Origin of the sequence: Shinella sp. WSC3-e (assembly GCF_945994535.1) — a bacterium.
Lineage (GTDB): Bacteria > Pseudomonadota > Alphaproteobacteria > Rhizobiales > Rhizobiaceae > Shinella > Shinella yambaruensis.
Genome location: NZ_OZ000534.1, coordinates 221,758 through 279,043, shown reverse-complemented (window position 1 = coordinate 279,043; position 57,286 = coordinate 221,758). Strand labels below are relative to the sequence as shown.

The 57,286-nt window shown below is 65.1% G+C and carries 51 protein-coding genes (3 of these 51 only partly in view); 18 read left to right on the top strand and 33 right to left on the bottom strand.

Annotated elements, in window-relative coordinates; genetic code table 11:
* Positions 1-673: the 3' portion of a metal-dependent hydrolase family protein gene (locus AABF56_RS31985; protein ID WP_272809490.1), read on the top strand. The gene continues 416 nt to the left of window position 1, outside the view; only the last 673 of its 1,089 coding nucleotides appear in the window; its start codon lies off the left edge, out of view; its stop codon occupies positions 671-673.
* A gap of 90 nt (positions 674-763) precedes the next feature.
* Positions 764-1,531, top strand: coding sequence for a hypothetical protein (locus AABF56_RS31980; protein ID WP_272809562.1), 768 nt, complete (start codon positions 764-766; stop codon positions 1,529-1,531).
* A gap of 128 nt (positions 1,532-1,659) precedes the next feature.
* On the opposite strand, the gene AABF56_RS31975 is transcribed toward AABF56_RS31980, so the two are convergent.
* The 7 genes from AABF56_RS31975 to AABF56_RS31945 form a co-directional block, all read right to left on the bottom strand.
* Positions 1,660-3,165 carry an aldehyde dehydrogenase gene (locus AABF56_RS31975; protein WP_272809491.1) on the bottom strand — a complete coding sequence of 502 codons (1,506 nt, stop codon included), beginning with the start codon at positions 3,163-3,165 and terminating at the stop codon, positions 1,660-1,662.
* Positions 3,166-3,186: 21 nt separating this feature from the next.
* Positions 3,187-3,975 (bottom strand): ABC transporter permease, encoded by a 789-nt coding sequence (locus AABF56_RS31970; RefSeq protein ID WP_272809492.1) that lies wholly within the window; start codon positions 3,973-3,975, stop codon positions 3,187-3,189.
* 10 nt (positions 3,976-3,985) lie between these two features.
* A complete protein-coding gene (locus AABF56_RS31965; protein WP_272809493.1) occupies positions 3,986-4,852 on the bottom strand; it encodes an ABC transporter permease in 867 nt (288 codons plus the stop codon).
* Positions 4,849-5,958 (bottom strand): ABC transporter ATP-binding protein, encoded by a 1,110-nt coding sequence (locus AABF56_RS31960; protein WP_272809494.1) that lies wholly within the window; start codon positions 5,956-5,958, stop codon positions 4,849-4,851. Before AABF56_RS31960 ends, AABF56_RS31965 begins: the two co-directional genes overlap by 4 nt.
* A 75-nt stretch (positions 5,959-6,033) precedes the next feature.
* Positions 6,034-7,092, bottom strand: a complete 1,059-nt coding sequence (locus AABF56_RS31955) for an ABC transporter substrate-binding protein (RefSeq protein WP_272809495.1) — start codon at positions 7,090-7,092, stop codon at positions 6,034-6,036.
* Between the two features lie 27 nt (positions 7,093-7,119).
* Positions 7,120-8,520: a sigma 54-interacting transcriptional regulator gene (locus AABF56_RS31950; RefSeq protein ID WP_272809496.1), complete on the bottom strand. Its 1,401-nt coding sequence runs from the start codon at positions 8,518-8,520 to the stop codon at positions 7,120-7,122.
* Complete coding sequence (locus AABF56_RS31945) at positions 8,517-9,686, bottom strand: PAS domain-containing protein (RefSeq protein ID WP_244770502.1); 1,170 nt, start codon at positions 9,684-9,686, stop codon at positions 8,517-8,519. Before AABF56_RS31945 ends, AABF56_RS31950 begins: the two co-directional genes overlap by 4 nt.
* 386 nt (positions 9,687-10,072) lie before the next feature.
* Between AABF56_RS31945 and aztD the strand changes: the two genes are divergently transcribed.
* Positions 10,073-11,302: a zinc metallochaperone AztD gene (aztD, locus tag AABF56_RS31940; protein WP_272809497.1), complete on the top strand. Its 1,230-nt coding sequence runs from the start codon at positions 10,073-10,075 to the stop codon at positions 11,300-11,302.
* A gap of 141 nt (positions 11,303-11,443) precedes the next feature.
* Here aztD and AABF56_RS31935 read toward each other — a convergent pair whose 3' ends face one another.
* From AABF56_RS31935 to AABF56_RS31915, 5 genes are all read right to left on the bottom strand, one after another.
* On the bottom strand, positions 11,444-12,466 hold the full coding sequence (locus AABF56_RS31935) for a carbohydrate kinase family protein (protein WP_272809498.1): 1,023 nt from the start codon (positions 12,464-12,466) through the stop codon (positions 11,444-11,446).
* Positions 12,463-13,494, bottom strand: a complete 1,032-nt coding sequence (locus tag AABF56_RS31930; protein ID WP_272809499.1) for a hypothetical protein — start codon at positions 13,492-13,494, stop codon at positions 12,463-12,465. Before AABF56_RS31930 ends, AABF56_RS31935 begins: the two co-directional genes overlap by 4 nt.
* A 23-nt stretch (positions 13,495-13,517) precedes the next feature.
* On the bottom strand, positions 13,518-14,285 hold the full coding sequence (locus AABF56_RS31925) for an ATP-binding cassette domain-containing protein (RefSeq protein ID WP_272809500.1): 768 nt from the start codon (positions 14,283-14,285) through the stop codon (positions 13,518-13,520).
* A complete protein-coding gene (locus tag AABF56_RS31920; protein ID WP_272809501.1) occupies positions 14,285-15,271 on the bottom strand; it encodes an ABC transporter permease in 987 nt (328 codons plus the stop codon). The genes AABF56_RS31925 and AABF56_RS31920 overlap by 1 nt, the downstream gene beginning before the upstream one ends.
* 93 nt (positions 15,272-15,364) lie before the next feature.
* On the bottom strand, positions 15,365-16,378 hold the full coding sequence (locus tag AABF56_RS31915) for a substrate-binding domain-containing protein (RefSeq protein ID WP_443021341.1): 1,014 nt from the start codon (positions 16,376-16,378) through the stop codon (positions 15,365-15,367).
* 405 nt (positions 16,379-16,783) lie between these two features.
* Here AABF56_RS31915 and AABF56_RS31910 point away from each other — a divergent pair, with 405 nt between their 5' ends.
* From AABF56_RS31910 to AABF56_RS37845, 3 genes are all read left to right on the top strand, one after another.
* Positions 16,784-18,028: an ROK family transcriptional regulator gene (locus AABF56_RS31910; protein WP_272809502.1), complete on the top strand. Its 1,245-nt coding sequence runs from the start codon at positions 16,784-16,786 to the stop codon at positions 18,026-18,028.
* Between the two features lie 525 nt (positions 18,029-18,553).
* On the top strand, positions 18,554-18,694 hold the full coding sequence (locus AABF56_RS31905; protein WP_338341938.1) for a histidine kinase: 141 nt from the start codon (positions 18,554-18,556) through the stop codon (positions 18,692-18,694).
* Between the two features lie 46 nt (positions 18,695-18,740).
* Positions 18,741-19,259 carry a hypothetical protein gene (locus AABF56_RS37845; RefSeq protein WP_443021342.1) on the top strand — a complete coding sequence of 173 codons (519 nt, stop codon included), beginning with the start codon at positions 18,741-18,743 and terminating at the stop codon, positions 19,257-19,259.
* Here the strand turns inward: AABF56_RS37845 and AABF56_RS31895 are convergent, their stop codons facing one another.
* The 11 genes from AABF56_RS31895 to AABF56_RS31845 form a co-directional block, all read right to left on the bottom strand.
* On the bottom strand, positions 19,260-20,729 hold the full coding sequence (locus AABF56_RS31895) for an NAD-dependent succinate-semialdehyde dehydrogenase (protein WP_272809504.1): 1,470 nt from the start codon (positions 20,727-20,729) through the stop codon (positions 19,260-19,262).
* A complete protein-coding gene (locus AABF56_RS31890; protein ID WP_272809505.1) occupies positions 20,726-21,496 on the bottom strand; it encodes a TSUP family transporter in 771 nt (256 codons plus the stop codon). The genes AABF56_RS31895 and AABF56_RS31890 overlap by 4 nt, the downstream gene beginning before the upstream one ends.
* Positions 21,497-21,498: 2 nt before the next feature.
* Entirely contained in the window at positions 21,499-23,490 is a 1,992-nt protein-coding gene (locus tag AABF56_RS31885) for an alpha-glucosidase (RefSeq protein ID WP_272809506.1), read from the bottom strand.
* Positions 23,491-23,501: 11 nt separating this feature from the next.
* Positions 23,502-24,266 carry an SDR family NAD(P)-dependent oxidoreductase gene (locus tag AABF56_RS31880; RefSeq protein WP_272809507.1) on the bottom strand — a complete coding sequence of 255 codons (765 nt, stop codon included), beginning with the start codon at positions 24,264-24,266 and terminating at the stop codon, positions 23,502-23,504.
* Between the two features lie 3 nt (positions 24,267-24,269).
* Positions 24,270-25,154, bottom strand: coding sequence for an SMP-30/gluconolactonase/LRE family protein (locus AABF56_RS31875; RefSeq protein WP_272809508.1), 885 nt, complete (start codon positions 25,152-25,154; stop codon positions 24,270-24,272).
* 9 nt (positions 25,155-25,163) lie between these two features.
* The gene (locus AABF56_RS31870; protein WP_272809509.1) at positions 25,164-25,967 is read right to left on the bottom strand and encodes an HpcH/HpaI aldolase family protein; all 804 of its coding nucleotides are present in this window, start codon (positions 25,965-25,967) and stop codon (positions 25,164-25,166) included.
* A 10-nt stretch (positions 25,968-25,977) separates the two neighbouring features.
* Complete coding sequence (gene araD, locus AABF56_RS31865; RefSeq protein ID WP_272809510.1) at positions 25,978-27,714, bottom strand: L-arabinonate dehydratase; 1,737 nt, start codon at positions 27,712-27,714, stop codon at positions 25,978-25,980.
* Positions 27,711-28,565, bottom strand: a complete 855-nt coding sequence (locus tag AABF56_RS31860) for a carbohydrate ABC transporter permease (protein ID WP_272809511.1) — start codon at positions 28,563-28,565, stop codon at positions 27,711-27,713. Before AABF56_RS31860 ends, araD begins: the two co-directional genes overlap by 4 nt.
* A 3-nt stretch (positions 28,566-28,568) precedes the next feature.
* Entirely contained in the window at positions 28,569-29,504 is a 936-nt protein-coding gene (locus tag AABF56_RS31855) for a carbohydrate ABC transporter permease (RefSeq protein ID WP_272809512.1), read from the bottom strand.
* Between the two features lie 80 nt (positions 29,505-29,584).
* Positions 29,585-30,820, bottom strand: coding sequence for an ABC transporter substrate-binding protein (locus AABF56_RS31850; protein WP_272809513.1), 1,236 nt, complete (start codon positions 30,818-30,820; stop codon positions 29,585-29,587).
* A gap of 39 nt (positions 30,821-30,859) precedes the next feature.
* Positions 30,860-31,936, bottom strand: a complete 1,077-nt coding sequence (locus AABF56_RS31845) for an ABC transporter ATP-binding protein (protein WP_244770519.1) — start codon at positions 31,934-31,936, stop codon at positions 30,860-30,862.
* A 242-nt stretch (positions 31,937-32,178) separates the two neighbouring features.
* Between AABF56_RS31845 and AABF56_RS31840 the strand changes: the two genes are divergently transcribed.
* Positions 32,179-33,219 carry a LacI family DNA-binding transcriptional regulator gene (locus tag AABF56_RS31840; protein ID WP_272809514.1) on the top strand — a complete coding sequence of 347 codons (1,041 nt, stop codon included), beginning with the start codon at positions 32,179-32,181 and terminating at the stop codon, positions 33,217-33,219.
* A gap of 160 nt (positions 33,220-33,379) precedes the next feature.
* On the opposite strand, the gene AABF56_RS31835 is transcribed toward AABF56_RS31840, so the two are convergent.
* Positions 33,380-34,489 carry a Gfo/Idh/MocA family protein gene (locus AABF56_RS31835; RefSeq protein WP_272809515.1) on the bottom strand — a complete coding sequence of 370 codons (1,110 nt, stop codon included), beginning with the start codon at positions 34,487-34,489 and terminating at the stop codon, positions 33,380-33,382.
* Positions 34,490-34,750: 261 nt separating this feature from the next.
* Between AABF56_RS31835 and AABF56_RS31830 the strand changes: the two genes are divergently transcribed.
* The 6 genes from AABF56_RS31830 (at position 34,751) to AABF56_RS31805 (ending at position 42,255) form a co-directional block, all read left to right on the top strand.
* Complete coding sequence (locus tag AABF56_RS31830) at positions 34,751-35,998, top strand: ABC transporter substrate-binding protein (RefSeq protein ID WP_272809516.1); 1,248 nt, start codon at positions 34,751-34,753, stop codon at positions 35,996-35,998.
* Between the two features lie 308 nt (positions 35,999-36,306).
* A complete protein-coding gene (locus AABF56_RS31825; RefSeq protein ID WP_272809517.1) occupies positions 36,307-37,332 on the top strand; it encodes a BMP family protein in 1,026 nt (341 codons plus the stop codon).
* Positions 37,333-37,456: 124 nt separating this feature from the next.
* The gene (locus tag AABF56_RS31820; RefSeq protein ID WP_272809518.1) at positions 37,457-38,983 is read left to right on the top strand and encodes an ABC transporter ATP-binding protein; all 1,527 of its coding nucleotides are present in this window, start codon (positions 37,457-37,459) and stop codon (positions 38,981-38,983) included.
* Entirely contained in the window at positions 38,973-40,022 is a 1,050-nt protein-coding gene (locus tag AABF56_RS31815; RefSeq protein WP_272809519.1) for an ABC transporter permease, read from the top strand. Before AABF56_RS31820 ends, AABF56_RS31815 begins: the two co-directional genes overlap by 11 nt.
* A gap of 2 nt (positions 40,023-40,024) precedes the next feature.
* Positions 40,025-40,966 carry an ABC transporter permease gene (locus AABF56_RS31810; RefSeq protein WP_272809520.1) on the top strand — a complete coding sequence of 314 codons (942 nt, stop codon included), beginning with the start codon at positions 40,025-40,027 and terminating at the stop codon, positions 40,964-40,966.
* Positions 40,963-42,255: an amidohydrolase family protein gene (locus AABF56_RS31805; RefSeq protein WP_272809521.1), complete on the top strand. Its 1,293-nt coding sequence runs from the start codon at positions 40,963-40,965 to the stop codon at positions 42,253-42,255. The genes AABF56_RS31810 and AABF56_RS31805 overlap by 4 nt, the downstream gene beginning before the upstream one ends.
* Before the next feature lie 12 nt (positions 42,256-42,267).
* Here the strand turns inward: AABF56_RS31805 and AABF56_RS31800 are convergent, their stop codons facing one another.
* From AABF56_RS31800 to AABF56_RS31780, 5 genes are all read right to left on the bottom strand, one after another.
* Entirely contained in the window at positions 42,268-43,149 is an 882-nt protein-coding gene (locus tag AABF56_RS31800) for a dihydrodipicolinate synthase family protein (protein ID WP_272809522.1), read from the bottom strand.
* A 26-nt stretch (positions 43,150-43,175) separates the two neighbouring features.
* Positions 43,176-44,795 carry an ABC transporter ATP-binding protein gene (locus AABF56_RS31795; protein WP_272809523.1) on the bottom strand — a complete coding sequence of 540 codons (1,620 nt, stop codon included), beginning with the start codon at positions 44,793-44,795 and terminating at the stop codon, positions 43,176-43,178.
* A complete protein-coding gene (locus tag AABF56_RS31790; RefSeq protein WP_272809524.1) occupies positions 44,788-45,711 on the bottom strand; it encodes an ABC transporter permease in 924 nt (307 codons plus the stop codon). Before AABF56_RS31790 ends, AABF56_RS31795 begins: the two co-directional genes overlap by 8 nt.
* A gap of 11 nt (positions 45,712-45,722) precedes the next feature.
* A complete protein-coding gene (locus tag AABF56_RS31785) occupies positions 45,723-46,637 on the bottom strand; it encodes an ABC transporter permease (RefSeq protein WP_272809525.1) in 915 nt (304 codons plus the stop codon).
* Between the two features lie 88 nt (positions 46,638-46,725).
* Positions 46,726-48,195, bottom strand: a complete 1,470-nt coding sequence (locus tag AABF56_RS31780) for an ABC transporter substrate-binding protein (RefSeq protein ID WP_443021353.1) — start codon at positions 48,193-48,195, stop codon at positions 46,726-46,728.
* 366 nt (positions 48,196-48,561) lie between these two features.
* Here AABF56_RS31780 and AABF56_RS31775 point away from each other — a divergent pair, with 366 nt between their 5' ends.
* The 3 genes from AABF56_RS31775 to AABF56_RS31765 are packed head-to-tail and all read left to right on the top strand — an operon-like array spanning position 48,562 to position 51,831.
* Positions 48,562-49,755: a sialidase family protein gene (locus AABF56_RS31775; RefSeq protein ID WP_272809565.1), complete on the top strand. Its 1,194-nt coding sequence runs from the start codon at positions 48,562-48,564 to the stop codon at positions 49,753-49,755.
* Positions 49,752-50,708 (top strand): 4-hydroxythreonine-4-phosphate dehydrogenase PdxA, encoded by a 957-nt coding sequence (pdxA, locus tag AABF56_RS31770; RefSeq protein WP_272809527.1) that lies wholly within the window; start codon positions 49,752-49,754, stop codon positions 50,706-50,708. The genes AABF56_RS31775 and pdxA overlap by 4 nt, the downstream gene beginning before the upstream one ends.
* Positions 50,709-50,712: 4 nt before the next feature.
* Positions 50,713-51,831: an iron-containing alcohol dehydrogenase gene (locus AABF56_RS31765; RefSeq protein ID WP_272809528.1), complete on the top strand. Its 1,119-nt coding sequence runs from the start codon at positions 50,713-50,715 to the stop codon at positions 51,829-51,831.
* 110 nt (positions 51,832-51,941) lie between these two features.
* Here AABF56_RS31765 and AABF56_RS31760 read toward each other — a convergent pair whose 3' ends face one another.
* The 4 genes from AABF56_RS31760 to AABF56_RS31745 all read right to left on the bottom strand — a co-directional run bounded on the left by AABF56_RS31760 (position 51,942) and on the right by AABF56_RS31745 (position 55,679).
* Positions 51,942-52,643, bottom strand: coding sequence for a FadR/GntR family transcriptional regulator (locus AABF56_RS31760; protein WP_244770536.1), 702 nt, complete (start codon positions 52,641-52,643; stop codon positions 51,942-51,944).
* A 3-nt stretch (positions 52,644-52,646) separates the two neighbouring features.
* Entirely contained in the window at positions 52,647-53,675 is a 1,029-nt protein-coding gene (locus tag AABF56_RS31755) for a four-carbon acid sugar kinase family protein (protein WP_272809529.1), read from the bottom strand.
* A 491-nt stretch (positions 53,676-54,166) separates the two neighbouring features.
* On the bottom strand, positions 54,167-54,622 hold the full coding sequence (locus AABF56_RS31750) for a DUF3597 domain-containing protein (RefSeq protein WP_244770538.1): 456 nt from the start codon (positions 54,620-54,622) through the stop codon (positions 54,167-54,169).
* Positions 54,623-54,800: 178 nt separating this feature from the next.
* On the bottom strand, positions 54,801-55,679 hold the full coding sequence (locus tag AABF56_RS31745) for a LysR substrate-binding domain-containing protein (protein ID WP_288085811.1): 879 nt from the start codon (positions 55,677-55,679) through the stop codon (positions 54,801-54,803).
* Between the two features lie 154 nt (positions 55,680-55,833).
* Here AABF56_RS31745 and argH point away from each other — a divergent pair, with 154 nt between their 5' ends.
* Positions 55,834-57,286: the 5' portion of an argininosuccinate lyase gene (gene argH, locus AABF56_RS31740; protein WP_272809531.1), read on the top strand. 2 nt of this gene lie beyond the right edge of the window; only the first 1,453 of its 1,455 coding nucleotides appear in the window; its start codon is at positions 55,834-55,836; its stop codon straddles the right edge of the window (only 1 of its three bases is visible, at position 57,286).
* Positions 57,285-57,286: a 2-nt sliver of an amino acid ABC transporter permease gene (locus AABF56_RS31735; protein WP_244770541.1), read on the top strand. It continues 865 nt past the right edge of the window; only 2 of the gene's 867 nt are visible here; only part of the start codon is in view: it crosses the right edge, with 2 bases visible at positions 57,285-57,286; its stop codon lies beyond the right edge, outside the window. Before argH ends, AABF56_RS31735 begins: the two co-directional genes overlap by 4 nt.

Below are 57,286 nucleotides of genomic sequence, written 5' to 3'. Positions count from 1 at the left end.
CGTTGCCTCCGCCTTCGATCCGATCGATGCGCTCCAGTATTCCGATGCCGAAATGCGGGCGGCGGTTTCGGCGGCGGCGGATTGGGGCACCTATGTGTGCATTCATGCCTATACGTCCGCTGCCATCCGCCGCGCCCTCGACTGCGGTATCCAGTCGATCGAGCACGGCCAGCTTGCCGACGAGGAGACGGTCAAGCGTATTGCGGGGGCCGGGGCATGGTGGAGCATACAGCCCTTTCTCGCGGACGAGGATTCGAACAGCTATCCCTCGCCGGAACAGCGCGCCCATCAGCAGCAGATCGCCGATGGAACGGCGCGCGCTGTCGAGCTCGGGCGCAAGCATCAGGTGAAAATGGCGCTTGGAACCGATATTCTCTTCAGCCCAAAGGGGACTGCGACGCAGGGCCGGCAACTCGCCAAGTTTGCGCGATGGTATGACAATGCCGACGTGCTGCGGCTGCTGACCAGTGGGAATGCGGAGCTTGCCGGCCTTTGCGGGGCACGCAATCCTTACCCGGCAAAGCTCGGCGTCATCGAGGCCGGCGCTTATGCCGATCTGCTGGTGGTCGACGGCGACCCGCTCCGGGACATTGCGCTGATCGCCGATCCCGACCGCACGCTTGTGATGGTGATGAAGGATGGGCGTATCCACAAGAACACGCTGCCGGCGTGAGAGGAGGCTTGCTTGAACAGATTGGCTGCTGCCGTTTTCCTGACGTTGTGCGCCACGCCCGTCGCCCATGCTGCGGATGATCTTGCCGGGATGGCGACCGATCCGGCCGCGGGTGCAGCCGGGCACCCGGGCTGGGCGCTGCAGGTGACGCCTTATCTGTGGGCCACCGGTATCGAGGGCGATATATCACCCTTCCGTCGCGCACCGACCCTTCACGTCGAGAAGTCCTTCTCCGACGTGATGGACGATTTCAATTTCGGAGGGTTCATCAATATCTGGGGGCGTTACGACAACTTCGTCCTTTCCGGCGACATCATGTATGTCGATACGACGGAGAGTCACGCGACAGGCCCGCTGGCGGCTTTCCAGATTCCCGGGCTGGGCAGGATACCGGCAGGGGCGAGCGTCGATGCGGATGTCGATACGCAGGAGTTCATGGCGACGCTGCAGGGCGGCTACCGCGTCCTCGACACGCCGGAGTTCACCCTCGACGCCCTCGGCGGTGCACGCTTCTGGTACATTTCCAATGACGTGTCGGTCACGGCACGCCATCCGCTGATCGGGACGGTCACCGCCAGTCACGAAGAGAGCTTCGGCTGGGTGGATCCGATCATCGGTGCCCGCCTGTTTGTCAGCCTGACGGACAAGCTCTCGCTGCACGGGCAGGCCGATATCGGCGGTTTCGGTGCGGGATCCGACCTCATCTGGTCCGTATTGGCGACGGTGAACTACACGTTCACCGACAACTTGTCCTTTTCGGCCGGGTATAAGGTTCTGGACGTCGATTATAAACATGACGGCCACGTCTTCGATACGCGCCTCAGTGGCCCCGTGCTCGGCCTGACCTATCGGTTTTAGATCCGGAGGCAGCAAGGCAGACAGGCACACGCGGATCTTCGCCAGGGATGAAATGCCTGTCGCCGGGCAGATGTCGGGCCGCATGGGCAGCGCGAGGTGCGCCGCCTCCGGCAATCAGCTTTCAGGTACTAATCCAGATTGACCCAGACGGACTTCGTCTGCGTGTATTGGGTGAGGGCTTCGAGGCATTTGTCGCGGCCGTTGCCGGTCTGCTTGTAGCCGCCCCAGATCGAGGTCATGTCGCCGTGGTCGAAGCAGTTGACCCAGACGACGCCGGCCTCGATATCGCGGGCAAAGCGGTGCGCCTTGGAAATGTCGCGCGTCCAGACCGAGGCGGCGAGGCCGTAGATCGAATCGTTGGCGATTTCGATGGCATCATCGATCCCGTCGACCGGGATGATGGCGGCGACAGGGCCGAATATTTCTTCGCGGGCGATACGCATGCCGTTGTCGACGCCGGTGAAGAGCGTCGGCTCGACATAGGCGCCTGTCGGCGCGGGGGTGAATGTGCCGCCGCCGAAGCGCAGTGCCGCGCCTTCCTTTCGGCCGATATCGATATAGTCCAGGACACGTTTCTGGTGCGAGGCGGTGACAAGCGGGCCGATGGTCGTCGACGGATCGAGCGGATCGCCCAGCACGAAGTTTTCCCGGGTGCGGGCGATGAAACGCTCGACGAAATCGTCGTGGATGCTCTTTTCGACCAGGATGCGCGAACCGGCATTGCAGACTTCGCCCTGGTTGCCGTAGATGCCGTTGACGGCATAGGTGACGGCGGTGTCGAGGTCGTCATAGTCACCGAGCACGATCTGCGGGGTCTTGCCGCCGCACTCCGTCGAGACGCGCTTCATGTTCGACTGGCCGGCATAGATCATCAGGAGCTTGCCGACCTCGGTTGAGCCGGTGAAACCGATCTTGTCGACGTCGTCGTGCAGCGCCAGCGCCTTGCCGGCCTCCTCGCCGAGCCCGTGCACGACATTGAGCACGCCCGCCGGCCCGCCGGCCTCGATGAAGAGTTCGGCCAGCAGGTTGGCCGACAGCGGCGATTGCTCGGCCGGCTTCAGCACGACGGCGTTGCCGGTGGCGAGCGCCGGGCCGAGCTTCCAGGCGGCCATCATCAGCGGATAGTTCCAAGGCACGATGAGGCCGACGACGCCGAGCGGCTGGCGCAGGATGTAGTGCAGCGCATTCGCCGCCGTCGCCGTCACCGCGCCCTCGATCTTGTCGATCGTCTCGGAGAAGAACTTCAGCGACATGACCGAGCCGGGAATGTCGATGTTCATTATGTCCATCACCGGCTTGCCCATGTCGAGGCTGTCGAGCACGGCGAATTCCTCCGCATGCGCCTCGACGAGGGCGGAGAACTTTTCCAGCACCGCCATCCGGGCGCGCGGGTCCATGCGCGACCAGACGCCGGAGCGGAAGGCCTTGCGCGCGGCGGCGACGGCCCGGTCGATTTCGGCCGCCCCGCCGCGCGCGACCTCGGCGATGGTTTCGCCGGTCGCCGGATTGATCGTCGGAAAGGTGCGCCCATCGGTGGAAGCGACATAGGCCCCGTCGATGAAGTGCTGCGTGCGGAATGTCAACGATGCGGCCTTGCTGCGCCAGAAGTCACGGGTGTAGGTCGAGGCGTCCATGCTTGTTCTCCCTTCCATGGATCAGGATCGCTCCCGCTCGCGCAGAAGCGTGACCGAGAGGACGATAAGGACGAAGGACACGGCGACGATCACCGTGCCGATGGCGTTGATCTCCGGCGTGATGCCGCGCCGGAGCGTCGAATAGATGTAGATCGGCAACGTCACCTCGCGCCCCGTCAGGAAATAGGTGACGGGGATCTCGTCGAAGGAGAGCGTGAAGCAGAGCAATGCCGAGCCGAGGATAGCGCTGCGGATGCCGGGAAGCGTGACATTGCGGAAGGTCTCTAAGGGCGTGGCGCCGAGATCGGCGGAGGCCTCGAACTGGCGGCGGTTGATCTTGGCAAGCCGCGCCATCACCTGCGAGACGACGACGCCGAGCAGCGCCGTCGCATGACCGATCACCACCGCCGTCAGGCTCTGCGGGATGCCGATCTGCTTGTAGAAATTCAACATGGCGATGCCGGTGACGATGCCCGGCAGGCTGAGGGGCAGGAGGATGACGTTCTGAAACAGCCGCTTGCCGGGAAAGTCGTAGCGGTCGAGCGCGAGCGCCGCCGTCACGCCGATGACGACGGAAAGCGCGGTGGCGAAAAGGGCAACCCACAGGCTGTTGGCGAGCGCCCGGAGCATCTGTGCATTGGCGAGGAAGGCCTCGTACCAATGCAGCGTGAAGCCCGCGAGCGGGAAGGAGGTCACCTTGCTGTCGTTGAAGGAGAAGATCACCAGCATGACGATCGGCAGGTAGAGGAAGGCGAGGACGCCGAGGCTCACCCCCACCATGCCCTTCTGCCACCATCTCAAGCGCAGCATGCCCGCCTCCTCAAAGGTCGATCCGGCCGGCCCGGTCGAGGCGGCTGGAGAGTTGCAGGAGGATCAGCACCAGCGCGAGAACGAGCGTCGCCAGCGCCGAGCCGAGCGGCCAGTTGAGCGCGGCGCCGAACTGCGTCTGCAGAAGGTTCGCCACCATCGTCCCGCCCGGCCCGCCGACGAGCACGGGAGCGACGAAATCGCCGAAGGACAGGCAGAAGGTCATGGTCGCCCCCGCAACGACGCCGCCGAGCGACAGCGGAAAGATCACTTTCCAGAAGGTCATGAACGGCCCGACGCCGAGGTCTTCCGAGGCTTCGAGAAGGCGGCGCGGAATATTGTCGAGCACGGTGAAGAGCGGCATCACCATGAATGGCACGAAGATATAGACGAGCGTCACCACCATGGCGGTCTGGTTGTAGAGGAAGATATCGAGCGGCGCGGAGACAAGGCCGGTGGAGACGAGCAGCGAATTCAGCGCGCCGTCTGTGCCGAGGATGATCTTCCACGTATAGGCGCGCAGCAGGTAGGACACCCACAAGGGCACGATCACCGACATGTAGAGGAGGTTGCGCACCTTCTGCGAGCGGATGGTGAAGACGAGGAAGTAGGCGAGCGGATAGCCGAGCAGCAGCGCGCAGACGGTGACGAGGGCGGCGATCTTCAGCGTGCGCAGGATGACGGTCGTGTATTGCGGGTCGGCGAGGATCTGCGCGTAGTTGCCGAACTGGAAATCCGGATAGAACAGCGGAAACTGCCGCGTCCAGAAGCCCACCGCCACCATGATGGCATAGGGCACGACCATCAGCAGCAGCACCCAGGCGAGCGGCAGCGAAAACAGGGCGGCAAAGCCCGGGAAGGTGCGACGCGTCAACGTCATTTGCCGCCTCCCGCATCAAAGACCATCACGTCGTCCGGATCGATATGCACGGCAAGGCGGCTGCCGGCGGAAACCGTTGCCGGAAGCGCCGTGCGGGCGAGTTCGGCGAAGAGCGGTTTTCCGCCCCCCTCCGGCGCAAGCTCGATCCGCAGGCGGTCGCCATGGAAGAGCCGTTCCATGACGATGCAATCGAGAGCATTCGCGGCCTCTGTCTCCGGGCGTGCCGCCATCATACGCTCCGGCCGCACGCCGAGGGTTACGCGGCTTCCCGTCGCCGCCCCTGCGGCTTCCCGTCGCCGGCTGCGCAGCGTGGCGCCATTGACAAGCCGGAAGGCACATACATCGCCCTCGCGACCGAGCGCTTCGGCCTCCAGCAGGTTTGCCGCGCCAATGAAATCGGCGACATAGGGCGTCGCCGGATGGTCGTAGAGATCGGTCGGCGAACCGATCTGGGCGATGCGGCCCTCCCGCATCACGACGATGCGGTCGGAAAGGGCGAGCGCTTCGGTCTGGTCGTGCGTGACCATCAGGAAGGTAATGCCGAGTTCGCGGTGCAGCCGCTTCAGCTCCACCTGCATGCCCTCGCGCAGCTTCACGTCGAGCGCCGAAAGCGGTTCGTCGAGCAGCAGGACGCGCGGGCGGCGCACGACGGCGCGCGCCATGGCGACCCTCTGGCGCTGGCCGCCCGAAAGGGCGCCGGGCCGGCGGTCCGCCATGCCTTCCAAGCCGACAAGGGCCAGCGCCTCGGCAACGCGCCGTCGCCGCTCCGTCTTCTCCAGGCGGCCCGAGCGGACGGAGAGGCCGTAGCCGATGTTCTCCGCCACGCTCATGTGCGGGAAGAGCGCGTAGTCCTGGAACACCGTGTTGACCGGCCGGCGATAGGGCGGGCTCTCCGTTACGTCCTGCCCTGCAATGGCGATGCGGCCGGCGCTTGCCTGCTCGAAGCCGCCGATCAGCCGCAGCGTCGTCGTCTTGCCGCAGCCGGAAGGGCCGAGCAAGGTGACGAACTCCCCCTCGGCGATGGCAAGGTCGGTCTCGTGAAGGGCGACGAATGCGCCGTATCGTTTCGCAACGCCGTCAAGCGCCACAATCGGGCTGGAGGTCATCGGGTCCCCGCGTCGTGTGAACTGTCTCGTACAACAGCGGAAAGCGCCGCCCGTCGCGACGCCTTCCGCCCGGCCTTACGGAGCCGCCTTCACGGCGTTCCAGGTTTCGAGATACTTGTCGAGACGCGCCGGCTGCTGCCACATGACGAGGCTCTTGACGAACTCGACATTATCGACCTGTCGCTCCTTCTTGAGCGCATCGCTCATGCAGCCCTGGACGGCCTTCGGATTAACCGGGAAATAGCCGGTGGCCTCGGCGAGACCGCACTGGCCGTCGGCCGACTGCATGAAGCTCATGAACTTGTAGGCGCAGTCCTCGTTCGGCGAATCCTTCACCAGCATCATCGAATCCATCCAGCCCTCGGCCTTCTCCTTCGGCGTGAACTCGACGACCTCGAAGCCCTTCTTGAGGTTGTTGACATCCTTGCTGGTCAGACCCGTCCAGGCGTTGGAGACATAGACCTCCTGGTTGGCCATCAGCTCCGTCAGCTCGCCGGCCGATGCCCAGTATTTGCGGATCAGCGGCTTTTGTTCGATAAGCTTGGCCTTCACGGCCTCCAGCTGCTCGTCTGTGAGGTCGAAAACGTTGTCGTAGCCAAGGTAGCGCGCTGTCCAGTAGAGCGCGGACTTGTCGTCCCACAGCGAGATCTTGCCCTTCAGCTCGGGGTCGAAGAGGACGGAAATGGAATCCGGCGTCGCTGCGAGCTTGTCCGGGCGGTAGATCAATGAGACCGAGCCCCAGATCAGCGGCACGGCCCAAGTCTCGCCATCGGCCACGACGTCGCTTTCCTTCGAGAATTCCGGATAGATGCCGTCGAAGCCCTCGACCTTCGCCGTGTCGATCGGCGCGACGAAACCGGCCAGCCGCAGCATCGGCACGGTGTCCAGCGAGGGGGTGATGACATCGTAGACGCCGCCGCCGGCGGCGAGCTTGGCGGCGAAATCATCGTTCGAGCCGACATAGGAGGCCGTTACCTTGCAGCCCGAGGCCGCCTCGAACTTCGAGATGAAGCCATCGACGGCATAACCTTCCCAGGTGAGGTAGTTGAGTTCGGCCGCCCGGGCGGCCAGCGCCTGCGGCAGGAGGCTTGCGGCGGCAAGGGCGAGAATTGCGGATCTGCGCATGATCGACATGTGTGTTCCCCTTCATGTCTTTGTTGGTCATCTCGTCCGCTTCGTCTTTCGGACGAGGGTGGCGATATCGATACCGAGCGCCTTGGCGGCGCTTCTCTTGCTTCCATGCTCTGCGATGGATTTTTCCAGGACCCAGCTTTCGAAGGCCTGCACCAGGTCCCGGAAGCTTGCCGGCGCGGTTTCCCCGCCGCTGGCCGAGAGAGCGGGGGAAGGACGCGGCGCGGCATCCGGGGCCACGATGAAATGTTCGGCGAGCGCAATATCCTCGGCGCTCGCCGCCGCGCGCTCGAGGATGTTGGTCAGCTCGCGCACATTGCCCGGATAGGCATGGGCGGCGAGCCGCTTCGTGAAGGCCGGGGAAAGCTGCAAGGCCGGCGTGCGCCCGGCATTCAGCCTGCGCAGAACATGTGCCGTCAGTGCGGTGACGAGCTCCGGCTGGTCGCGCAGCGTCGGCAGCTCCAGCGTTACGACGGCGATGCGGTAATAAAGGTCGCGGCGAAAAGCGCCGCTCTCGATCAGGTCCGGCAGCCCGGCATTGGTGGCGGTGATGAGGCTGATGCGCGCCTTGCGCCGCTGCATCGAGCCGAGGCGGCTGAAAGTCTGGCTTTCGAGAAAGGCGACGAGCTTCATCTGGGAGACGGGCGAAAGATCCGTCACCTGGTCGAGGAAGAGCGTGCCGCCATCGGCGGCCTCCACGAAACCGAGCTTGCCGCGCGTCGACGTATCCAGCGCCGAACCCGGCTCGATGCCGAACATCTCCGCGTCGAACTGCGCGTCGGCCAGCATGCCGCAATTGACATGCACGAAGGGCGGGGCGTCGGGTGCGCCGGCTTTGCCGATGAAGCGGGCGAGCTCCGTCTTGCCCGTTCCGGTTTCACCGGTCAGGAGCACGGCGCTACCGCGCTCGATGGCGATCGCCGCCCGGCGGGCGATGGTGCTGAGACGCGGCGTAAGAAGGGGACCGCCGCCGCCAGCGGCCGGCAGCGGCTCGGCCTCGAAGCGGAAATGGTCACTGCGCTCGTAGCCGCGGTGATGCCGGCCGGTCTCGCGCATCGTCAGAAGCGCGCCATAGGCGCCGCCGTCCGGGGTCCGCAGGATGCCGATCGAGGCGGTGACGTTGCGCTGCGAATTGAGCGTGCCGGAGACCTCGATGCGCTTGAGCTGCCGCAGGGCGCTTGCAAGCTTCTGCACCAGGGTGCCGGCGGTCTTGGCGTGTTTTGCAAGGTCCGAGCCGACGAGGTCGCCGCGCGCGAGGTTGAGCAGCAGTTCGAGCTTGCCGTTGACGAGCTTGATGGTTCCGTCGGTTTCCAGAAGGGCGACGCCATCGGGAAAGGCGTCGAGGAACGCGCCGAACTGCGGCTCGTCGATGAAGGCGGGGCGCAGGCGCCGCTGGCCGGGGGCGGTAAGGTCGTTGGCGTAGAATTTCACGAAATGGCCTCCTGCGTGGAACCCCGCGCCCTGCGGCGGCTCTTGCGCCGGGCGGTCAGCACATAGCGGCGCATCTCGCCTTCGATGCGTGCGGCCCGGAAGCGCCAGACATCCCGGCTTGCATCGGCGGCGATGACGGCAAGGTCGCACTCGCCGTCGCTGTCCTCGCCGGCAAGGGCCGCCTGCCGGAGCTTGTCGAGGGCGTGGCGCGTTTCGATGAACTGCTGCAGCGGGCGACCGAGAACCTGTTCGGCGGTGCGTCCCCAGACGCTTTCCGCCGCCGGATTGGCTGCCAGGAGCAACCCGTCCTCGGAGATGACGAGGATCGGATCCGGGACGGCGCTCAAGATGTCCTGCATCGTGTCGGCGCGGTCGGCGAGCTGCTGCTCACGCTGACGATGCGCACCGATGTCGCGCGTCGTGCCCCAGAGGCGCACGAGGAAGCCGTCCTTGATCGCGGCACGGAAATCGTTCTCGACCAGCATCTCGCTGTCGTCATGCCGGCGATCGACGGCGGCGGCACGGTCGAGCCGGTAGCCGGCGCGCACGAGATCGCGCACCATGCGGCGGTTGATCTCGGTTGCGGGGAAATAGCGCGAGACCGGCTGGACGTTGAAATCGAGCCCCTCGGGCACGCGGTAGAGCCGCGCCATCGCCTCGTTGCAGGCACGCCACCGGCTCTGGTTGGAAAAGATGCGCTCGACGATCTCGTCTTCGGCCAGTGCGGTGTCGACCGGCTCGAGGAATTCGATGCACCAGCAGGCCTCCGTCGCCGCGCCGATCATCTGCGAAAGGATCTCCACGCGTTCGGCAAGCTCCGGTCCGATGCCGAGCACGCTTTCCGGCAGCGGCTGCTTGATGACGGCGATCCCGCGGGCCGGATCGGGAACCACGGTGGCGATCATGGGGACTTCGCTATATTGCGGCGAATTCACCCAGACGGCGAGCCCGGAGGCGAACGGCTGGCCTTCGCGGGCGAGGCCGCGCAGCATCTGTGCCGAGGTGCTGCTGTAGATGCGCTCCAGCGGCAGGCTTTCCTTCTCCTCGAGCGAGATGGCGAGTTCGCGCGCTTCCGCCGCGTTGACGGCGCAGATACGGCCGTCGCCGTCGATCCAGTCGACCAGCAGGGCGTCGAAATGGGCGGTGCCTGGCACATGTATCTTCATTCTTCATCCCGATCCGAAGGAGACCCTCATCGCGAGGGCCGCGCCAGAAGACACGGGCAATCCCGTCACAATCGCAGCCGGAAGCAACCCTTAATCGAAAGGGAAGCGAGGAAATGCGCCGGAATACCCTCGGAAATGCGCAGAACTGCAGCATTCGCTGCGATGTTGCGCAATGCCGCAGTTTCGCTCAACGCGCTCTGTCCTGCCCCACGGATTGAATGCAGGACATTGCTGACAAGCACGTCGCCGCAGCGGCCGCGATATCCCGAGGCCGCCTGCAGGCCCCTCGGCCCCGCTTTTGAAGACGAAAGTCTGCTGGTGCTGGACAAGCAGGGTGTAACACTATAACACGGAGATGTTACGTTATTACATTAATAGGAGATTGCATGTTCCGCTCCGGTTCCGGCGTCCTTTTCGCCACCACCATCCTCGCGACCCTCACCTTTCCATTGGCGGCCCATGCCGAAGAAGAGCAGAAGGAGACTTGGCGGCTGTTCATCGCCGATCACACCCAGCCCGTGGTTCGCGCCATCGATCTGGGCACGGACAAGGAAATCGGCCGCTTCGACCTGACGGGCTATGCCGCGCTGTCCCTGAGCGACACGGGACGCACGGTTTTCGCCGTCCAGGGTGACCAGAACGTGGTCCACGCGATCGACACCGGCATTGCGCTCTCGGACCATGGCGAACATCGGGACATCGAGATCACGGAGCCACGGCTTCTTGAAACGACGATCACCGGCGAGAAGCCCGGCCATGTTGTGGCCCATGGCGATGATCTCGCAGTCTTCTACGATCGCGGCGGCAAGTTCGACCTCCTCCAGGAAAGTGCGCTGCTGGAAGGCAAGGCGGACCTGAAGCCCTATGACACGACCGCCGCGCATCACGGCGTCGCTGTCCCGATGGGCAACCACCTCCTCGTTTCCGTGCCGAACATGGAGGCGACGGTTAAGGAAGGCGAACTGCCGCCCCGCCTTGGCCTGCGCGTGCTGGACAGGGACGGCAGGCAGGTGGGCGATGTCGCGACCTGCACGGGCTTGCATGGAGAAGCGGCTTCGGCGCGGCTGGTGGCTTTCGGCTGCGCCGAGGGCGTACTCGTTGCCCGCCCGGGGGGCATGGATGGCCCGAAGCTGGAAATGCTCGCCTATGGCGGCACGCTGCCGGAAGGCAAGGTATCCACCCTGCTCGGCGGCACCTCCATGCAGTTTTTTCTGGGAAACTATGGAGAAGACAAGGTCGTCCTCATCGACGCCGATGCCAAGGAACCCTACCGCCTCGTCGAGCTGCCGCTTCGGCGGGTCGATTTCATCCTCGATCCCGCCAAGCCCCGTAACGGCTATATCCTGACCGAAGACGGCAAGCTCCATCTGCTGGACGTCGTGGACGGCGTGATTACCAGATCCGAAACCGTCACCGAGCCCTACAGCAAGGACGGGCATTGGCGCGACCCGCGCCCGCGCCTTGCGGTTGCCGGGAACCATATTGCGATCACCGACCCGCGCAAGAACCTGGTGCGTCTCGTCGATTCAGAGACATTGAAGGAGACCCGCACCATCGCTGTCGAAGGGCAGCCCTTCGCGATCGTCGCCGCCGGCGGATCGGGCGCGTCTCACTGAGCCCATTTTGCGGGTGGGAGTGCCGGCTGGTGCCGGCACTCCGTCAAGGGACAGGCTTCGCCGGGCCTGCTGACCGCCATTTCCAAGATCGACAGGCCGAGTCCGTGTTGTATCGCAGTCGCATCCACCGTCACCGTCCGGTCAGGTGCCGCTGCGCGGCCCCCAATGCCGGGCAAGCGAAAGACATTCGCGCCAGAACAGCATGGCCCCCGTCGTCGACACGCTGCGCAGCGAGACGGCGGCGGCGGCGTGGGCGAGTTCGAGGCATTGGACCAGGGGCCACTCCTCGTGAAGGCCGTAGAGCATACCGGCCGCAAAGGCGTCGCCCGCTCCGTTCGCGCCCCTGATCTCCCCCTCCGGAATGGCGACCGAGGGCAGGATCGCGCTTTCTCCCGTGCGGGTGATGGCGATAGCGAAGGCGGGGCAGTGCACGGTCACCAGTTTCAACGCACCGCGCTGCAAGACGGCATGCGCGGCGCGCAGGCAGGCGTCCTTGTCGGATGTGCCGTCCAGGATGGTCTCGACACCGGCGATCGCCCCGATCTCCATGTCGTTGACGATCAGGAAGTCGAGATGCGGCAGGCAGGGTGCGACGAGCCGGGCCATCAGGCCGCGGTCGATGCTCGCCAGCTCCAGGTTGGTCTGAAGCCCTGCCGCGCGTGCCTTCTTCAACACCGCCACCCAGCCGTTCGGCTCGTCTTGCCAGGGCGCGTCGAGAATGCGGTGCACGCCGGGAAGACCGAGATGCAGGTAGCGCATGCGCGTTTCGGAAAAGTCGAAATGGTCCGGCGTCAGCAGCGCCCCGGTTCCGGCGTGGAAGATATGGGTGCGCCGATGCGAGCGCAGCGAGACATAGGCGTCGCAGAATTGCGTGGCGGCGTCGGGCGTCACCGTCATCCGGCGCGTGTCGATACCCGCTGCGGCGGCCGTTTCCCTGAGGTAGCGACCGTCGTCGTCATCCCCGACGAGGCCGATCGTCTCGACGGGGATATTCGGATCGAGGTGTTTGATGTCGAGTGCCAGGTTGCAGCTCGAACCGCCGCCGTGGCGCTCCTCCTCGAAGAGCTCGGCGAGGCCGTCCTCGCCCGGCCAGTGGCTGACCGTGCGATTGTAGTCCGCGCACCAGGTTCCGCCCGTGAGGATGCCCCGCCGTCCGCCCGTCATCTGCTCTCTTCCGGCTTGAGCACGGCTTCCGTGACGACGTTGTCTGCGGAGAGATCGCGCAGCGGCTTGATCCCGTCCCTGGAAAGGCTCGCGTGATAGGCCTTCACTGCCTCCGACGGAGAGATCGACCCGGACGCGACCTCACGCATGAAACGCACCATCGCTAGCGGATCCTCGGCAAGGTTGATCTTGCGCCCGAACAGCGCGACGCGGGCGCCGAACCGTTCGGCCTGGTGGAGAAGCTCGAAGCAGTCACGCGTCGTGCCCGCGCCACCGCCGAGGACGCCGACGATGACGCTCGGATCATAGGCAGCGAGCTCGTCCAGCGCCTTGGCGCCGTTGAACGGGATTTTCAGGAACTGTGGCCGGTCCGCCTTGGTGACGCCGGCGAGGCAGCGCATCAGCACGTCGTTGACGTAGTGTGGAACCAGCTCGGGATCGATACCGCACGCCACATTCGGATTGAACACTTCGAGGAAGTATTTGAAATTGTTGCGTGCCGCATCCTCGCGGAACCAATGGAAGGCTTCCAGCGCCTCATAGTCGCGGTCGAGGTCGTTGTTGAAGGTGATGGAATAGAGGCCGAGATCCGTGCCCGTTATCGGCGCGCCGGGCGCGGGATCGATCGTGCCGGTGGCGACGCGCGAAAGCGAGGCCGTGCGGAACGGACGCGAGGGCTGTTTTGAATAGGTCGCGCCGCGGCAGACCCAGACGTCCGTCGTGTCGTTGGCGCGGATCGCCGGCTTGACGGCGCTGCCCCTGAAGACGCCCATATCCGTCAGCGCCTCCATGTTGGAGGCGGAGGTGAGCATGATGTCGACGATGTCCTGCTCGACGATGGCGCGGATGTTTTCCAGGAATTCCGGGCGAGTATAGTGGCGCGACCAACTGCCGTCCTTCGCGCGCTTCGGCCCGCAGGAGGTGATGGACGGCCCCATGTCGCCATCCTTGGCGTCGGCGATGATGAAATCGCTGCGGGTGTAGTTTCCGGCGCGGATGCGCGCGAGCTTCTGGTCGAGGCGGTACATGTCTTGCTCCGTTCGGGACAGGGTCAGGCGGTTGCCGCGCCGGTCATGATGGCGACGACGTCGTTCATGGAATGGGTTTTGGGGGTGACCACGGCCGCGCGCCGGCCAAGGCGCATGATGTGGATGCGGTCGGCGATGTCGAAGACGTTCGGCATGTTGTGGCTGATCAGGACGACGGGCAGGCCGCGGTCGCGGATCGAGCGGATGAGCTCCAGCACCTGCCCCGTCTCGCGCACGCCGAGCGCCGCGGTCGGCTCGTCCATGATGACGAGCTTGCGGGCAAAGAGCGCCGCGCGCGCGACGGCGACGCCCTGCCGCTGGCCGCCCGACAGCGACTCCACCGGATTGTCGATCGCCGGCAGGCGGAACTTCAGCTCGCCCATGGCGCGGCGGGCCTCCTCGCGCATGCGCTTCTTGTCGAGGCGGCGGAAGAGGCGGCCGAGCAGGCCCGGCGCGCGCAATTCGCGGCCGAGGAAGAGATTGGCGGCGATGTCGAGCGCAGGCGCGACGGCGAGGTCCTGGTAGACTGTCTCGATGCCGGCATGGCGCGCGTCGAGCGGCCCCTTGAAATGCACCGGCGCCCCATCGAGCAGGATGTCGCCGCTGGTCGGGTGCACGGCTCCGGTCAGTGTCTTGATGAGGGTCGACTTGCCGGCGCCATTGTCGCCGACGACGGCGAGGATCTCGCCGGCGCGAAGCTCGAAGTCGACGCCGTCGAGCGCGGTGACATGGCCGTAGGTCTTCACCACGTTACGCGCTTCGAGAACGACATGCGGGGGATTGTCGGCCATCAGCTCTTCCTCCGGGACATCTGGTCGAGCGCGACGGCGATGATGACGAGGATGCCGGTCACGAGATCCTGCCAGAGCGGGTCGATGCCGGCAAGCGTCAGGCCGTTGCGCAAAACGCCGACGATGAGCGCCCCGATCAATGTGCCGATGAGGCCGCCGCGCCCGCCGAACAGGCTGGTGCCGCCGATCACCACGGCGGTGATGGAATCGAGGTTGGCGCTCTGCATGGCGTTCGGATCGGCATTGGGAATGCGCCCGAGCGCCAGCCAGGCGGCGATGCCGTAGATGAGGCCGGCGAGCACATAGACCGAGAGCAGGTGGCGGCGCACCGGAATGCCGACGAGGCGGGCGGCCTCGGCGTTGTTGCCGATGGCGTAAGTGTGGCGGCCCCATTTCGTCTCGTTCAGGAGATACCAGACGGCGGCGTAGAGCGTGAACATGATCAGCACGCCATAGGTCAGCACGAAGCCGCCGAGCTTCATCGTGTTGCCCGTCCAGGCGAGGAAGGGGTCACGCACCGGAAAGGCGCCGCCTTCCGAGATCAGCCGCAAGGCGGCGGTCAGGATGCCGAGAATGCCGAGCGTGACGATGAAGGGCGGCAATCTCAGGCCGGAAACAAGGCCGCCCGCCGCAAGGCCGGCAGCCGTGCAGAGCAGGATGGCAAAACCCATGGAGAGCACGGGATCGTAGCCCAGATTGACCAGCTTGCCGGCGACGATGGTGCCGAGCACGCAGATGGCGCCCACGGCAAGGTCGATGCCGGCGGTCAGGATCACCAGCGTCTGGCCGATCGCCAGAACGCCGATGATGACCGTCTGCTGCAGGATGATCGACAGGTTGTGCGTGGCGAGAAAGCGGGGATTGGTCAGCGCGAAGATCACGCAGAAGCCGAGAAGGACCAGAAGCGGGCCCACCGAGGGCGTTCCCAGGATGCGGGCCTTCAGGCTCCGCGGCGTCTCGGCGTCGGAAACGGTGGCTGTGTTCATGGGCATCCCGTGCATCAGGTTTTGCGCGGCCGGCCGCCCGGTCGGGACCGCGGCGGCGCGTGGCCACGCACGGTCCCGCCGGGAGGTAGAGGATCAGTCACCCCAGCAGTTTTCAAGACCCCAAGCGGTGTCCTTCGATTCCAGGCCCTCGACCGGCTTGTCGGTGATCAGGAAGGAACCGGTGTTGACGAACCCGCTCGGCTTCTTGCCGGAGGCCGCATATTCCACCACCGCGTCGACGCCCATGGAGGCCATCTTGTAGGGGAACTGCATCACGGTCGCGGCGATCTTGCCATCCTTCACGTCGCGCACGCCGGCGCAGCCGCCGTCGATCGAGGTCAGCATCACGTCGGCCTCCTTGCCGAAGGATTTCAGCGCGGCATAGGCGCCGGCCGCGGCCGGCTCGTTGATCGTGTAGACGGCGTTGATGTCGCCGTTCTTGGAGAGCAGGTTCTCCATGCCGACCTGGCCCTTGTCCTGCGCGCCGTTGGTGATGGCCGCGCCCGCGATCGACGGGTCACCCTCGGCGATGCCGAAACCCTTCAGGTAGCCGTCATGGCGGAAGGTGTCGACCGTACCACCGGGCGTGCCGTCCAGCATGGCGACGACCGCCTGCTTGTCGCCCATCGCCTTGCGGGCATAGGCGCCCTGCTGCACGCCGGCCTCGAAATTGTCCGTGGCGAACGTGGCATCGACCGCGTCGGCCGGGTCCGTCGCCGTGTCGAGCGCGATGACGAGCACGCCGGCCTCGCGGGCCTTCTTGATGACGTCGAGCATGCCGGACGAATTGTTCGGCGTGACCAGGATGCCCTTGGCCCCTGCGCTGATCAGGTCTTCGATCGCGGCGACCTGGCCCTCGTTGTCGCCGTCGAACTTTCCGGCGCGGGCGATCAGCTTGACGCCTTTCTCCGCGGCGCGGGCCTCGGCGGCCTGGCGCATCTTGACGAAGAACGGATTGACCTCGGTTTTCGTGACGAGGCCGATGATGACCTCATCGGCGGCGGCGGAGCCTGCGCCAAGGGCAAGGCCGAGGGCGAGCCCGGCGGCGGCAAAACCGGTCCGCATGGCGGTGGAATATACGGATGCGCGAATGCGATGAAGCGACATGGAATCCTCCCAAATCCGACGATGCCGTAGAGCCCCTCCGGCTCTTTTGGCGGACACGGCCTCTCCTCAAAGGCCGCAGGGATTAGCGCATCTCTTTTGGATGAAGTCAAATGGCTATTGCTTATCTTTTGTAAATTTCTATCCAAAATTAAATCCGCGATACCGAGGGGGCGGTTTCCGGGCGACGCGCAACGTTCTTTTTTCCGCCCAGACCAACCTCTCGCTCTCGACCTTGGCCGGCACGCCCCGCTACGCCGCGCTTTGCAGGATCAGGCGGCGCCGCACAGGCGCATATATGCGGTGATGTTATGTACATCGCCATGCATAAGTTCTCATGACGGTGGAACTGCGTGCTTTATCTCATGCGCCTTTGTCGCTAAACCGGTCTGAAAACAGGAGTTTTGCATGGCGCGCGGGGACGAGGGGCACGACAGACCAACGCTTGACGGCGCGGGGGGCATCCTTTCCCTGATCGCGACGGGCGTTGCAGCCTCGCGCGCCGAGCTGCTTGCCGCCTCCGGCCTGTCACGCGTGACGGTGACGCAGCGGCTGAACGCACTGCTTGCGAGCGGCCTGGTGTGCGAGACCGAAAAAACCCTGCCGAGCGGCGGCCGGCCGACCCGGGTGCTGGCGATCAACCGGGCGAGCGGTTTTCTGCTCGTCGCCAATATCGGCGAGACGCACATCCATCTCGCCGCCATGGACCTGACGCCGGCGATCCTGTCCCAGACGACGCTGCCCTTTTCCGTGGCGAGCGGGCCTGAGGCGACGCTGGCGCAGATCGGTGACGCTTTCGCCGCCCTGGCGGCGGAGACGGAAAAGACGCACGGCTTCTTCCTCGGCGTCAGCCTCAGCCTGCCGACACCGGTCGATTTCAAGCGGGGCTGCGTCGTCGGCCCCTCGGTCCTGCCCGGCTGGGACGAGTTCGACATCATCGGCCGCCTCAAGGCGCGGTTCGATGTGCCCGTCTATGTCGAGAACGACGTGAACCTGATGACGATCTGCGAGCACAAACGCCGCGTCCCGGCGGTCGACGACATGCTCTTCGTGAAGGTCGGCACGGGCATGGGCAGCGGCATGATCGCCGGCGGGCGGCTCTTCCGCGGTGCGCAGGGCGCAGCCGGCGATATCGGCCACATCCAGTTCCTGTCCGATGACGCGCCGCTCTGCCGCTGCGGCAAGTTCGGCTGCGTGGAGGCGCGCGCCGCCGGCTGGGCGATCGCCCGCGATCTCTCGGCCCGCGGCTTCCACGCCGAGACCGCCCGCGACGTGATCGACCTCGTCGAGCAGCGCAAGCCTGAAGCGCTGATGCTGCTGCGGGCCGCCGGCCGCACGATCGGCGAGGTCATCTCCGACGTCGTCAGCATCATCAATCCGAGCCTGATCGTCATCGGGGGCACCCTGGCGCGCGGCGGGGACCTGATGCTGTCGGGTATCCGCGAACTCGTCTACCAGCGCTGTCTTCCCCTTGCCACCCGCGACCTTTCCATCGTGCTTTCCACCGTGCGCGAGGACGGCGCGCTGTTCGGCGCGGCGCATTTGCTGCTGGATGACCTTTTCGCTTCGGCAAAGGCTGACCGCTTGCTGGAGCGTTATGACTTTGCCCGGCAACGACACGTTCCGGCACCAAGAAGGCGGCAATCGTTCTGACAGGTCCGGATATCCAGAAGCGTTCGCTCGAACCGTCTGGCCCCGTTAAACCTGGACCAGAGAAGCCTGCCGGATTGAAAGACGACAGGGTATTGCATGAAATAGATCACCATCCCTTCCTCCGGCATTCTGGACGGTGCCCGGCTGCTGCGACGACATTTCGCCTGGTGCTCATCCATGCGGCGGTTGAGTTTGTGATCAGCAGCCCCACATGGCTCTCCATCGGCGACAATCCCATAAAGCCGTTCATGGGAAAACTTGTCCTCGAAGTGTTCTTCGTGCTCCTGGCGATCCTGTTCGCCTATATGCTCAGCAGAATGAGAGGTAAGTCGTACAGCGTGCAGCTTTTCGTGTGCCTGCTTCTTTCCCTTTGCAGTTCGCTAGGCATGTCAATGCTCGATTATTGCCTCTATAGCTCGATCATGCTGCCTGCCATCATACTGCGTGATCTCACGGAATACGGTTATGCGGTCTGTTGTCGCATGTTGATTTTCTTCGGCTGGTCGTTCCTCTTTATCGCTTTGCTTGCACTACCAGATAAACCCGCATTTTCTCTTCAACACGCTGAGTTCGATGGCATTGCAGAAGGAATATCTGAATATTGAGAAGGAGCGTTTTTCAGATCGTATGATCGTGCGCGTCGATATTCCCGCAGAATGTCCATGATGCGATGTTCCAAGCCTGATCCTGCAGCCCCTTGAGCGAGAATGCCGTGAAACATGGCGTCGGCCCTTCCGCCGGCAAGGTCGAAATTCATATAAGCTCGGTCAGGATCGGCCCGATGCTCTGTGTGTCGGTTGAAAACGACGTGATGGAGCGGATCGTTGGTGGTGACGTTCTGTTGGGTGACCTAGAAAACCGAAGCGGTGATCAGCCCGTTCCAGCCCAGCGGCTGGTACTTGATGCCGGCCTCCGCGCGGAAGGAGGTGGGGTAGCTGAGATAGGGGGCAAGGCCATTGTCGAAGAGATAGCCAATGCCGGCCCTGCCGGTGAAGGCACGGCTCCGCTCCGGAGCGTGGGTGTTGCTGGCGACGTCGTCAACGTCCGTCTCGACCCAGTCGTAGCGGCCGGCAAAGGAGAGTACCCAGTTGTCGATCCTGACCTGGTCCTGCGCATAGAGGCCGACCTGGGTCTGGAAGACAATCTCCAGGCTATCGGCAGAGGGGTTTGCCGGCCCCCGTTGAAAGCGCTTCTTGCGAGCCGGAGGGAGATGCTTGCGCTGCCGCGATGATCAGAGCCCGGCGACGCAGACATATTTCAGTTCGAGAAAGCCCTCGATGCCGTATTTGGAGCCCTCGCGGCCGAGGCCGGACTGCTTGATGCCGCCGAATGGTGCCATCTCGTTGGCGATCATGCCCGTGTTGACCCCTACCATGCCCGCCTCCAGCGCCTCGGCGACGCGGAAGACGCGCGCCATGTCCCTGGCGTAGAAATAGGAAGCGAGGCCATATTCGCTGTCGTTGGCCATGGCGATGACGTCGTCCTCGTCCCTGAAGGTGATGATTGGGGCAAGCGGGGCGAAGGTCTCCTCGCTCGCGACCTTCATCGCCTGCGTGACGCCGGCAATGACGGTCGGCTCGTAGAAGGTGCCGCCGAGGGCGCTGCGCCTGCCGCCGGCCAGGAGCCGGCCGCCCTTTTCCAGCGCATCGGCCACATGCTCCTCCATCTTGGCCACCGCCTTCTCGTCGATCAGCGGCCCATGCGTGGTGCCGGCCTGCGTGCCGCGGCCGAGCGTCAGTCCCGCGACCTTGGCGAGCAGCTTTTCCGTGAAGGCTTCGGCCACGTTCGACTGCACATAGATGCGGTTGGCGCACACGCAGGTCTGGCCGGCATTGCGGAATTTCGAGATCATCGCGCCTTCCACGGCGTCGTCGAGGTCGGCATCGTCGAAGACGATGAAGGGCGCGTTGCCGCCGAGTTCCAGCGACAGGCGCTTGATGCCGTCGGCGGCCTCCTTCATCAGCCAGCGGCCGACGCCGGTGGAGCCGGTGAAGGTGATCTTGGCGACCTTCGGGTTGTGGCAGAATTCCGCACCGATCGGCCGCGCCTCGCCGGTGACGACGGAGAAGACGCCCGCCGGTACCCCTGCCCGCTCGGCAAGGACTCCGAGCGCCAGCGCCGAAAGCGGCGTCTGCGAGGCGGGCTTCAGCAGCATGCTGCAACCGGCGGCAAGCGCGGGTCCCGCCTTGCGGGTGATCATGCCGTTCGGGAAGTTCCAGGGCGTGATGGCGGCGCAGACGCCGACCGGCTGCTTCAAGACCAGGATGCGCTGTCCGGTATTGGCGCCGGGAATGATGTCGCCGTCGATGCGCTTGGCCTCTTCGGCGAACCATTCGAGATAGGCGGCGTTCGAGACCACCTCGCCCCTTGCCTCCGCCAGCGGCTTGCCCTGCTCCGAGGAGAGGATCAGCGCGAGGTCGTCGGCATTGTCGAGGATGAGCTGGAACCAGGCTTTCAGCACCGTGGCGCGCTCCTTGGCCGTGCGTTTCGCCCAGAGTTTCTGCGCGACGTCCGCCGCATCGATGGCGGCGGCGACCTCTTCCCGCGAGAGCGAGGGCACATCGGCGATCGGCGACCCGTCGAAGGGATCGGTGACGGCGAAGGTGCGGCCATCGGCGGCCGGGACCCAGCGTCCGCCGACAAAGGCCTTGTCGGCAAGCAGGCTCGCATCCTTGAGCGCGGTCTTGAGCGGGTGCGTCATGAAAGATCTCCGAAAAGCTTGAGAAAGGCGGGACCGGCAAGGGAGATGCCGGAGAGGAAAAGCAGGCAGAAGGCGACGCGCCGGAGCCCCATCGGCGTCAGTGGCGGCGGATAGCGTCGGGCGAGCAGCGTGAAGGCCATGACGACCGGAATGCAGAGCAGCCCCCACCAGAAGGAGGCGGACGGCATGTTGCCGGCGAGCCCGACAAGCGCCAAGCGCAGCAGGCCGTTGACGGCGAAGATGGCGACGAGGGTTTCGCGGATGGAGACGGCCCGGAGCGGCTGGCGGTAGAAATGATAGACCAGCGGCGGGCCGGCGGTGGAGAAGAGGCCGCCCATGACGCCGGCGATCGCGCCGAAGAAGACGAAGGAGCCCGGTCCAGAGGGGTTTGCGAACGGCGTGGGGCGAAGGAGAAGCTGGAGGCTGGAGAGGATGATGATCGCGCCCAGCACCAGCTTCAGCCAGTCGAGCGAGGCGGCGAGCAGCAGGCCGAGCAGCCAGTAGCCGAGAACGAGGAATGCGAGGCTGACGAAGATGACGAGCAGGAATTCGCGCCGGGCGATATCCCGCCAGCCCTTTGCCAGCACCTGCGCCGCATTGACGAGCCCGAGGATGCCGACCAGCACGGCCGCATCCGGCAGCGGCACGACGCCGGTCAGCCCCACGCCGCCCATCATCAGCAGGCCGAGCGCGAAGCCCGTCAGCGTCTGCACATAGGAGGCGCCCGCCGCAAGCAGCAAGAGGACGACGAGGCTCGCCGTGTCCATGATCAGAGCGTCCCGATATCCGCGAAAAGGTCCGCCTGCGCCGCATCCTCGCGGTAGAACACGGTCGGCTGGCCGAGCGGGGCGGCGACGGTTACTTCGCGGCCGCCTTCGTGCGTCTCGCCGCTCCAGACATGGACCCAGTTCGCGCTCTTCGGCAGGTAGACGGTCCGCTCCGTCTCGCCCGCCTTCCAGACGGGGGCGATGAGCAGGTCCGCACCGTAGAGATAGGCGTCCTGGATGGCATAGGTGGCGCGGTCGTCCTCATGGTGCAGGAAGAGCGGGCGCTGGACGGGCAGGCCCGTCTCGGACGCTTCCTTGGAGAGCGCCTTCAGGTAGGGCGCAAGGTGCACGTAGATCGCCGTCATGCGGGCGAAATGGGCAAGCACCGCCGCGACCTGGTCGATCTGCACGTTGTCTCGCGGGCGGTTACCCTCATGGCTGCGCATGACGGGCGTGAAGGCGGCCATCTCGGCCCAGCGCATCAGGAGTTCCGGCGTGCGGACATTGCCGAAGAGGCTGGTGTAACCGCCGATATCGGAGTGGTGGTAGGCATTGCCGAGAAGGCCGGATGAGAGCGCGCCGCAGATGACCGTGACGAGACCGTCATGGCGCGAAAAGTCCACCGACTGGTCGCCGCCCCACAGAAGCGGGCAATAGGCCTGCACGCCCGTATAGCCGGCGCGCATGAAGAACAGCGTGTCGCCCGTCTTGCCGCGGCTTTCCACCGCCTTGGCGTTCACCTCGGCCCAGAGCGTCGGCCAGGCATTGTGCATCAGCTTGGCGTCGACGCCATTCGAAAGCTTCACGTCGATCGGCAGGTATTCGCCGAAATCCGCCATCCAGCCGGAGAGGCCGAAATCCAGCATGTTCTGGCCGATCACCCGCTCGGCGAACCAGGCCGCCGCGTCCGGATTGGTGAAATCGACCACGCCGCAATCGAACTCGCCGAAATCGACCAGCGCGGTCTTGCCCTCGGCATCCGTCGCGAAATAACCGCCCGCCTCGGCCTCCGGGAAGAGCGAGCCGTCGACGCAGAGATAGGGGTTCACATAGCCGAGGAAGCGGATGCCATCGTCGGCAAGCTCGGCGATCTTCTGGCGCAGGTGCGGATAGCGCTCCTCGTTGCCCACCCAGTCCCAGAAGAGGCGCGCGCCAAACGTGGTGTGGCGCAGCCCCACCCAGTCCTCGCACCAGAGCCCTGAGACTTTCACGCCGGCGGCGCGCATCTTCTCCAGCCGCTCGAAGGAGCCCTTGCCGTCCTTGAGGCCGATGATCGCGCCCTGATAGACCCAATCCGGCAATTGCGGCTGGCGGCCGAAGCGCAGCGAGAGTTTTCCCACGAGATCGCGGAAGGTGGCCGCGGCGAAGAATTCGATCCTTTCCGGCACCTCCCAGACTTCCACCTCGTGAAAGCCCTCGCGGCGGAAGTCGAAGACGGCATAGGCCGTCGTGTCGACATGCAGGGCATAGCGGCGGGAGGAGATGTAGGTCGGCTGGGGATAGTTGGTGTTGTAATAGTCGCCGCCGGCCTTGCCGGTCACGTCGGACTGGAAGGTGATCTCCGTCGTTTTGTCGCGGCCGACGCCGGGCTCGGAGGTCCAGAGCGGGAAGCGGCGACCGCGCAGGTCGAAATAAGACATCTGCTCGCCGCCGCCCCAGACATGCTCGTCCTTCTCCGCGACGGTGCGCAGCCAGAGGCGATTGACGGAGGCATCGGGCGCTTCGAGCCGCAGGCTGTCGTCCTCCACCTTGAGGATGAGGCGCGCCGGCTGGCCGGGCGCGTTGGAAAGGCGGATCGTCTCGCCTTCGACCTCGGCATGGGCGAGCGCCACGCGCTCCACCACATAATCCTCGATATCGAAATTGCCGCGATACATGTCCATCCGCTCCTCGCCACGGCCGGCGAAGAGGGCGGGATTTTTCGCACTATGGCTGAGGATTACGCGGCCATCGAGGGAGAGGGTGAAGCCGCTGGCGGTCTTTTCAAGGAGCATGGCGAAAACCTTCAGTTCTGCGTGAGGCCGGCATCGACGATGAAATTGGCGCCGGTGCAGCCATTGCTTTCATCCGAGCCGAGGAAGAGCGCGAGCCGCGCGACATGGCCGGCATCGAGGCGGAATTTCAGCGATTGCAGGTCGATGAATTTCTGGCTCTCCTCCGGCCCGGCCCAGAGCGCCTTCTGCCGCTCGGTGACGATGGCGCCCGGCACGATGCAGTTGACGCGGATGCCATCCGGGCCGAGATCGCGGGCGAGCGTGCGGGTCATGCCGTTGATCGCGGCCTTCGCCGTCGTATAGCCGACCATGACCGGATTGCCGCGCATCCACGAGACGGAGCCCATCATGACGACGGAGCCCCTGCCCTTCTCGCGCATGCCCTTGGCGACCGCTTGCGTCGCGAAGAACTGGTGGTCGAGGTTGAGCGCCAGCATGCGCCGCCAGTAGTCCGGCTCCACCTCGTCCATGCGGTGGCGGTCGTCCTTGCCGGCATTGTTGACGAGGACGTCCACCGCACCGTGCTTGGCCTCGACCTTCGCCACCGCATCGCGCAGCGCCGGGATATCGGTGAGGTCGCAGGGGTAAAAATCCGCGCCGGTCGCCTGCGCCGTCGCCTTGCCGGCCTTCTCGTCGATATCGAGGAAGGAGACGTTCGCACCTTGGGCACGGAAGGCGCTCACCATGGCCTCGCCGATGCCGGAGGCGCCGCCGGTAATCAGCACGTTGCGGCCTTCGAGCGAATGGTAGCGGACGGTATCGTAGGTCATGGGCATGCCTCAGCGGGCTGGGTTGAACAGGGGTCGGGCAAGGCCGGCGACAACGGTGCGCAGGGAAAACAGCGCGCCGGAGAGCGGGTATTCGATGAGTTCCTCGTCGGGCCGGCCGATGGAGCCGCTCGTGCAATAGAGCGTCTTCAGGTCCGGCCCGCCGAAGGCGATCATGGTCGGGCATTTCGCCGGGACCGGATATTCGGCGAGAAGCGTTCCATCCGGTGCATAGCGCTGCACCCGGCCGCCCTCGAAAAGCGCCGTCCAATAGCAGCCCTCGGCATCGACCGCGCCGCCATCCGGCCGCCCCTTGTCGGTCTCGCTGCCGAAGCGGGCAAAAACCTGCCGGTTCGCCGCCTCGCCGGTCGCGGCGTCGTAGTCGCAGGCATAGAGCGTGTAGCGCAGCGTATCGGAATGATAGAGCCGCCTGCCGTCCGGCGAGAAGGCGACACCGTTCGAGGTCAGCAGCCCGCCGGCAAGGCGCGCCAGGCCGCGACTGTCGTAGCGGTAGAGGCTGGCGATGCCCTTCTCGCGCGTCTCGTCCACCGTGCCGGCGATGAAGCGGCCGACGGGATCGACGCCGCCGTCGTTGAAGCGGCTGATCGACTGGTCCTCGGGATTGTCGGCGAGCTTCCTCAGCAGCTTGCCGTCCGCATCGATGAGCCAGAGGCCGGAGCGCAGGCCGGCGATAAAGCCGCCGCCCTCGGCAAGGCCGATGCAGCCGACTTCCTCGGGCAGCTCCATCGTGCCGAGCGCGCCCGTCGACGGGTCGTAGCGGTGGATGCGGCAGCGCTTGATATCGACGAAATAGAGCACCTGTTCGGCGACCGACCAGAGCGGGCATTCGCCGAGCGCGGCCGAAAAATCGAGGACGGGGGCGAAAGCTTGCTGCACGGTCCGCCCTCAATAAGCCGCCATGGGCGTTGCGGGGGCCTTCTCGACGCCCTTCATCTGGCCGAGCCATTTGCTGGCGCGGCCGGTCATCAGGGCGATGTCGGAGGCGATGGCGGCGAAATCGTAGCCGTAGCCGATGAAGCGCTTCACCATGTCCGGGTTCGGGCCGACGATGCCGACGGGCTTGCCGGCCGCATGGGCGTCCTTCGCCGCCTTCTCGATCAGCGCCTGCACCTCCGGATGGGCGATGTTGCCGATATGGCCCATGGCGGCGGAGAGGTCGCCCGGGCCGACGAACAGCGCATCGATGCCCTCGACGGCGGCGATCTCCGGCAGGCGCTCGATGGCTTCCGGCGTCTCGAGCTGCACGACGGTGCAGATGTCGTCATTGGCGGATTTCAGGTAGTTCGGGATCGTGCCGAAGCGCGAGCCGCGATGCACGGCGGCAACACCCCGGATGCCGTGCGGCGGATAGCGCGTATAGGACGCGGCGGCCTTCGCCTCCTCGGCATTCTGCACGAAGGGCAGCATGACGGTGCGCGCGCCGGCATCGAGCGCGCGCTTGACCAGCACCTGGTCGTTCCAGGCAAGCCGCACCACGGCGTCGGCCGGCGTGCAGCCGATGGCGCGCAGGATATGGGCGAGATCGGTGAACTCGACCGGCACATGCTCCATGTCGACCACGAGGAAATCGAAGCCACCGTAACCGAGAGCTTCCGCCGTCGCGGGCGCGGCGGCCATCAGCCAGGTGCCGAGCGGGGTGGCGCGCGACTTGTCGCCCAGCCAGGACTTGAAGGGGTTGTTGCTGCTCATGGTGTTTCCCTCAATAGATCGGCGGTTCGGGCACGGGTTGCGTGCCGGTCAGGAAGTCGAAGTCGCAGCCCTCATGCGCCTGGCTGACATGGCGCTGATAGAGGGCGGCGAAGGAGCGTTCGTAGATCGGCGCGGAGGGCTTCCATTCGGCACGGCGGCGGGCCAGCTCCTCCTCGGAAACGCGCATGTTGATGGTCGCGGCGGCAACGTCGAGTTCGATAAGATCGCCGGTCCTGACCAGCGCCAAGGGCCCGCCGACGGCGGCTTCCGGCGAGACATGCAGAATACAGGTGCCGTAATGGGTGCCGCTCATGCGCCCGTCGCAGATGCGCACCATGTCGCGCACGCCTTGCTTCAAGAGCTTCTTCGGGATCGGCAGGTTGCCCCATTCCGGCATGCCAGGCGCGCCGACCGGGCCGGCGTTGCGCAGCACGATCACCGTATCCTCGGTGATGTCGAGGTCGGGATCGTCCAAGGTCCTGTTCATGGTGCGCGGATCGTCGAAGACGATGGCCGGGCCGATATGCTTTAAAAACTTCGGATTGGCGGCCGAGGATTTCATCACCGCGCCGTTGGGCGCAAGATTGCCGTGCAGCACTTCCAGCGTCTTGCCGCGTTCGAGCGGCACGACGGGATTGTCCTCGCCGCGGATCACCTCGTCGTTCCAGCAGTCGGCGTCGGCGATGTTCTCGCCGAGCGTCCGGCCGTTGACGGTCGGCCGGTCGAGCTTCAGGTGGCGCGAGAGTTTCTTGAGCATCGCGTTGACGCCGCCGGCGAAGTAAAAATCCTCCATGAGGTATTCGCCGGAGGGAAAGACGTTTGCGACGACGGGCACCTTGCCGGCCATCTCCGCCATGTCGTCCAAAGTCAGCGAGACGCCGACGCGCTTGGCCATGGCGATCAGGTGCACGGCCGCATTGGTCGAGCCGCCGAGCGCCATATAGGCGACGAGGCCGTTGAGGAAGCTGTCGCGGTCGAGGATCTTCGAGGGCTTCAGGTCCTCCCAGACCATCTCGACGATGCGCGACCCGCAGGCCGACGCCATGCGCGAATGGCCGGAATCCACGGCCGGGATGGAGGAAGCGCCGGAGAGCGTCATGCCCATCGCGTCGACGATGGATGTCATGGTGGAGGCGGTGCCGATGGTGTTGCAGGTGCCGGGCGAGCGCGTCATGCGGCTTTCGAGGTCCACCCAGTCCTCGCGGGTGATGTTGCCGGCGCGCAGCTCGTCCCAGTATTTCTTGGTATGGGTGCCCGCGCCGGTCTTGATGCCGCGCCACTGGCCGTTCGACATCGGCCCGGCGGGGCAGAAGATCACCGGGATATCCATCGAGAAGGCGCCCATCAGCAGCGCCGGGGTGGACTTGTCGCAGCCGCCGAGGAGGACGGCGCCGTCGATCGGGTGACAGCGCAGCAGCTCCTCGCATTCCATGGCGAGGAAATTGCGGTAGAGCATGGTGGTGGGCTTCACCATGACCTCGCCGACGGAGATCGCCGGAAGCTCGACGGGATAGCCGCCCATCTGCCAGACGCCGCGCTTGACGGCCTCGGCCCGGTCGCGCAGATGCGCATGGCAGGGGCTCATCTCGCTCCAGGTGTTGATGATGCCGATCACCGGCCGGCCCATGAACTCCTCGCGGCGCATGCCCATCTGCTGCGTGCGCTGGCGGTGCGCAAAGGCCCGCATGTCGTCGGTGGCGAACCAGCGCTGGCTGCGCAGTTCGGAAATGTCGCGGCGCTCGCTCATCCCTTGATCCCCCCGGCGGTGAGGCCCGAGACGACGCGCTCCTGGAAGATGACGATCAGCACGGCGACCGGAACGATGCCGACGACGAGGGCGGCGGAGATGACCGGCCAGGGGAAGGCGAACTCGCCCTGGTAGAGCTGGATGCCGACGGGAAGCGTGCGCAGCGCCGGATTGGAATTGAAGGAGAGCGCCAGCAGGAACTCGTCCCAGGCATTGACGAAGGCGAGGATGCCCGCGGTGAAGACGCCCGGCGCGCAGAGCGGCACGACCACCTTGAAGAGGGCGCCCATCCGCGTGCAGCCGTCGATCATCGCGGCGTTCTCCAGATCGCGCGGGATGCCCTCGAAGAAGGAGACCAGCATCAGCGTGCAGACCGGCAGCGAGAGTACCGTATAGGGCAGCACGAGCGCGATCCAGGTGTTGAGCAGGTTCAGCGTCCTCATGATCTCGAAGAGCGGCACGAGCAGCGTCACCAGCGGGAAGGTCGAGACCGCGATGATCAGCGACAGGATGAGGCCGCGGTAGCGCAGGTTCAGCCGCGCCAGCGCATAGGCCGCCAGCACCGAGACGAGCAGCGTCAGGCAGGTGGAGAGCAGCGCCACCATGAAGCTGTTGAACAGGAAGAGATGCAGTGGCTGGTCGGAGAAGGCCTGCATGTAGTTCGAAAGCGTCGGGGCGTGCGGCACCCAGGTGATGGGCTTGGCGGTCAGCTCGGCTTCCGTCTTCAGCGAGGTGAAGAGGATCCACAGCGCCGGGAACATGCCGTTGACGATCAGCACGCCACCGGCGATGAGGCGCAGCGGACGGCCGGAGAAAAGGCCGGAAAATCCGGGAGAGGCGGCGGCGCTCATGGCTTACTCCTTGGTCCGGATGGCGCGGAGATAGACGGCGGTCACGCACATCGACAGGGCGAACATCACGACGGCGAGCGCCGAGCCGTAGCCGAGGTCGAGGAAGGAGACCGTGTTCTGGTGGATGTACATGGCGAGCGTGGCGGTGGAGGTGCCGGGGCCGCCGCCGGTCATCATGTAGGGGATGTCGAAGGTCTGGAGCGCGGTGATGGTGCGGAAGATCAGCGCGACGACGATCGAGGGCTTCAGAAGCGGCAGCGTGATCTCGAAAAACTGGCGGATACGGCCCGCGCCGTCGACATCGGCGGCCTCGTAGAGCGAGCGCGGGATCGTCTGCAGGCCGGCAAGGATGATCAGCGCCATGAAGGAGGAGGTCTTCCAGATGATCGTCAGACAGATCGCGGCGAAGGCCCAGTTCGGCGAGTTGAACCAGATGATGCCTTCGAAGCCGAGGCGGTTCAGCACGTCGTTGACGACGCCGTATTCCGAATGGAAGAACCAAGCGAAGATCAGGCCCGCGAAGGAGAGTGGCAGCGCCCAGGGGATCAGCAGGGAAAGGCGCACCGGCCACTGCACGCCGAAGGGGAGGTTCGCGAGCAGGGCCAGTGCCAGCCCGACCAGGAGGGCGCCGGGCACGGTGATGAGCGTGATGAGAACAGTGTTCCAGGTGGTTTCCCAGAACACCGGATCCTCCAGCATCAGGCTGTAGTTTTCGAAGCCGACGAACTCCGCCGGCAGGCCGGAGGTGAGCGACAGGCTGAAGAAGCTGGTATAGCCGAGGCGCAGCACCGGATAGACGATGATCAGCGCGAGGAGGATCGCGGCGGGCGCCAGCAGGACGACGGCGAGCGCCCGGTCGCCGAGATCGAGCCAGCGCGTCCAGGCCGGCGGGCCGCGGTCAGCAGGGCGTGCTGCATTGAGGGTAGAGGTCGTCGACAAGGGGCAACTCCCGGCAATTCAGGTTGGGGAGGCGGAAGGGCGGGCAGGCCGCCCTGCCCTTCCGGCGATGGCGATCGCGATCAGCGCAGGATGCGCTTGAGGCGCGCCTCGATCTGGCTCGCGCCGTCCTCCGGCGTGGTGACGCCGGCGAGCACCGCGTTGACCGTCGTGCGGATGACCTCGCTCACCTCGTTGTAGCGGGGCGTCACCGGGCGGGCCTTGGCGGTCTCGACCACCTGCAGCGCGTCGGCGAACCACGGCACAGCCTTGAGCACCTCGTCGTTCTTGTAGGCGGCCGCGTAGGTCGGCAGCAGCGAGCCGTTGGCGGCCATGAAGACGGAGACATCCTCGCTGGAAAGGTACTCGACCAGCTTCTTCGCCTCGTCCTGATGGGTGGAATAGGCCGAAACGCCCCATTCCCAGCCGCCGAGGCAGCTTGCCTGCTCGCCGGAGCCGAGCGCCGGCAGGCGCGCCACGCCGACATTGTCCTTGACGGCCGATTCCGCGCCCTGGAAATGCGTCCAGGCATAGGACCAGTTGACCGCGAAGACGGCGCTGCCGGCCTGGAATTCCTTGCGCGTATCGTCGGTGGCGACTTCCGCGATGTTCTTCTTGGCCGTGCCCTCGTCGACAAAGCCCTTCCACAGCGACAGCGCCGTGACGGCGGCGTCATGGTCGAAAGTCAGCTTGCCGTTCTCGACGAGGGTCTTGCCCTGGCTCCAGTAGGGCAGCAGGAAGGTGCAGACCGCACCCTCGATGGCCTTGCCCTGGAAGGACACGCCCTGCAGGTCCGGGTTCTTCTCGCCCTCGGCCACCTTCTTGGCCGCGGCGGCCAGCTCTTCCCAGGTCTTCGGCGGGGCAATGCCGTATTTGTCGAGCAGGTCCTTGCGGTAGTAGAGGAACATCGCGTCGGCGAAGGCCGGCAGCGCGACGATCTTGCCGTCCACCGTGTTGGCCTCGGCATAGGCCGGCAGGTAGACCGACATGTCCTCGCCGGCGAAATCGGAAGTCCAGCCGGCGGCGGCATATTGCGCCGGGCGGATGACGTCGAGCATCAGCACGTCGAGGTTCGTGTCCTTGGCGGACATGACGGTGTTGAGGTACTGCGCCTGCGCTTCCGACGTGTTGCCGCCGGTCTCGATCGCCACCTTGACGCCCGGATTGGCCGCCTCGTACTTGTCGAGCACCTTGCGCCAGACATCCGGCTGATGCTGGCTGGAGACGAAGATCTTGAGGTCCGTGTCGGCGAAGGCCGGCGCGGCGAAGGCAAGCATGGTGGCAGTGGCGAGCGCGCCCGCCAGGGTTCTGGTGTTCATTCTATCCTCCCGTGATGGAGCGCGCAAAGCGCCCGGCATTCAGTTGATGACGCGTTCGCTTGCGGCATCGAAAAGATGGATTTTCGTGGGGTCGACGCCGATCCGGAATTCCGAGCCGGGCTCCGGCCGCATCTCCGGCGGCATGCGCGCGGTCAGCACGTCGCCGCCGACGGCAAAGTGCACCAGCGTGTCCGAGCCGAGCGGCTCGACAACCTGCACGCGGGCGACAAGCGCAGCCGCCGGATCGGCTGCCGTGCCAAAATGCTCCGGCCGTATGCCGACGACCACGTCGCGGCCCTCCACGCCGGTCTCGCGCCCGGCCCGCACGCCCGCCAGCCCCAGCTTGTTGCCGTCGGCAAAGGCAAGACAGCCCGCCTCGACCTTCGCCTTGGCAAAGTTCATCGCCGGCGAGCCGACGAAACCGCCGACGAAGACGCTCTGTGGCCGGTTGTAGACCTCGTCCGGTGTGCCGACCTGCTCGATATCGCCCCCCTTGAGGATGACGATGCGATCGGCGAGCGTCATGGCCTCGACCTGGTCGTGCGTGACATAGATGATCGTCGTGCCGATCTGCTGGTGCAGGCGCTTGATCTCGGTGCGGACCTGGCCGCGCAGCTTGGCGTCGAGGTTGGACAGCGGTTCGTCGAACAGAAAGACCTTCGGCCGGCGCACGATGGCGCGCCCCATGGCGACGCGCTGGCGCTGGCCGCCGGAGAGCTGGCCGGGGCGGCGCTCGAGCAGATGGGAAATGCCGAGCATCTCGGCGGCCTCGTTGATGCGGACATCTGCTTCGCGCGCCGGCACGCCATGAACCTTCAGGCTGAACCCCATGTTCTCGCGCACCGTCTTGTGCGGATAGAGCGCATAGTCCTGAAAGACCATGGCGATGTCGCGCTCGCGCGGCGGCAGGCGGTTGACCATCTTCTCGCCGATGCGGATCTCGCCGCCGCTGATGCTTTCGAGGCCGGCGACCATGCGCAGCGTCGTGGACTTGCCGCAGCCCGAGGGGCCGACGAAGACGACGAACTCGCCATCGGCGATTTCGAGGTCGACGCCTTTCACGATGCGCAGCGAACCGTAACTTTTTTCCAGCTTTCGCAGGCTGACAGAAGCCATTCCTCTCTCTCCCAAGCGTGGCCGGGCATCCGGCTCATCTCGATCAATAATAGCGCTACGATTTATATGATGCAAGCCGCACTTGGAAAATGTTTTTTGGTGCGCGGGATGACGCAATCTCCATGAAATTTGACAAAAGTCTCTTTATTTTCAAAATATTACATATTCGCACGCCTGCGATTGTCGTTGCGACATAATCAAAAGTGTGCTATTTATGCAATAATAGCGCTATGGAGTTGACCATGGACAACACAATGCGAAAGCCGCCGCGCAATCGCCGCAAGATGCAGTCCGTCACGATGTCCGACGTGGCCGAGCTCGCCAATGTCTCCCCCTCCACCGTGTCGCTCTTCCTGCGCAAGCCCGAGGCGGTTTCGGCGGCTGCGAGCCAGGCGATCAGCCGGGCGATCGACAAGCTCAACTATGTGCCGAACCTCATGGCGGGCGGCCTGGCCGCCGCGTCCTCCCGCGCCGTCAGCATTCTCGTGCCTTCGGTGCGCAACGCCTTCTTCGCCGAGACGGTCTCCTCCATGCAGACGGCACTCAAGAAGCAGCGCTTGCAGCTCATTCTCGGCCATACCGAATATGACGAGCAGGAAGAGGAGGAGCTGGTCCGCATGGCGCTCTCCTGGGCGCCGGCGGCGATCGTCCTGACCGGCCTTTCGCACAGCGCGGCGACGCGCCGGCTGCTGGCCAATGTCGCCATCCCCGTCATCGAGATCTGGGAGCTGGGCGGCCCGCAGATCGACGCCGCCATCGGCTTCCATCACGATCAGGTCGGCATCGCGGCGGCGGAGCACCTGATCCGGCAGGGCCGCCGCAACCTTCTCTTCCTCGGCGCGCGCATGCACCAGGACCGCCGCGCCAGGCAGCGTTGCAACGGCTTCCTGCAGGCGGCCAAGGCGGCCGGAGCGGCCGCGAAAGTCGTCGAGCATCCCGACACGGCCTCCGCCGAAATCGGCTCTATGCTGCTGGCGGAAGCCTTGCGGCTCCACCCCGAGACCGATGGCATCGCCTGCTCGAACGACCATATCGCGCTCGGCGTGCTCTTTGCCTGCGAGCGCCAGAAGATCGCCGTGCCGGACCGGCTCGCCGTGATCGGCTTCGGCGATCTCAGCTTCAGTGCCGCCTGCAACCCGCCGCTCACCACGATCCGTCCGTCCGGCGACCTGATCGGCCGGGAGGCTGCAAGGCTGATCGAAGAGCACCTGCACGGCGAAAAAGCGGACGCACACCGCACGATCGACACCCGCTTCACGCTGCAGCATCGCCGCAGCAGCTAGGGCATGTCCGGCGGGATTGTGGGGCGCTACCGATAGCCGATTGCGCGGAAACGAAGACAAGAAGGGCTATTGCCCCTTGGCGCGAACGGAGCTGGCTTTTCAACGGGGCACGAAGGATCGGCGGCACCGCCGATCCATTCCCCTGCCGCCGTCATGCCCGTCAGTTCAGCGTCAGCCCGTCGATGGTGACGACGCGTTTTTCCTTGGCGGAACGTTCCGCCGCCAGCCCGATGGCAACTGCCTTCAGGCCGTCCAGCAACGCCACCTCGACCGGACCGGCACCCAGGATCGCCTTGCGGAACTTCTGGTGCGCGTAGAAGGTCGCGCCGTGATGCGCGCCGGCATGCAGCACTTCCGCGTCCACCTCGACGATGCGGCGTTCGGGCTGGCGCTTTTCCTGCCGGAAGCTGATTTCGATTTCGGAATGCCTGCCGGCCTCCTCGCCGCGATGCCCCGGCACGAAGCATTCGACCCGGCCGAGCGAGCCGGTCGCGGCGAACTCCTCCTGCCAGAGAGCGCCTTCGGCGAACATGCAAAGATCGAGCGAGGCGCGGATTCCCGACTTGAAGTCGACCGTGACGAAGGCATTGTCGATGATGTCGGGCCGCTCGCCGTCCTCGCGCCGCTCGTCGGCATGGTTGACGTCGATGCCGGCGGAGGCATGGACGCGCACCGCCTCGTCCTCGGCGATCAGCCGCATGAGATCGAAGAAATGGCAGCACTTCTCGACGAGCGTGCCGCCCGTGCGCGCCGCGTAGCGGTTCCAGTTGCCAACCTTCTGCTTGAAGGGAAAGCGGTGTTCGCGCAGCGCGATCATCTTGAGGTCGCCGACCGTTCCCTTGCGAACCTCTTCCACGAGTTCCGTGACCGGCGGCATGTAACGGTACTCCATGCCGATCCATAGCGGCGCCGTGTAGCCGGCAAGCGCCGTCGACATCCAGGTGAGTTGTTCGGCGGAGGTGCAGGCGGGCTTTTCCAGAAGGATCGGCAGGCTGAGGCCCCGGTCGAGAATCCTTGCCAGCACATCCGCATGCGTGTCGTTCGGCGTTGCGATCACCAGTGCGTCGACGGCGTTGCTGGCAAGGAGCGCATCGGCCGAGTCGAACAGCTGGGCCGTTTCGGGAACGCATTCGGCGGCCAGCGCACGCGACCGGGCATCCGGATCCGCGATGGCCGTAATCCTTGAGCCCGGCGTCATCGCGATATTGCGAAGATGCTCGCGTCCCATCATGCCGGCCCCGATCAGGCCGTAGCGTATAAGGTCTGACAATCTCATTCCTCCTCTCGATTGCGTCGATGCCGGCGGCATACCGACGGCTTTGGACCGGGAAACGTTACGCAGCAGTCCGCACGAAATCAAATAAAATCGTAGCGCTATTATACAGCGGCATGCCGCCGCGTTTAATAAGATATTGGTAAAAAAGGAAGAATTAGAAAATCCTCTAGGGTATCGCGCTTTCTTCGCGATAATTGACGTCACTTAATGTAGCGCTATTATAGGCTTGGGAGAAACTTGGAGGAGGAACCAAGCATGAAAAGCCCCATCATTGCCTGGACGGTGGCAGCGTTCGCAATCGGATCGCAGGCGCCGGCCCATGCCGACACGACGCTGCGCATGTTCGTCTCGAGCCAGGGAAGCCCAAGCGTTCACCGCAAGATCGCCGATCTCTACGAGCAGCGGAATCCCGGCATCAAGATCGAGATCGAACTCGGCGGCGCGACGTCGGAACTGCAGGCGCAATATCTCAACACGGTCCTGTCGAGCCGCGATCCCTCACTGGACGTCCTGATCCTCGACATCATCCGTCCCGCGCAATTCAGCGCGGCCGGCTGGATCTCGCCGCTCGGTGAAGCGGCGGCCGACGCGCCGATGCTCGAGGGCTATATCAAGGCCTATGCCGACGCGAACACGGTCGATGGCAAGCTCGTCGCGCTGCCGGCGCATGCCGATGCGCTGTTGCTCTACTATCGCAAGGACCTCCTGGACAAATACGGCCTTCCCGTGCCGAAGACCTGGGCGGAGCTTGCCGAGACGACGAAGACGGTCCTGGCCGGGGAGGGTGACCCGAACCTGCAAGGCTTGAGCTTCCAGGGAAAAGCGATCGAAGGCGCCGTCTGTACCTTTCTCCTGCCCTATTGGAGTGCCGGCCACGACCTGACGAGGAACGGTGACTTTTCCTTCGACAAGGACGGTGCGGTCGCGGCCTTCAACCTCTGGAAGGGTTTCGTCGATCAGGGTATCGCCAAGAAGAACATATCGGAGGTCGGGACCGACGATACGCGGCGGGAGTTCCAAGCCGGAAAGGCGGTGTTCGCCGCACTGTGGGGCTACGGCTGGAGCAATTTTCAGGGTGAGGATTCCGCCGTGCGGGACAAGGTCGGCGTGGCAACCCTTCCCGCGGTGGAAGGCGGCAAGCCGGTCAGCTGCCTCGGTGGCTGGGAATGGGCGGTGTCCGCCTATTCGCGCCATCAGGAGGAAGCAAAGAAGCTCGTGACCTTCCTTGCGGGTGCCGAGGCGACCAAGATCAAGGCCATCGAAGCCTCCTATCTTCCGCCGCAGACGGCGCTCTACGCCGATCCGGATGTCCAGGAGGCGATGCCCTGGATCGAGAACGCCCGTGCCGTCGTCGAAAGCGCGCTCCCGAGGCCTGTGACGCCGCGTTACAACGAAGTGAGCGAAATCATCCGCACGCTCTTCAACGCCGTGATCGGTGGTTCCATGACGCCGGACGATGCCGCCGCACAGATGGAAGCACGGCTGCGCCGCGTATTGCGATAGGATCAGGGCGGACATCACAGCCATGAACCCCGCAAATCGGGGAGCATGGCTGCGCTCGTTGAAACCATCGGCGCTGGAAACGGGGCGGAAAATGCGCGGCCCTGGCTGCGGCCATATGGCAGTCCCCCAAGCCGCACCGCAGCCTTCGCGCCGGCGCCGGATGCAGATCCGGATGAATGGCGCCGAGGCCGGCGGGACGAACTTTCGGCTATGCCCAATTGCCGCAACAAGAGATTTCACCTATGTTGACCAAGTGGTAAAAAAAGACGCTTTTCAATGAATTGCGCGATAAGCCAAAGGGGAATCGAATGCATCGCAATCCGTTCAATTTCGGCATTTCCAGACGAACCCTGATCAAGGCCGCCGGGGCGTCCGCAGCGGTCGCCGCCGTCGGCCTGCCGGGCCGCGTGATCGCCGCCGATCCGCTCAAGGTCGCGGCCATCTATACCGTGCCGGTCGAGCAGCAGTGGGTCAGCCGCATCCACAAGGCGGCCAATGCCGCCAAGGAGCGCGGGGACATCGAATATGTCTATTCGGAGAATACCGCCAACAACGACTATGAGCGCGTCATGCGCGAATATTGCGAGGCCGGCCACAAGCTGATCCTGGGAGAGGTCTTCGGCGTGGAGGACGCCGCCCGTGCCGTCGCCAGGGACTATCCGGATGTCGCCTTCCTGATGGGCTCGAGCTTCAAGCCCGATGCCGCCGTGCCGAACTTCTCGGTTTTCGACAACTATATCCAGGATGCTTCCTATCTCTCCGGCCTCGTCGCCGGCGCGATGACCAAGTCGAAGAACATCGGCATGGTCGGCGGCTATCCGATCCCGGAGGTCAACCGCCTGATGAACGCCTTCATGGCGGGTGTGAAGGAAGTGGCCCCGGACACCAGGTTCCAGATCGCCTTCATCGGCTCGTGGTTCGATCCGCCCAAGGCCAAGGAAACCGCCTTCGCCCAGATCGATGGCGGTGCGGACCTGCTCTATGCCGAACGTTTCGGCGTGTCCGATGCGGCGAAGGAAAAGAACGTCCTGGCCATCGGCAATGTCATCGATACCCAGGCGGACTATCCGCAGACCGTGGTCGCCTCCGCGCTGTGGCACTTCGAGCCGACGCTGGACAAGGCGATCGCGGAAGTGAAGGCCGGCGCCTTCAAGGCGGACGACTATGGCGTCTATTCCTTCATGAAGAACGGCGGCTGTTCGCTCGCGCCGCTCGGCACCTTCGACGCCAAGGTTCCCGACGACGTGAAGGCCAGGGTCACCGAGAAGGAAAAGGCGATCAAGGACGGTTCGTTCACCGTCGAGATCAACGACGCAGAGCCGAAATCGAGCTAGCCTTCCGCGTTCTGATGATCGCGGGGAGAAATGGCTGGCGGCAGGAGGATACTTCCCTTGCCGCGGCTGCTTTTCCCTGCGAGCAGAACAACCCTGCCCTCAAAGTCCTTTCCCGGTCGCCAACGTGTCCGATACACCCGTCCTCCGTCTTTCCGGCATCAGCAAGCGTTTCGGTCCGCTCCGGGCCAACGACGACATTTCCTTCGACCTGAAGCGCGGCGAGGTCATTGCGCTGCTCGGGGAGAACGGTGCCGGCAAGACGACGCTGATGAACATTCTCTTCGGCCACTATGTCGCCGACGCCGGAACCGTGGAGGCCTTTGGCGAGCCGTTGCCGCCGGGCGATCCGCGTGCCGCGCTCGATGCCGGCATCGGCATGGTGCACCAGCATTTCACCCTCGCCGACAACATGACGGTGCAGGAGAACATCGCGCTGGGCACGCAAAGCCTCTGGCGTGCGCGGCTCGACAGGGCGTCGGCACGGCAGCGCATTGCGCAGCTCTCCGCCGATTTCGGCCTGGCCGTCGATCCCGCGGCCACCGTCTCCACGCTTTCGGTCGGCGAACGCCAGCGCGTCGAGATCCTCAAGGCGCTTTATCGCGATGCCCGTATCCTGATCCTCGACGAGCCGACGGCCGTTCTAACCCCGGCCGAGACCGATGCGCTGTTTCGCACCTTGAAGCTGCTTGTCGCCAAGGGCCTGTCGATCATCTTCATCTCCCACAAGCTGCACGAGGTGATGGCCGTCAGCGATCGCGTGCTGGTGCTGCGCGCGGGCCGGCTTGTCGGCGAATGCGAAACGGCATCGACCGATCGCAAGGAACTGGCGGCCCTCATGGTCGGCCAGGAGGTGAAGCCGGCAGAGGTCAGCCCGGCCAATGTCGGGGCGCCGCTCCTCGTGCTCGAAGGCGTCTCCACCGCGCCCTATAACGGCGCTGCGCTGGATGACGTGTCGCTCACCCTCAGCGCCGGCGAGATCACCGGCCTTGCCGGCGTTTCCGGCAATGGCCAGGCGGCCCTTGCCGCGCTCATCGCCGGCACCCAGCGCGCCGCCGGCGGTCGCATTTCCGTCGCCGGGCGGGAAGTTGCCGGCTGGTCGCCGCGCGTCGCGCTCGACCACGGCGTGGCGCGCATACCGGAAGACCGCCATGCCGTCGGCACCATCGGCAACATGAGCGTCACCGAGAATGTGATCGCCGAGCGTTACGGCAGTCCGCGCTTCAGCCGCATGGGTTTCCTCGACTGGAAGGCCGCCCGCCGTTTCGCCGAAAAGATCATCGCCGACTATGACGTGAAGTGTCCCTCGCCCGAGGCGCGCATACGCCTGCTGTCGGGTGGCAACATGCAGAAGCTCATCCTGGGCCGTGCGCTTGATCCGGAGCCGGCGGTCATCCTTGCGAGCCAGCCGACGCGCGGCCTCGATGTCGGTGCCGTCGCCTATGTCCACCGCATGCTGCTCGCAGCGCGGGAGCGGGGCGCCGCCGTACTGCTGATTTCGGAAGACCTTGAGGAAATCCTGGCCTTGTCCGACCGCATTCTCGTCATGTCGAATGGACGCCTGTCGACGCCCTCCGCCCGCGGCGAACGCAGCATTCGCGAGCTGGGGGAACTGATGGCCGGCCATAGCGGGGAGCGCAGCGATGCGGCTTGAGCCGAAACCCGCGCCGACGCTGGCGGTCACCCTCCTGTTCCCGCTGGCGGCCATCGTCGCCACGCTGCTGTTGGTCTCGCTTCTGGTCCTGGCGGCCGGCGCCTCGCCGCTCTCGGTCTTCTATCTCGTTGCCAAGGGCGCGGCCGGCTCGCAATTCGCTCTGCTGGAAACCTTGACCCGCGCGACGCCGCTGATCTTCACGGGCCTTGCCGTCGCCGTCGCCTTCCGCGCCAAGCTCTGGAACATCGGCGCCGAGGCGCAGCTCTATATCGGCGGCGTGGTCACCGTGGTGCTTGGCACCGGCGCCCTGCCCCTGCCCTCGGCCATCCTGATCCCCGTGCTGATGGCCGCGGCGATGGCGGCCGGGGCGCTGTTGCTGCTCGGCCCCGCCGTGCTGAAGACGCGCTTCGGCGTCGACGAGGTGGTCACCACGCTGCTCTTGAACTTCATCGTCCTGCTCTTCGTGTCGATGCTGCTCGAGGGCGTGCTGAAGGATCCGATGGGGCTGGGCTGGCCGCAATCCCAGAAGGTCGTCGCGGAGGCGCAGCTACCGCGCCTCATCCAGGGCAAGCGCCTGCATCTCGGCTTCGTCATCGCAATCGTCGCGGCCGTCGTGGTCTGGGTCGTCACGAAGAAGACAAAGCTCGGCTACGAGATGCGCGCGGTCGGCCACAACCCGGAAGGCGCGCGCTTCGTCGGCATTCCGGTCAATCGCGTGCTGATGAAGACGGCGTTGCTCTCCGGCGGGCTGGCCGCACTTGCGGGCTTTTCCGAAGTCTCCGGGCTCAAGGGCAACCTGACGCTCGACCTGTCGGCCGGCTACGGCTACACCGGCATCGTCGTCGCCATGCTGGCGATGCTCAATCCGCTCGGCGTCATCGCCTCGGCCATCTTCGTCGCCGGCATCTTCGTCGGTGCCGATGCGATGAGCCGGGCCGCCAAGGTGCCGAGCTACATCGCCGACGTCATGTTGGCCACCTCGCTGTTGACCATGGTGGTGGCGATCCTTCTGGCGCGCTACAGGATCAGGTGGAGGTGACGATGGACGCGCTCGAAATCCCCTTCACCGCCTCCTTCTGGGTCGCCGTCATCCGCATCGCGTCGCCGCTGATCTTCGCGACCATGGGCGAACTGATCTGCGAGCGCGCCGGCGTGCTCAATCTCGGCATCGAGGGCATCATGACCGTCGGCGCCTTCGCCGGCTGGTTCACCGTCTACAGCGGCGGCGACCTGTGGGCCGGCGTGCTGGTGGCCGCCCTTGCCGGCGCGTTGTTCGGCCTGCTGCACGCCACGCTCACCGTGCCGCTCGGCCTGTCGCAGCATGTCGTCGGCATCGGCGTCACGCTGCTGGCGACCAGTCTCACCTATTTCACCTATCGCCTCGCGCTGCCGGAGGTGACGTCGCCGCCGAAGATCGAGCCGTTCCAGCCGCTGGCGATCCCCGGTCTGTCGAATATCCCCGTGCTCGGCGAGGCGCTGTTCACGCAGACGCCGCTGACCTATCTCGCCTTCCTGGCCGTCGTGCTCGTCACCTGGGTGCTCTATCGCACGCCCGTCGGCCTTGCCGTGCGCGCGGCTGGCGAAAACCCGTCCGCGGTGGAAGCGCAGGGCATTTCGGTCACCAGCATCCGCATGGGCGCGGTCGTCGCCGGCAGTGCGCTGATGGCGGTCGGCGGCGCCTTCCTCACCATGTCGGCGTTCAACTCGTTCTTCTTCCAGATGATCAACGGTCGCGGCTGGATCTGCATCGCGCTCGTTGTCTTCGGCTCGTGGCGGCCGGGCAAGGCGCTGGTCGGCGCCATCCTGTTCGCCGCCTTCGATGCCTATCAGATCCGCCTGCAGCAGATATCGGGCGGCATCGTGCCCTACCAGGTGTTCCTGATGATGCCGTATGCGCTGTCGATCCTGGCGCTGATCCTGGTGGCGCGCCGCGCCACCTATCCCAAGGCTTTGATGATACCGTACCAGAAAGGCGAAAGATGAGCTTCGACCTGATCGTCAAGGGCGGCACGCTGCCCGATGGAACCGTCGCCGATATCGGCATCAAGGGCGAGACGATCGCCGCGATCGAGCCGCGTCTCGATGCTGCCGCCGGCCGTGTCGTCGATGCGTCGGGCAACCTTGTCAGCCAGCCTTTCGTCGATCCGCATTTCCACATGGATGCGACGCTCTCCTACGGCCTGCCGCGCATCAACGCCTCGGGCACGCTGCTCGAAGGCATTGCGCTCTGGGGCGAGCTCAAGCCGCTCCTGACCCACGAGGCCGTCAAGGAGCGCGCGCTCGCCTATTGCGACTGGGCGGTTTCCATGGGCCTGCTCGCCATCCGCACCCATGTCGATACCTGCGACGATCGCCTGCTGGCGGTGGAAGCCCTGCTCGAGGTGAAGAAGGAGATCGCCCCCTATATCGACCTCCAGCTCGTCGCCTTCCCGCAGGACGGTCTCTACCGCTCGCCCAATGCCCGCGAGAACACCCTGCACGCCCTCGACATGGGCGTCGATGTCGTCGGCGGCATCCCGCATTTCGAGCGCACCATGGCGGAAGGCACGCGGTCGGTCACCGAACTCTGCGAGATCGCGGCCGAGCGCGGCCTGATGGTCGACCTGCACTGCGACGAGACCGATGATCCGCTGTCCCGCCACATCGAACAGTTGGCTTACGAGACCCAGCGGCTCGGCCTGCAGGGCCGGGTGGCCGGCTCGCATCTCACCTCGATGCATTCGATGGACAATTACTACGTCTCCAAGCTGCTGCCGCTGATTGCCGAGGCAGGCGTGTCAGCGATCCCCAACCCGCTTATCAACATCATGCTGCAGGGCCGCCACGACACCTATCCGAAGCGCCGCGGCATGACGCGCGTGCCCGAGATGCTGAAAGCGGGCATCCGTGTCGGCTGGGGGCAGGACTGCGTGCTCGACCCCTGGTATTCGCTCGGCACCGCCGACATGCTCGATGTCGCCTTCATGGGGCTGCACGTCGCCCAGATGTCCTCGCCCGCGGACATGCGCGCCTGCTTCGACATGGTGACGCGGGTCAATGCCGAGATCATGGGCCTCGACCATCTCGGCCTCGCCGTCGGCAAATCGGCAAGCCTCGTCGTGCTCGACGCGGGCAATCCCATCGAGGCGGTGCGCCTGCGCGCCGAGCGGCTCTGCGTCGTCTCGAAGGGCAAGGTCGTGGCTGAGCGCGAGAAGCGCGAGACCGCCCTGTCGATCAGGGGGCGCCCGGCAAGCATCAACCGTCGCCACGTCGTGCCGCCGCAAGCGCGGTGAAGCAGGCGGGGATCAGAGCAGGCCGTATCGGGTCAGGATTTCCGCAATACGGCCGTCCTGCTCCGCATTCGGCAGCAAGGCCGGCTGCCGGCTGGCGCCGACGGACGCGTCCTGCAGGTAAAGGGCGCGTTTGACCATGGCCGGTGCAAAGCCAAGGGCATAGAGATCCGTGCGGAAGGCGGTGAATGTCGCCTGCTGTCGTTCCGCCTCGGCGTTGTCGCCCGCGTTGTAGGCCTTCAGGATGCCGGAGAGCACCTCAGGCATGGCGTTGCCGAGACCAGAGATGCAGCCCGCTGCCCCGTTCTGCAGCGACCAGAGCACCAGATGGTCCGGCCCGGAATACACCTCGAACCCCTCCACGTCCCTGGCGACGGCGAGATAGGCCTCCAATGTTTCCTTCGCCCCGCCCGAATCCTTGATGCCGGCGATGTTGCCATGGCCGGCGAGCAGGCGTGCAGTGTCCGGCTCGATATGGTTCTGCGTTCGGGCGGGGATGTCGTAGAGGTAGACGGGCGTCGTCACCGCATCGGCGACGGTCGAGAAATGGCGGACGAGACCGTCCTGTGTGCAGGCGATGAAGAAGGGCGTGATGACGGCGATGCCATCGACACCGATGCGGTCGAATTCGCGCGCCAGCTTCAGCGTCTCGAAGGTGGCCGGCATGCCGGCATTGACGATGACCCGTACGCGCCCGCCCACCTCATCGACCACCTCTTCCGTCAACCGCACCTTCTCCTCGAAGGTCAGCGCGGTGAAATCGCCGTTGGTGCCGGCGCACATGATGTTGTTGCCGGCTTCGACCTGCCGGCGGACCTGGGCGCGCGTTGCCGCATAGTTGATGGTCTCGTCTTCGTTGAAGCAGGTCACGAGGGCGACGAAGGCTTGTTTCGACACGGGAGCTTCCTTTGAGAAAACGGCGCCTACGAGGCGCGCTGGAGACGGGCGGCGCGATGGGCGGCCTGCACGTCGGGATCGGGATCAAGGCCGGCGGCAAGCAGGGCGCGCGTATAATCCTCGCGCGGCGTCTCGAACACCGCGCGCACCGTGCCGAACTCGACGACGTTGCCCTTCCGCATGACCATGACATGGTCGGCGAAGTCCCGCACGACCGGCAGGTCATGGGCGATGAAGATGAAGGCGATGCCCATTTCCCTGCGCAGCTTGTCGAGCAGCGCGATGACTTGCGCCTGCACCGAGACGTCGAGGGCCGAGACCGCTTCGTCGCAGATGATGAGCTGCGGTTCGAGTGCGAGCGCCCGGGCAATGGCGATGCGCTGGCGCTGCCCGCCGGAGAACTGGTGCGGATAGCGCCCCATATGTTCGGGGCCGAGGCCGACCTGCACGAGGAGCTCGGCGACACGTTCACGCCATTTCGCCTTGGGCAGGATATCCGGATGGATGATCCAGGCCTCGGAGATAAGCTGGTAGACGGTCATGCGCGGGTTGAGCGACTGCGTCGGATCCTGGAACACCATCTGCAGGTCGCGGCGCAGCTTGTAGAGTTCGCCGGGCGAGAGCGTGAAGAGGTGGCGTCCCTTCCAGTGGGCGCTGCCCGCATCCGGTTCGTCGAGGCGCAGCAGAATGCGCGCGAGGGTCGACTTGCCCGAGCCGCTTTCGCCGACCACGGCCATCGTCTCGCCGGGCATGAGATCGAAGGAGACGCCCTTCAGGGCCTCGAAGGCGCCATAGCGCTTGCGCACGTCGCGCACCGAAAGCACCGGCGCGGTGCGGGCGACAGGTTCGTGCATCTCACCCTTGCCGGGCGCGGCGGCGATGAGTTTGCGGGTATAGGGGTGCTGCGGGTTCCGGTAGACCTCCCGCACCGTGCCGGCCTCGACCAGCTCGCCCTTCTCCATCACCACGACGCGATGGGCGATCTCGGCGACCACGCCGAGATCGTGCGTGATGATGAGCACCGCCATGCCGGTTTCCTGCTGCAGCTCCTCGAGCAGCGCGAGCACTTCGGCCTGCACGGTCACGTCGAGTGCCGTCGTCGGCTCGTCGGCGATCAGGAGGTCCGGGCGCAGCGCGAGCGCCATGGCGATCATCACGCGCTGGCGCTGGCCGCCGGAAAATTCGTGCGGGTACTTGCCAAGCGCATGTTCCGGCTCGGGTATGCCGACGCGTGTCAGGAGCCGCAGCGCTTCGGCTCGTGCCTGCGCGGAGGCCGTCCCGTGCGTGGTCAGCGCCTCGCGGATCTGCCAGCCGACGGTATAGACCGGATTGAGATGGCTCAGCGGGTCCTGGAAGATCATGGCGATGCGGCGGCCGTTCACCTCGCGGCGCTGGTTCGCCGGCATCGTGAGCAGGTCCACGCCGTCGAGCAGGATTTCGCCCGCGCTGATGCGGCCCGGCGGCATGTCGATGAGGTTCATGATCGCCGAGGAGGAGACCGATTTGCCAGAGCCGCTCTCCCCGAGGATTGCCAGCGTCTCGCCGCGGTCGAGGTGGTAGGAGATGTTGCGCACCGCCTTGACCACGCCTGCGGCGGTGTGGAACTCGACCGAGAGGTTGCGGACTTCCAGAAGATGCTCAGCCATTCTTGCGGCCCTTCATTTCGAGACGCCAGCGCTGAACCGGGTCGAGCGCGATGCGCAGCCAGTTCGACAGGAGGTTCAGCGACAGGGTGGTGAGAATGATGGCAAGCCCCGGCCAGAACGACAGCCACCAGGCGTTGGTGAGGTATTGCCGGCCCTGCGAGATCATCAGGCCCCAGGTGATTTCCGGCGGCTGGATGCCGATGCCGAGGAAGGAGAGCGCGCTTTCGGCGAGCATCACATAGGCAAAGTCGAGCGTTGCCAGCGTCGTCAGTGTGGGCAAGACGACGGGCAGGATATGGCGGAAGAGGATGCGCTTCGAGGAGGCGCCCATGACGCGCGCGGCCTGCACGAACATGCGCTCGCGGATTTCCAGCACTTCCGCCCGGGTGGTGCGCAGATAGACGGGAATACGGGTGATCGCGAGAACCAGCATGAGATTGAGGATCGAGGAGCCCAGGATGTAGAGCACGATCACCGCGATCAATAGCGAGGGGAAGGACATGATGACGTCGGCAAGTCGCATGATGACCTGGTTGACGCGTGCCGAGGAGAAACCCGCGACAAGCCCGAGGACAGTGCCCATGACCGCCGAGAGCGCCACCGCGCCGGCCGCGACCATCAACGTGTTCTGCGTGGCGACGATGATGCGGGCGAGCAGCGGCCGTCCGAGCGCATCGGCGCCCATCCACCAGACCCAGCCGCGCTCCCAGTCGAAGGGCGCCGCATTGCGGCCCCTGAGGTTCTGCTTGGTCGCGAGGTCCCCGAGCCAGCTCGGGCCGACGATCGCGAGGACCAGAACGACAAGGAGGAAGATCGCGGCGCAGAGCGCGAACCTGTCGGCCAGCAGCATGCGCACCATGCGCCGGGCAAAATGCGGCTCTTCGGCAAGGGCGGTGTCTGTCGTCTGAAGGGTCATGGCCATGCTCCTCAGTGGCGGATCCGCGGATCGAGCAGAGCATAGGCAAGGTCGATCAGCAGGTTCATGAGGAAGATCGCCAGCGCGGTGACGAGGATTGCGGCGAGAACCACGTTGAAATCGCGCTGCAGAATGGAATCGATCATCAGCTTTCCGACGCCGGGAAAGCCGAAGATCGTCTCGATGATGACCGCGCCGTTGAGCAGGCTCGCCGCCTGGTCGCCGATGACGGTGATGACCGGCAGCATGGCGTTGCGTAGCGCATGCACGAAGATGATCGGCCCGGATTTGACGCCCTTTGCCCGTGCGGTCTTCACATAGGCGGAGGAAAGCGCGCCGATCATCGAGCCGCGCACCACCTGGACGATGATGCCGAACGGGCGGATGAAAAGCACGGAGATCGGCAGGATCCAGTGGAGCAGCGAGCCGGTGCCTGAGGTGGGCAGCCAGGCAAGGTTCACCGAGAAGACGACGATCGCGACAATGGCGACCCAGAAATCCGGCACCGAGGCGCCGAGAAGCGAGATGACGGAGGACAGGCGGTCGAAGAAGCCGCCGGCGCGGAAGGCGGCAAGCGATCCGACGACGATGGCGGCCCCCGTGACGAGCGTCATGGTGACGAGCGCGAGCCAGAGGGTCCAGGTGAAGGCTTCGAGCACGACGTCGAGCGCGGGCCGCGCCTTGCGCAGGGATTCGCCGAAATCGCCGGTGACGACATCGCCGACATAGCGGGCGAACTGCACGAGGAAAGGATCGTTCAGGCCATGCAATTCACGGAACTGCGCCTTCATCTCCGCCGAGGCCTCGACAGGGAGGAACAGTGCAGCCGGATCCCCCGTCAGCCGCGAGAGAAAGAAGACCATGACGATCAGTCCGACGAGAGAGATCAGACTGGCCACGGCGCGTTTTCGAATGAATCTCAGCATGGCACCCTCGGGGGAATCGGGCGGCGGGATCCTCCCGCCGCCTTGATTGCTGTTGTGACCGGCAAATGCAGGCTTTGCCAGCGCGCGCTTACTTGATCTTGATCTCCGAAAGCTGCAGCGTCCCGTTGGTCGCCATGGTCGGTTTGAAATCGAGGCGTTCGGAAACGCGCGAGAAGCCGACCATATGGAACAGCAGCACGTCCGCGACGACCTCGTCATGGACATAGGCGATGACCTCGGACCAGAGCTTGGCGCGCTCATCGCCGACGGCTGCCGAGGCGCGCTTGATCAGGTCGTCGACCTTCGGATCGGAGAAGCCGGACTGCGTGCCTTCGGTCGCATATTTGAAGAACATCGAGAACGACGGGTCGCCCTTTGAGTTGTCATGCATGGCGGCGACGATCTGCGGGCCGCGGCCTTCCTTGAAGGGCTTGGAGTAGTATTGCTCGTGCTCGGCGACCTCGACGAACTTCAGCTCGACCTGGAAGCCGACTTCCTGGAGCTGCGCCTGAATGGCTTCCATGATCTCCGTGACGTTCGGGAAGTTTGCCGAACGGGCGATGATGGTGATCGGGGTGTCGACCTTCACGCCGTCGGCCTTGGCTTCCTCCAGCAGCGTCCTTGCGCCATCGGGATCATAGGGGAAGACCTTGACGTCGGGGTTCCAGCCGAGCGTCGGCGGCGGCACGATGGCGGTGGCGAGCAGCGCGCTGTCGGGAACGAGCGTTCCGAGGAAGGCCTGCCGGTCGATCGCGAGGTTCAGGGCGCGGCGGACGCGCACGTCGTTCAGCGGCTCGATGTTATGGTCGATCCGCAGATAGACGGTCTCGCTGTCGAGATAGGAGAAATCCGTCGCCGGGTTGGTGGCGTCGAGTTGCGAGATCGAGGGCGAGAGATCCGCCTCGCCGGCCTGCACCATGGCCGCGCGAACCGAAGGATCGGCACGGAAGAGATAGGTCGCCTCCGTGACCTCGGGCTTGGCGCCCCAGTAGTCCTCGCGGCCAGTCAGCACGATCTGCTGGCCCGGCGTCCAGTTCGTCAGTTTGTAGGGACCGGTGCCGATGGGCTCGCGCACGAATTCCAAGGGCGTCTCCTCCGGCACGATGGTGACGAGCGAGAGCAGCAGCGGCAGGATCGGCTGGACCGGATCGGCCTTGAAGTCGATCGTGAAGTCGTCGACGACGGTCGGCGTCACGGTCATGCCGCCGAAGTAGCGGCGCGACTCGCAGGCGTTCTTGTCGCTCATGATGCGGTCGAAACTGTGCTTGACATCCTTCGCGTCGAAGGTCGTGCCGTCGGAGAATTTTACGCCCTGGCGCAAGTGGAAGCGCCAGCTGCCGTCGGCGTTCTGCTCCCACTTTTCGGCAAGGCGTGGCATCACGCCCTTGTCGCCGCGAACGTCGAGCTCGGTCAGCGTCTCGCTGACATTCTGCATGATGACGCGGCCGATGTTGGAGCGGGTCGCCATGCAGGGCTCGAGCAGGTCCGCCTCCTCGGCAAGCACGATCTTGATCGGCCCCGAGCCGGCAAAGGCGGGGGACAAGGCGGAACCCAGCATGAGGGCACCCAGAACCAATATTCTCTTCACGATATTTCCTCCCTGGTGAAATCGTATCAGGCTGATGCCGTCTTTCCGGATCGCGCGGCGACCAGCGCGGCACCGATCGCAAAGAGCGCAGTGCCCCTCCGGCATGAATCCTCCTCCGGCATTTGTATGCCGGCCTGCCCAAACCATCCTATTTCCATCAAAGTTTGTCAAATTATTTTGCAATGTAAATTTTATAGGCATCACTTGAGAAGTGAATTGATTCGTAAAATCAATGCAATTTTTCTTTTCTAGAAGAGAAATATGCGATTTGGTAACATTCTAAAACTTGACAACTTTATGATTTCGGTGATTTTCAACGCGATGCAGGAGGAGCCAATGCGCCCAGAGGAAATCGCCCGCCACATGAATGGCCGGCTTCAGATCGTGTCGCCGGGACGTGCCGAGGCATTGTTGCCGTCGCCCATGATCCAGAATCACGCCGCGTTTCTGCATCCGCTTGCTGACGGTGCGCTCGCCTGCGCTTGGTTCGGCGGCACGCTGGAAGGCAAGTCGGACATATCGATCTTCGCCTGCGTGTTGGCGAAGGGCGCGGAAAGCTGGGGCCCGCCGCAGCGGCTGAGTTTCGATCCCGCCCATTCGGAACAGAACCCGGCGTTCTTCACCGCGCCGGATGGCCGGCTATGGCTCTTCCATACCTCGCAGCCCTCGGGCAACCAGGACGAATGCCGGATCCGCATGGTCGAAATCCGGCGCGGCGCCGATCCCCTCGTGCTGACTGCCGGGGAGGGACGCTATCTCGATCTGCCGCGTGGCTGCTTCGTGCGTGCGCCGCTGGTGGTGCGGGCAGACGGGGCATGGCTGCTGCCGATCTTCCGCTGCGTCCAGCGCCCCGGGCAGAAATGGAACGGCAGCCACGACACCGCCGCCCTTGGCGTCTCGCTCGATGAAGGCAAGTCGTGGCGGCTCGAAGCGCTTTCCCGGTCTGTCGGCTGCGTGCACATGTCGCCGGTCGCCCTGGGCGGACAGCACCTTGCCGCCTTCTTCCGCCGTCGTCAGGCGGATTTCGTCTACCGAACGGAGAGCCAGGACGGTGGCCGGTCGTGGTCCGCGCCCGAGGCGACCGATGTGCCGAACAACAATTCCTCCCTAGCTGCAATCCGCCTGGCGGACGGACGTGTCGCGATGATCTGCAATCCGGTGAATGCGTCCCAATCTTCCGATCGCCGCGCCTCGCTCTATGACGAGCTCGGCGAGAACGACCAGCGTCCCGACGCCGACCCCGCGGGCGGCTGCGTTCCGGTCTGGGGCGTGCCACGCGCGCCCGTCGCCCTCTGCCTGTCGGAGGACGGAGGCAGGACCTTCCCCGTCCGGCTGCTCATTGAGGATGGGCCGGGCACCTGCCTTTCCAACGATTCCATCGACGGCCGGAACAAGGAGATGTCCTATCCCTGGTTGCTGGCGGACGCCGGCGGCACCCTCCACCTCGCCTACACCTATCACCGGCGCGCGATCAAATATGTCCGCCTGGCTCCCGGCTGGGACAGCGCCGACGCAGGGAGACCTTCATGAGCACCGTCATCGGCATCACCATGGGCGACCCGTGCGGCGTCGGCCCGGAGATCTCGGTCCGCGCGCTTGCCGGTATGACGCCGGAGGAGCGCGCGACCATCCGCATCTACGGCAATCTCGCGACGCTCGAGGCAGCCCGCGCGGCCCTCGGCGTCACGATCGACCTCACCCCCCATGTCGTGGACCTGCCCATCGAAGGGGCGCCGCTCGCCTTCGGACAGCTGAGCCCGATTGCCGGCGATGCCGCCTTCCGCTTCATCGAGAAGGCGGTGCGCGATGCCGAAGCCGGCGCCATCGGCTGCATCGTCACTGCGCCGATCAACAAGGAGGCCCTGAACCTTGCCGGCCATCACTATGACGGCCATACCGGCATGCTGCGCAGCCTCACCGGCTCCAAGGCCGCCTATATGCTGCTCGCCTCGGACCGGCTCAAGGTCATCCACGTATCGACCCATGTCTCCCTGCAGGAGGCGATCCGCCGCTCGACGACGGAGCGCGTGCTGGCGACCATCCGCGCGGGCGACGCCCACCTGAAGCGCATCGGTTATGCGGGGCCGAAGATCGCCGTCGCGGGCATCAATCCCCATTGCGGCGAGAACGGCCTGTTCGGCACCGAGGATGACGACCAGATCGCGCCGGCCGTCGAGGCGGCCCGTGCGGAGGGCATCGACGCCCATGGGCCGATTTCCGCCGATACGGTGTTCTACCGCGCCTATGCCGGCGCCTTCGACCTCGTCGTCGCGCAGTATCACGACCAGGGACATATCCCGGTCAAGCTCGTCGCTTTCGACACCGCTGTGAACGTCTCCGTGGACCTGCCGATCGACCGGACTTCGGTCGACCACGGCACGGCCTTCGACATTGCCGGCAAGGGCATTGCCGACCACGGCAACATGAATTCCGCCATCGCCTACGCCCGCAAGCTGGTGTCGGGCGCCGCCAAGCGAGGATGACGCCATGACAATCGCCCCCATCACGCTCCATCAGCCGAACCGGCTCGCCGTCGGCGCCGGCACGACCGGCGAGGTCGGCGCCTGGGCTGCCGGCGCCGCCTCGGTGCTGGTGATCGCGACACCCTTTGCGGCTGGCTTCGTCGATCGCCTGGAGCTGGCCAGCCGCATCGCCGTCTTCGACGCGATCCCGGGCGAGCCCGACGTCGCCACGCTGGATGCCGCGCTCGATGCCGCCCGCCAAAGCCGGCCGGACCTCGTCGTCGGTCTCGGCGGCGGATCCGTTCTCGATGTCGCCAAGCTCGTTGCCGCCCTCTGGGACAGCGAACAGACGCTTGCCGATGTTGCCGGCCCGAACCGGGTCGGCGGCCGCCGCACGCGCCTCGTGCAGGTCGCCACCACGGCCGGCACGGGCTCGGAGGCGGGCATCCGTGCGCTCATCACCGATCCCGGCAAGGGCAACAAGATCGCGGTCGAGAGCCCGCACTTGATCGCCGATTTCGCCGTGCTCGATCCGGAGCTCACCTATTCCGTCCCGCCGGCCGTGACGGCGGCGACCGGCGTCGATGCCATGGCGCACTGCGTCGAAGCCTTCACCAACCGCCGCGCGCATCCGATGATCGACGGCTTCGCCCGCATGGGCTTCCGGCTCGTCGGCAAATACCTTGCCCGCGCCGTGCGCGACGGAGCCGACACCGAGGCGCGAGAAGGCATGATGCTCGCCTCCTATTACGGCGGTATCTGCCTCGGCCCGGTCAACACCGCCGCCGGCCACGCCATCGCCTATCCGCTCGGCACACGGCTGCGCCTGCCGCATGGCCTTGCCAACGCGATCGTCTTCCCGCATGTGCTGGCCTTCAACCGGCAGGTCGCGGCGGCGAAGACGGCGGAAGTCGCAATGGCGCTCGGCCTTGGCGAGGATCTAACCACGGAAGGCCTGCTCGCCGCCGCCCACGGCTTCTGCCGCGGCCTCGGCATCGAGATGTCGCTGGCTGCCCATGGCGCGACGGTGGACGACCTGCCGCTCTACGCCGGCGAGGCGCACGCCAATCGCCGCCTGATGGACAACAACCCGATCGACATGAGCGTCGAGGACGTGCTTGGCGTCTACCGGGCGGCTTTCTAGAGCATTATCCGACGCCGAAGCGATCTCGCTTCGGCTGGAAATGCTCTGGCGTCACGCCGGCGCGAACATCCAATCGACACCAAAACCCCGGTGCTGCCGGGGTTCTGCGTCTATTTGGTCGCCTGGAACAGGCGATCGCGTGAGCCGGTGAGGTGGTCGTGCATGCATTGCCGTGCCTTCGCACCGTCCCGCGCGGCAATGGCTTCGGCGATGGCCTCGTGCTCGCCGAAGACCCGTGTGAGGCCGGTCGTCTCGCGCTTCACCGAGGCGCCGTGAAACCGCATGCCGACGGCGATATGGTCCTTCAACGCTTCCATGGCGGTGAAGAAGTAGCTGTTCTGCGCGGCTCGGGCGATGGCGAGATGGAACTGGAAATCGGCGTCCTCGCGGTGCGACTGCCGGTTGGTGGCGTCCCGCATCAACTCCAGAGCCTGGCGGATCGCGGCAAGCGTCGCCGCATCATGGCGTTCAGCCGCCGCGGCCGCCGCGGCCGGCTCGACGGTCAGGCGGAATTCATAGCAGTTGAGGAGGTCGGCGACGTTTTCGAGCTGCCCGAAGCCAAGCGGCTCGCGCATGCCGACGGCGCGCACGAAACTGCCCGCACCGCGCCGGGAATAGATGAAACCCTGCTCGCGCAGCCGCCGCAGGGCCTCCCGGATGATCGGCCGCGAAACCTCGAACTCGATCGCCAGGTCATGCTCGGTCGGCAGGCGCTCGTCCGGCTTGTAGGCACCGGACTTGATGGCACGGTGCATGCGCTCGAAGACGAGATCGCCAAGGCTCCTGCGTGCTGTTCCGTTCTCCAGTCCCATCTCTTACCCTGTCCTGCCGCGCAGCCGTTCTGCGATCTTTCTCAGCGTGTCCGGCCGCCCGAAGCCCCCTGATTTGGCGATAATGCAATGTCCTTGGGCATGCGCCAAGCCCAGTCCCGGCAGGCATTCGCCCAGCAGCCGGAACCGCACGATCCCCATCTTGCCGAGCACCGCTTCCGCTGTCGCGCCGCCGGAAAGCAAGAGTGTCGATGCCGCGGCCGCAAGGTCGGGACAGACGCTTTCCGCCAGCGCCCGGGAAACCTCCAGCGGCGTCGTGACATCCGCGCCGGGCACTGCCTGCACGAGCGTCAGCACGCTGTCATCGGCGCGCGTTTCGGCAAGGCGGCCGTTGGGCGCCGGCAGGTAGCGTAGACCGCCGTCGCCCAGCAGCGTCTCGACCTGCGCAAGGGTGATCGGGTCACGCGAGCCCACAACGAAGAGGCCCGGCCCCGCGGGAATGTCCGCCATCCGCGCCGGTGCTTGCCCACTCATCTTTTCGGCCAGCGCCTCCGCAAGACCGTGTGCGCCGACGAGAAGGTCGACGCCCGCCATGTCTGTCCGCTCAAGCCAGAGGGCCATCTCGTTCTGGCTGGCAATATCCGGGATCGTCGCGCGGGCCGCATGGGGCCCGAGCCTTTCGGCAATGGAAATCGGCGCATCCACACCAAAGCCTGTTACGCAGCCATCCTTCACGACGCGGCCGAAGGCGGGAACCGCGGGCGCCACCAGCGCTGCGCGATAGGACATCGCGTCGAGCTCGGCTGCGATATGCCCCTTAAGGCGTGAATCGACCTTCTTGAGAAGACGCACTCCCGCAGGCAGCGCTTGAAGCGCTGCCGCCACCGCCTGCCGCGCGGCTTGCGCGCCGACCTCCCGTGAAGCCAGGTTGATCGACAGGACCTCCGGTGCATCCCGCCGGGCCTCGTCGATGGCTGCGGTCGAGAGCGCCACCTCCACATGCATGCCCCGCGCCGCGAACGGCGCGGCCGTATCCAGTGCGCCCGTCAGGTCGTCGGCAAGGATGGCCAGCATCGCACGCTCCAGTGATTGTTGTTATCTTTATAGCGTTTCTTTCTATTGAAATGTCAATATTTTTTGAGAGAATATAACAAATTCTCCGTGGCCGCCGGGGTGCAAGCCGCATGCTGCTGCAGGAACTCCCGGACGAGGGCGGCCCCGGCAACGGTTTGATGGTTCGCTACAGTGTGCGGTTCATGCTGATGCAAATGCCTGCCTTGCATGACGGCATGGCCAGGCGCGGCCGAGGCCGGGCAGCAAGGGAGACCGGTTATATTCCGACGGGCGGCCTCAAAGCCTCGTTGCCGGCGCATTCGAGGCGGTACATTCCATTTATCCGGGAGGTCGGGTCCGTCTCATGGCAGCGTCCCCGCGATTGGCAGCCTATTGGTACCATTCGCAAGTTGCGCTTCTTCTTCGAGGCATGCGCAACGTTTTATCCTGGAGAGAACGAGAATCGTAGAACGCGGCGGCCCGCCAGTTTGCCTGGCGGGCCTGCTCGCATTTTAGTCCAGCAGTTCGGCGGGAACCTTGCCGCCGTTTTCGGCCAGGGCCTTCATCAGTGCCTTGTGGAGCCAAATGTTCATCGTGGCGGAATCGTTCTTGTCGCCCGTATAGCCGAGTTCATCCGCCAGTTCCTTGCGTGCGGAAAGGCTGGAATCGAGGTCAAGCGCCTTCATCGTGTCCACGATGGAGCGGCGCCAATCGAGTTTCTGGCCATTTTTCTTGACCGCGGCGTCCATGATGGCAGCGACGTCAACGGGGCTTGAGGAGGCGGCAGGCGTGTTGTCGGCCGTCGTTGCCACGGCCTCATTGCTGGCCGTCGTCGCGGTTGCGGAGACATCCGCTGTCACCGGCTTCACGGCCTCGGCCGAAATGGTCTCGGCCGCAGCGGTTTCGACCGGCTTTTCCTCGGACGCCTTGCCGAAGAGCTTTTCCTTGATGGAACTGAAGATACCCATATCTGACTCCCTGTCCTTATCGCCGGCTTTCGTCCGGCGTGACGAGATAATAGGCTTGCCGTTCGTCTTTTCAATGAAAAGACGGCTCGTGAATCGGGAAGTTCAAGAGGTTGGCTCAATCCACGACATATCCAGCGAGTATTCGGGCACGGTCTTGAACGGCGTGGCCCATCCGCTGCTACGTTGCAACGACAGGCTCCTCGACTTGTTTCATGAGCCAGCGCTGGAATGCCTTCAGGGCCAGCGTCGGCTTGCGATCCGCCGGCGTCGAAAACCAGTACGCTGCTTTCGACCCATATCGGATACCGCCAGGATTGACGAGATTTCCGGCACGTAGCTCATCCTCTATGAGCTGCGGGGGAACGAGCGCCATGCCCTGGCCCGAAATCGCGGCACGCAGCACGAGCGTATAGTAATCGAAGCGCATCACGCCCTGCGGCTCCAGGTCCGGCTTCCCGTAGCCGTTCACGAGATCCGCCCAATGCAGAGGCGTTCCCGGATGTTCGATGATGATGCCGCGGGCTGCATCTTCGATGGTTTCGAGCGGACCCAGCCTCGCGAGATAGGCGGGAGAGCAGACCAGCCGGACATCCTTTCCGAACAGATAGATCGAATCCTCGCCGGGAAACGGTCCCCGGCCGAAACGGAAAACGGCATCGGGCTGCGCTGCAGGATTGTCCGTCGAGAACGTCGTGTACCGGACGTCGATATCCGGGTGCTTCTGGTTGAAATCGGAAAACCGCGGCAGAAGCCAGCGATCGCCCAGGATCGGCAGCACCTTCAGCCGGAGCGTATGGGAGTCCGACTGGAGCCGGGCGGCGCGGAATGCGGCCTCCTCCATCGCCTTCATCGCCACCTGCGCCTGCTCGAGATAGATGCGGCCAAGTTCCGTCGGCACCATGCCCGACGGCTTTCGTGTAAAGACCTGCGCGCCCAGAAGGTCTTCAAGGGTCAGCAGTTGTTTGCTGACGGCGCTCTGCGACAGGTTGATGCTTTCCGCCGCGGCCGTCGTCGAACCCCGCTCCGCGATCGCCAGCATCACGCGCAGCGCAGTCATGGAAGGCAGCGGCACAGAGGGATGAACCAATGGCATTCTCCGCGAGGGGCCTAGTCGGTTTCGTCATAACGTTAGCGCTTTTTCGCGTTTGTGCAAGCGATCCTTCGAAGGCAACCTGCGCTCGGGAACACATTCATCGACATGGGAGACTGACATGAAGGAACAAGCGACATTGCTTTGGGGAGGACGCTTTTCGAGTGGTCCATCTCCGGAGCTGGCGGCCCTTTCACGGAGCAATCCCAGCTTCTTCCGCCTGTCCCCCGAGGACATCGCCGGATCGCGCGCCCATGCGCGGGAACTTGCGCGCGCCGATGTCCTGACGGGAGACGAGCTGGCGACGATGCTGCAGGCGCTCGATGCCATCGCGGCAGATGTCGCCGCAGGGCGGGAGAAGCCGAAAGCTTCGGATGAGGACCTGCACACTTTCCATGAACGGCTGCTGGTCGAGCGGCTGGGCACATTGGGCGGGAAACTGCGCGCCGGACGGTCGCGCAACGACCAGACCGCAAACAACACCCGTCTCTACCTGCGCCGCACCGCGCGCAGGCTCGTGAACCTGGTCCTCGTCGTGCAGGACGCGCTTGCGACGCAGGCGACGGAACACGTCGAGACGGTCATGCCGGGCTTCACCCACCTTCAGCCCGCCCAGCCGGTTTCGCTCGGCCATCACCTCATGGCCCACGCGCAGTCCCTCAGCCGCGATATCGAGCGCTTCATCGACTGGGATCGCCGCTTCGACCGTTCGCCGCTCGGCGCCGCCGCGCTGGCCGGCTCGGCCTTCGCCCGGGATACGGAAAGCTCCTCGCGCGATCTCGGCTATGCCCGCCCCTGCGAAAATTCCATCGACGCCGTGGCAAGCCGCGATGTCGTGTCGGAATTCCTGTTCGTTACGGCCATGCTCGGCGTCAACCTTTCGCGCCTTTCGGAGGAGATCTGCATCTGGGCTTCGCGCCAGTTCGCCTGGGTGAAGCTGCACGATTCCTATTCGACGGGCTCGTCGATCATGCCGCAGAAGAAGAACCCCGACATCGCGGAACTCGCGCGCGGCATGTCCGGCACGATGATCGGCAATCTTGCTGGCATCCTCGCCACACTGAAGGCGATGCCGCTCGCCTACAACCGCGACCTTGCCGAAGACAAGCGGGCGCTGTTCGAGACGATCGACCTCCTCGATCTCATCCTGCCCGCCTTTGCCGGCATGGTGGCGACGATGACGTTCGACACCGGGCGCATGGCCGCCGATGCCCCGCGTGGCTTCACGCTGGCGACCGAGGTGGCGGACTGGCTGGTCCGGCAGGGCATCCCCTTCGCGCACGCCCATGAAATCTCGGGCGCCACCGTGCGCTATTGCGAGGAACGGGACATGGAGCTCGACGGGTTGACCGAAGCCGATCTGCCGAAGATCGACGCCGCGCTGACCGCCGACGTGCTGCGGACCATCGATCCCGTCCGGGCGCTTGCCGAACGCTTCGGTCAGGGCGGAACGGCTCCTGCCCGGGTGCGCGAACAGATTGCCGCATTCGCCGACACCTGCACGCGGCAGCGCGCCTGGGCGGCGCGCGGCCTCGAGGGCGTGGCGCTGGAACCCACGGCGGGGGTTGCCGCAT

Coding starts and splice junctions, on each gene's coding strand:
- AABF56_RS31980 (WP_272809562.1), top strand. CDS start 764: ATGGCGACCGATCCGGCCGCGGGTGCAGCCGGGCACCCGGGCTGGGCG.
- AABF56_RS31930 (WP_272809499.1), bottom strand. CDS start 13,494: ATGTACCGCCTCGACCAGAAGCTCGCGCGCATCCGCGCCGGAAACTAC.
- AABF56_RS31745 (WP_288085811.1), bottom strand. CDS start 55,679: ATGACTGCGCTGCGCGTGATGCTGGCGATCGCGGAGCGGGGTTCGACG.
- AABF56_RS31825 (WP_272809517.1), top strand. CDS start 36,307: ATGCATCGCAATCCGTTCAATTTCGGCATTTCCAGACGAACCCTGATC.
- AABF56_RS31870 (WP_272809509.1), bottom strand. CDS start 25,967: ATGAGCAGCAACAACCCCTTCAAGTCCTGGCTGGGCGACAAGTCGCGC.
- AABF56_RS31860 (WP_272809511.1), bottom strand. CDS start 28,565: ATGAGCGCCGCCGCCTCTCCCGGATTTTCCGGCCTTTTCTCCGGCCGT.
- AABF56_RS31955 (WP_272809495.1), bottom strand. CDS start 7,092: ATGTCGATCATGCGCAGATCCGCAATTCTCGCCCTTGCCGCCGCAAGC.
- AABF56_RS31795 (WP_272809523.1), bottom strand. CDS start 44,795: ATGGCTGAGCATCTTCTGGAAGTCCGCAACCTCTCGGTCGAGTTCCAC.
- AABF56_RS31885 (WP_272809506.1), bottom strand. CDS start 23,490: ATGCTCCTTGAAAAGACCGCCAGCGGCTTCACCCTCTCCCTCGATGGC.
- AABF56_RS31830 (WP_272809516.1), top strand. CDS start 34,751: ATGAAAAGCCCCATCATTGCCTGGACGGTGGCAGCGTTCGCAATCGGA.
- AABF56_RS31895 (WP_272809504.1), bottom strand. CDS start 20,729: ATGACGCACCCGCTCAAGACCGCGCTCAAGGATGCGAGCCTGCTTGCC.
- AABF56_RS31920 (WP_272809501.1), bottom strand. CDS start 15,271: ATGAACACAGCCACCGTTTCCGACGCCGAGACGCCGCGGAGCCTGAAG.
- AABF56_RS31910 (WP_272809502.1), top strand. CDS start 16,784: ATGGCGCGCGGGGACGAGGGGCACGACAGACCAACGCTTGACGGCGCG.
- AABF56_RS31880 (WP_272809507.1), bottom strand. CDS start 24,266: ATGCCCATGACCTACGATACCGTCCGCTACCATTCGCTCGAAGGCCGC.
- AABF56_RS31890 (WP_272809505.1), bottom strand. CDS start 21,496: ATGGACACGGCGAGCCTCGTCGTCCTCTTGCTGCTTGCGGCGGGCGCC.
- aztD (WP_272809497.1), top strand. CDS start 10,073: ATGTTCCGCTCCGGTTCCGGCGTCCTTTTCGCCACCACCATCCTCGCG.
- AABF56_RS31960 (WP_272809494.1), bottom strand. CDS start 5,958: ATGACCTCCAGCCCGATTGTGGCGCTTGACGGCGTTGCGAAACGATAC.
- AABF56_RS31970 (WP_272809492.1), bottom strand. CDS start 3,975: ATGCTGCGCTTGAGATGGTGGCAGAAGGGCATGGTGGGGGTGAGCCTC.
- AABF56_RS31805 (WP_272809521.1), top strand. CDS start 40,963: ATGAGCTTCGACCTGATCGTCAAGGGCGGCACGCTGCCCGATGGAACC.
- AABF56_RS31810 (WP_272809520.1), top strand. CDS start 40,025: ATGGACGCGCTCGAAATCCCCTTCACCGCCTCCTTCTGGGTCGCCGTC.
- AABF56_RS31965 (WP_272809493.1), bottom strand. CDS start 4,852: ATGACGTTGACGCGTCGCACCTTCCCGGGCTTTGCCGCCCTGTTTTCG.
- AABF56_RS31815 (WP_272809519.1), top strand. CDS start 38,973: ATGCGGCTTGAGCCGAAACCCGCGCCGACGCTGGCGGTCACCCTCCTG.
- AABF56_RS31765 (WP_272809528.1), top strand. CDS start 50,713: ATGACAATCGCCCCCATCACGCTCCATCAGCCGAACCGGCTCGCCGTC.
- AABF56_RS31750 (WP_244770538.1), bottom strand. CDS start 54,622: ATGGGTATCTTCAGTTCCATCAAGGAAAAGCTCTTCGGCAAGGCGTCC.
- AABF56_RS31775 (WP_272809565.1), top strand. CDS start 48,562: ATGCGCCCAGAGGAAATCGCCCGCCACATGAATGGCCGGCTTCAGATC.
- AABF56_RS31850 (WP_272809513.1), bottom strand. CDS start 30,820: ATGAACACCAGAACCCTGGCGGGCGCGCTCGCCACTGCCACCATGCTT.
- AABF56_RS31760 (WP_244770536.1), bottom strand. CDS start 52,643: ATGGGACTGGAGAACGGAACAGCACGCAGGAGCCTTGGCGATCTCGTC.
- AABF56_RS31935 (WP_272809498.1), bottom strand. CDS start 12,466: ATGACGGGCGGACGGCGGGGCATCCTCACGGGCGGAACCTGGTGCGCG.
- pdxA (WP_272809527.1), top strand. CDS start 49,752: ATGAGCACCGTCATCGGCATCACCATGGGCGACCCGTGCGGCGTCGGC.
- AABF56_RS31785 (WP_272809525.1), bottom strand. CDS start 46,637: ATGCTGAGATTCATTCGAAAACGCGCCGTGGCCAGTCTGATCTCTCTC.
- AABF56_RS31755 (WP_272809529.1), bottom strand. CDS start 53,675: ATGCTGGCCATCCTTGCCGACGACCTGACGGGCGCACTGGATACGGCC.
- AABF56_RS31925 (WP_272809500.1), bottom strand. CDS start 14,285: ATGGCCGACAATCCCCCGCATGTCGTTCTCGAAGCGCGTAACGTGGTG.
- AABF56_RS31790 (WP_272809524.1), bottom strand. CDS start 45,711: ATGACCCTTCAGACGACAGACACCGCCCTTGCCGAAGAGCCGCATTTT.
- AABF56_RS31915 (WP_443021341.1), bottom strand. CDS start 16,378: ATGTCGCTTCATCGCATTCGCGCATCCGTATATTCCACCGCCATGCGG.
- AABF56_RS31975 (WP_272809491.1), bottom strand. CDS start 3,165: ATGGACGCCTCGACCTACACCCGTGACTTCTGGCGCAGCAAGGCCGCA.
- AABF56_RS31845 (WP_244770519.1), bottom strand. CDS start 31,936: ATGGCTTCTGTCAGCCTGCGAAAGCTGGAAAAAAGTTACGGTTCGCTG.
- araD (WP_272809510.1), bottom strand. CDS start 27,714: ATGAGCGAGCGCCGCGACATTTCCGAACTGCGCAGCCAGCGCTGGTTC.
- AABF56_RS31945 (WP_244770502.1), bottom strand. CDS start 9,686: ATGAAGATACATGTGCCAGGCACCGCCCATTTCGACGCCCTGCTGGTC.
- AABF56_RS31780 (WP_443021353.1), bottom strand. CDS start 48,195: ATGCTGGGTTCCGCCTTGTCCCCCGCCTTTGCCGGCTCGGGGCCGATC.
- AABF56_RS31840 (WP_272809514.1), top strand. CDS start 32,179: ATGGACAACACAATGCGAAAGCCGCCGCGCAATCGCCGCAAGATGCAG.